The 47,024-nt window shown below is 73.3% G+C and carries 38 protein-coding genes and 1 tRNA gene; 14 read left to right on the top strand and 25 right to left on the bottom strand.

What is annotated here, in order from left to right:
• Positions 1-145 precede the first annotated feature (145 nt).
• Entirely contained in the window at positions 146-598 is a 453-nt protein-coding gene (locus ACFVX9_RS11725) for a GNAT family N-acetyltransferase (RefSeq protein ID WP_063349389.1), read from the bottom strand.
• Positions 599-687: 89 nt separating this feature from the next.
• The gene (locus ACFVX9_RS11720; RefSeq protein WP_387981437.1) at positions 688-1,479 is read right to left on the bottom strand and encodes a VOC family protein; all 792 of its coding nucleotides are present in this window, start codon (positions 1,477-1,479) and stop codon (positions 688-690) included.
• Between the two features lie 221 nt (positions 1,480-1,700).
• Between ACFVX9_RS11720 and ACFVX9_RS11715 the strand changes: the two genes are divergently transcribed.
• The 3 genes from ACFVX9_RS11715 (at position 1,701) to ACFVX9_RS11705 (ending at position 6,706) form a co-directional block, all read left to right on the top strand.
• Complete coding sequence (locus ACFVX9_RS11715; protein WP_380377808.1) at positions 1,701-3,935, top strand: ATP-dependent RecD-like DNA helicase; 2,235 nt, start codon at positions 1,701-1,703, stop codon at positions 3,933-3,935.
• Between the two features lie 225 nt (positions 3,936-4,160).
• Complete coding sequence (locus ACFVX9_RS11710) at positions 4,161-5,450, top strand: citrate synthase (RefSeq protein WP_063349392.1); 1,290 nt, start codon at positions 4,161-4,163, stop codon at positions 5,448-5,450.
• A gap of 536 nt (positions 5,451-5,986) precedes the next feature.
• The gene (locus ACFVX9_RS11705) at positions 5,987-6,706 is read left to right on the top strand and encodes an SDR family NAD(P)-dependent oxidoreductase (RefSeq protein WP_063349393.1); all 720 of its coding nucleotides are present in this window, start codon (positions 5,987-5,989) and stop codon (positions 6,704-6,706) included.
• A gap of 111 nt (positions 6,707-6,817) precedes the next feature.
• On the opposite strand, the gene ACFVX9_RS11700 is transcribed toward ACFVX9_RS11705, so the two are convergent.
• From ACFVX9_RS11700 to ACFVX9_RS11690, 3 genes are all read right to left on the bottom strand, one after another.
• On the bottom strand, positions 6,818-9,034 hold the full coding sequence (locus ACFVX9_RS11700; RefSeq protein ID WP_387981440.1) for a heavy metal translocating P-type ATPase: 2,217 nt from the start codon (positions 9,032-9,034) through the stop codon (positions 6,818-6,820).
• A 176-nt stretch (positions 9,035-9,210) separates the two neighbouring features.
• Positions 9,211-9,540, bottom strand: a complete 330-nt coding sequence (locus ACFVX9_RS11695; protein ID WP_380338027.1) for a heavy-metal-associated domain-containing protein — start codon at positions 9,538-9,540, stop codon at positions 9,211-9,213.
• 38 nt (positions 9,541-9,578) lie between these two features.
• A complete protein-coding gene (locus ACFVX9_RS11690; RefSeq protein ID WP_380377810.1) occupies positions 9,579-10,517 on the bottom strand; it encodes a PrsW family intramembrane metalloprotease in 939 nt (312 codons plus the stop codon).
• Between the two features lie 160 nt (positions 10,518-10,677).
• On the opposite strand from ACFVX9_RS11690, the gene ACFVX9_RS11685 reads away from it, so the two are divergent.
• Entirely contained in the window at positions 10,678-11,850 is a 1,173-nt protein-coding gene (locus tag ACFVX9_RS11685) for a PP2C family protein-serine/threonine phosphatase (RefSeq protein ID WP_380377812.1), read from the top strand.
• Positions 11,851-11,901: 51 nt separating this feature from the next.
• Here ACFVX9_RS11685 and dhaL read toward each other — a convergent pair whose 3' ends face one another.
• Positions 11,902-12,561 (bottom strand): dihydroxyacetone kinase subunit DhaL, encoded by a 660-nt coding sequence (gene dhaL, locus ACFVX9_RS11680; RefSeq protein WP_380377813.1) that lies wholly within the window; start codon positions 12,559-12,561, stop codon positions 11,902-11,904.
• A gap of 13 nt (positions 12,562-12,574) precedes the next feature.
• A complete protein-coding gene (dhaK, locus tag ACFVX9_RS11675; protein ID WP_380377814.1) occupies positions 12,575-13,570 on the bottom strand; it encodes a dihydroxyacetone kinase subunit DhaK in 996 nt (331 codons plus the stop codon).
• 157 nt (positions 13,571-13,727) lie between these two features.
• Here dhaK and dhaM point away from each other — a divergent pair, with 157 nt between their 5' ends.
• Positions 13,728-14,120: a dihydroxyacetone kinase phosphoryl donor subunit DhaM gene (gene dhaM, locus ACFVX9_RS11670; RefSeq protein ID WP_380377816.1), complete on the top strand. Its 393-nt coding sequence runs from the start codon at positions 13,728-13,730 to the stop codon at positions 14,118-14,120.
• Positions 14,121-14,154: 34 nt separating this feature from the next.
• On the opposite strand, the gene ACFVX9_RS11665 is transcribed toward dhaM, so the two are convergent.
• The gene (locus ACFVX9_RS11665) at positions 14,155-15,870 is read right to left on the bottom strand and encodes a bifunctional 3'-5' exonuclease/DNA polymerase (RefSeq protein ID WP_380377818.1); all 1,716 of its coding nucleotides are present in this window, start codon (positions 15,868-15,870) and stop codon (positions 14,155-14,157) included.
• 155 nt (positions 15,871-16,025) lie between these two features.
• On the opposite strand from ACFVX9_RS11665, the gene ACFVX9_RS11660 reads away from it, so the two are divergent.
• Entirely contained in the window at positions 16,026-18,050 is a 2,025-nt protein-coding gene (locus ACFVX9_RS11660; RefSeq protein ID WP_380377820.1) for a M3 family metallopeptidase, read from the top strand.
• Positions 18,051-18,071: 21 nt separating this feature from the next.
• Here the strand turns inward: ACFVX9_RS11660 and ACFVX9_RS11655 are convergent, their stop codons facing one another.
• Both ACFVX9_RS11655 and ACFVX9_RS11650 read right to left on the bottom strand, forming a co-directional pair.
• Positions 18,072-19,532: a cellulase family glycosylhydrolase gene (locus ACFVX9_RS11655; protein ID WP_380377821.1), complete on the bottom strand. Its 1,461-nt coding sequence runs from the start codon at positions 19,530-19,532 to the stop codon at positions 18,072-18,074.
• Between the two features lie 85 nt (positions 19,533-19,617).
• On the bottom strand, positions 19,618-20,256 hold the full coding sequence (locus ACFVX9_RS11650; protein ID WP_380377822.1) for a TetR family transcriptional regulator: 639 nt from the start codon (positions 20,254-20,256) through the stop codon (positions 19,618-19,620).
• Between the two features lie 127 nt (positions 20,257-20,383).
• On the opposite strand from ACFVX9_RS11650, the gene ACFVX9_RS11645 reads away from it, so the two are divergent.
• Positions 20,384-21,610: an acyl-CoA dehydrogenase family protein gene (locus ACFVX9_RS11645; RefSeq protein WP_063349402.1), complete on the top strand. Its 1,227-nt coding sequence runs from the start codon at positions 20,384-20,386 to the stop codon at positions 21,608-21,610.
• Positions 21,611-21,648: 38 nt separating this feature from the next.
• Here the strand turns inward: ACFVX9_RS11645 and ACFVX9_RS11640 are convergent, their stop codons facing one another.
• The 3 genes from ACFVX9_RS11640 to ACFVX9_RS11630 all read right to left on the bottom strand — a co-directional run bounded on the left by ACFVX9_RS11640 (position 21,649) and on the right by ACFVX9_RS11630 (position 23,954).
• Positions 21,649-22,251: a hypothetical protein gene (locus tag ACFVX9_RS11640; RefSeq protein ID WP_363376314.1), complete on the bottom strand. Its 603-nt coding sequence runs from the start codon at positions 22,249-22,251 to the stop codon at positions 21,649-21,651.
• Between the two features lie 168 nt (positions 22,252-22,419).
• On the bottom strand, positions 22,420-23,229 hold the full coding sequence (locus tag ACFVX9_RS11635; RefSeq protein WP_079135891.1) for an enoyl-CoA hydratase/isomerase family protein: 810 nt from the start codon (positions 23,227-23,229) through the stop codon (positions 22,420-22,422).
• 35 nt (positions 23,230-23,264) lie between these two features.
• On the bottom strand, positions 23,265-23,954 hold the full coding sequence (locus ACFVX9_RS11630) for a TetR/AcrR family transcriptional regulator (protein WP_380377825.1): 690 nt from the start codon (positions 23,952-23,954) through the stop codon (positions 23,265-23,267).
• 175 nt (positions 23,955-24,129) lie between these two features.
• On the opposite strand from ACFVX9_RS11630, the gene ACFVX9_RS11625 reads away from it, so the two are divergent.
• The gene (locus ACFVX9_RS11625) at positions 24,130-25,596 is read left to right on the top strand and encodes an MFS transporter (protein WP_380377827.1); all 1,467 of its coding nucleotides are present in this window, start codon (positions 24,130-24,132) and stop codon (positions 25,594-25,596) included.
• An 84-nt stretch (positions 25,597-25,680) separates the two neighbouring features.
• Here ACFVX9_RS11625 and ACFVX9_RS11620 read toward each other — a convergent pair whose 3' ends face one another.
• Complete coding sequence (locus tag ACFVX9_RS11620; protein WP_380377829.1) at positions 25,681-26,229, bottom strand: GNAT family N-acetyltransferase; 549 nt, start codon at positions 26,227-26,229, stop codon at positions 25,681-25,683.
• Positions 26,230-26,320: 91 nt separating this feature from the next.
• Between ACFVX9_RS11620 and ACFVX9_RS11615 the strand changes: the two genes are divergently transcribed.
• Complete coding sequence (locus ACFVX9_RS11615) at positions 26,321-26,938, top strand: TetR/AcrR family transcriptional regulator (protein ID WP_380377831.1); 618 nt, start codon at positions 26,321-26,323, stop codon at positions 26,936-26,938.
• 354 nt (positions 26,939-27,292) lie between these two features.
• Here ACFVX9_RS11615 and ACFVX9_RS11610 read toward each other — a convergent pair.
• Positions 27,293-27,368, bottom strand: a tRNA-Arg gene (locus ACFVX9_RS11610).
• A gap of 643 nt (positions 27,369-28,011) precedes the next feature.
• Between ACFVX9_RS11610 and ACFVX9_RS11605 the strand changes: the two genes are divergently transcribed.
• From ACFVX9_RS11605 to ACFVX9_RS11585, 5 genes are all read left to right on the top strand, one after another.
• On the top strand, positions 28,012-28,611 hold the full coding sequence (locus ACFVX9_RS11605) for a single-stranded DNA-binding protein (RefSeq protein ID WP_380377841.1): 600 nt from the start codon (positions 28,012-28,014) through the stop codon (positions 28,609-28,611).
• Between the two features lie 354 nt (positions 28,612-28,965).
• Positions 28,966-30,471: a Cys-Gln thioester bond-forming surface protein gene (locus ACFVX9_RS11600; protein ID WP_380377832.1), complete on the top strand. Its 1,506-nt coding sequence runs from the start codon at positions 28,966-28,968 to the stop codon at positions 30,469-30,471.
• A gap of 213 nt (positions 30,472-30,684) precedes the next feature.
• Positions 30,685-32,349 (top strand): energy-dependent translational throttle protein EttA, encoded by a 1,665-nt coding sequence (gene ettA / locus ACFVX9_RS11595; RefSeq protein WP_079135893.1) that lies wholly within the window; start codon positions 30,685-30,687, stop codon positions 32,347-32,349.
• Positions 32,350-32,458: 109 nt separating this feature from the next.
• Positions 32,459-32,902 carry a thioesterase family protein gene (locus ACFVX9_RS11590; RefSeq protein ID WP_063349408.1) on the top strand — a complete coding sequence of 148 codons (444 nt, stop codon included), beginning with the start codon at positions 32,459-32,461 and terminating at the stop codon, positions 32,900-32,902.
• A gap of 33 nt (positions 32,903-32,935) precedes the next feature.
• Positions 32,936-33,628, top strand: a complete 693-nt coding sequence (locus tag ACFVX9_RS11585; protein ID WP_380337993.1) for a hypothetical protein — start codon at positions 32,936-32,938, stop codon at positions 33,626-33,628.
• 28 nt (positions 33,629-33,656) lie between these two features.
• On the opposite strand, the gene ACFVX9_RS11580 is transcribed toward ACFVX9_RS11585, so the two are convergent.
• The 10 genes from ACFVX9_RS11580 to ACFVX9_RS11535 all read right to left on the bottom strand — a co-directional run bounded on the left by ACFVX9_RS11580 (position 33,657) and on the right by ACFVX9_RS11535 (position 47,008).
• On the bottom strand, positions 33,657-34,061 hold the full coding sequence (locus ACFVX9_RS11580) for a globin (RefSeq protein ID WP_063351424.1): 405 nt from the start codon (positions 34,059-34,061) through the stop codon (positions 33,657-33,659).
• Positions 34,062-34,159: 98 nt separating this feature from the next.
• Positions 34,160-35,308: an ABC transporter permease gene (locus ACFVX9_RS11575; RefSeq protein ID WP_380377834.1), complete on the bottom strand. Its 1,149-nt coding sequence runs from the start codon at positions 35,306-35,308 to the stop codon at positions 34,160-34,162.
• Complete coding sequence (locus ACFVX9_RS11570; RefSeq protein WP_363376284.1) at positions 35,305-36,222, bottom strand: ABC transporter ATP-binding protein; 918 nt, start codon at positions 36,220-36,222, stop codon at positions 35,305-35,307. Before ACFVX9_RS11570 ends, ACFVX9_RS11575 begins: the two co-directional genes overlap by 4 nt.
• A 144-nt stretch (positions 36,223-36,366) precedes the next feature.
• Positions 36,367-37,578: an FHA domain-containing protein gene (locus ACFVX9_RS11565; protein ID WP_380377836.1), complete on the bottom strand. Its 1,212-nt coding sequence runs from the start codon at positions 37,576-37,578 to the stop codon at positions 36,367-36,369.
• 73 nt (positions 37,579-37,651) lie between these two features.
• Positions 37,652-39,010: a VWA domain-containing protein gene (locus ACFVX9_RS11560; protein ID WP_380377838.1), complete on the bottom strand. Its 1,359-nt coding sequence runs from the start codon at positions 39,008-39,010 to the stop codon at positions 37,652-37,654.
• A 142-nt stretch (positions 39,011-39,152) separates the two neighbouring features.
• Positions 39,153-40,478, bottom strand: coding sequence for a protein phosphatase 2C domain-containing protein (locus ACFVX9_RS11555; protein WP_380424966.1), 1,326 nt, complete (start codon positions 40,476-40,478; stop codon positions 39,153-39,155).
• A gap of 3 nt (positions 40,479-40,481) precedes the next feature.
• Entirely contained in the window at positions 40,482-43,073 is a 2,592-nt protein-coding gene (locus tag ACFVX9_RS11550) for a tetratricopeptide repeat protein (protein WP_380493713.1), read from the bottom strand.
• Between the two features lie 5 nt (positions 43,074-43,078).
• Positions 43,079-44,434, bottom strand: coding sequence for a hypothetical protein (locus ACFVX9_RS11545; RefSeq protein WP_380379998.1), 1,356 nt, complete (start codon positions 44,432-44,434; stop codon positions 43,079-43,081).
• 192 nt (positions 44,435-44,626) lie between these two features.
• A complete protein-coding gene (locus ACFVX9_RS11540; protein ID WP_380379995.1) occupies positions 44,627-45,601 on the bottom strand; it encodes a transporter substrate-binding domain-containing protein in 975 nt (324 codons plus the stop codon).
• Positions 45,602-45,616: 15 nt separating this feature from the next.
• On the bottom strand, positions 45,617-47,008 hold the full coding sequence (locus ACFVX9_RS11535) for a hypothetical protein (RefSeq protein ID WP_387981428.1): 1,392 nt from the start codon (positions 47,006-47,008) through the stop codon (positions 45,617-45,619).
• Between the last annotated feature and the right edge of the window lie 16 nt (positions 47,009-47,024).

The following is a 47,024-nucleotide window of genomic DNA, read 5'->3' as shown; positions in this document are numbered from 1 at the left end:
CGATGGTACTGCAGGGGGGACCCTGTGGGAGAGTAGGACGCCGCCGAACAATCATTCACAGAGAACCCCCATCCGGGAAACCGGATGGGGGTTCTCTGCATTTCCGGGGCTTTGGGACTTCAAGGTCTCAGAGCTGGGGAAGGCCTCAGAGCTGGAGTTTGAATCCGACGTGCGACGGGACGAAGCCGAGCTTCTCGTAGAAGCGGTGGGCGTCGGTGCGGGTCGCGTCGGAGGTGAGCTGGACGAGGTCGGCACCGAGCTCGCGGGAACGCTCGATCGCCCACTGGATCAGTTCGGTGCCGAGGCCGCTGCCCCGCTCGTCGGCGTGGATGCGGACGGCCTCGATGACGGTCCGGGTGGAGCCCTTCCGGGAGAGGCCGGGGATCACGGTCAGCTGCAGGGTGCCGACGGTCCGGCCGGCGCGCTCGGCGGCGACCAGGTGCTGGTGCGGGTCGCCGTCGACGCGGGCGAAGGCGGCACGGTACGGCGTGAGGTCGTCGGGGCTCTCGCGGGTGGCACCCAGGGCGTCGTCGGCGAGCAGGGCCACTATCGCCGGCAGGTCCTCCGCGGTGGCCCTGCGGATTGTCAGGTCAGTCATGATCAGAGGATAGGCGCGCCCTGTTTCCCGCACCCCGCCGCCGCTGCCCGTAGCGCCCCCTCAGGCCCCTTCTCGGGGGTGATCTGCCGTCACCCTCCGGGCTTGGCACTGGTGATGACGGCGAAGACGGCGCCGTGCGGGTCGTGGAACTGGGCGAGGCGGCCCACGCCGTGGACGTCCATGGCGGGGATCCGCACGGTGGCCCCGAGCTTGTCGGCGATGGCGAGGCTGGCGTCCACGTTGGGGACCTCGAAGTAGGGGAGCCAGTGCGAGGTGGTGCCGCGGGCGGTCTGTTCGGGGCCGAGCTGCATGATGCCGCCGTGGGCGTCGTCGCTGCCGGCGCCGGCGGGGGTGAGGACGGTGTAGGAGGTGCCTTCGAGCGGCACGTCCTGCTCCTGCCAGCTGAAGACGGTCCGGTAGAAGGTCTTGGCGCGTTCGGCGTCGATGCTGTAGCACTCGGCCCAGCAGAGGCTGCCCTCCTCGTTGACGACCTCCAGGCCGCGGGTGTCGTGCGGCTGCCAGACGGCGAACTCGGCGCCGGTCGGGTCGGTGTAGCCGGCCATCCGGCCCGCGGTGAAGACGTCGAAGGGGGTGAACCGGACGTGCCCGCCGGCCTGTTCGACGAGTTCGGTGGTGCGGTCGGCGTCGAGGGTGGCGAAGTACAGCGTCCAGGCGGGCAGGGAGCCCTCCTCGGCGAGCGGGCCGAGGGCGGCGACCGTCCGGCCGTCGAGCTGGAAGAAGCCGTACCCGCCGGCTTCGGGGCCGGCCGGGTCGAAGGTCCAGCCGAACAGGGCGGTGTAGAAGTCGACGGAGGCCCGGGTGTCGGGACTGCCCAGGTCGAGCCAGTCGGGGGAGCCGGGGCGGAAGGCGGTGTTGAGCATGGGCACTGCTCCTCGGACGGGGCCCGGACGGGCGCGATCGTCCCCCCCTGCCCGTCCCAGCCTGGCACCTCGGCGGGGGCGCTGCACGGCGGGGCGCTGCACGGCAGGGGCCCGCAGGCGCTCCTGCCGCAGGGGCGGTCGGGCGCGGGTGCGGGCTTGTCGTGGCCGGGCGGTACGGTGCGTAACGAAAGGTCCACCCGTACTGGTCGAAGGGGGTCCCGGTGGCCAGGCAGGCGCAGTCGGGGCAGGAGGCGCCGCGCCAGCTCGCGCAGGTCGAGGGCGTGCTGGAGCGGATCACGTACGCCAACGAGGACACCGGTTACACGGTGGCCCGGGTGGACACCGGCCGGGGCGGGAACGACCTGCTGACGGTGGTGGGCGCGCTGCTGGGAGCCCAGGTGGGGGAGTCGCTGCGGCTGCACGGGCGGTGGGGCTCGCATCCGCAGTACGGGCGGCAGTTCACGGTGGAGAACTACACGACGGTGCTGCCGGCGACGGTGCAGGGCATCCAGCGGTACCTGGGTTCGGGGCTGATCAAGGGGATCGGGCCGCGGTTCGCCGAGCGGATCGTGGAGCGCTTCGGGGTGGACACCCTGGAGGTGATCGAGAACGAGCCGGGCCGGCTGATCGAGGTGCCGGGGCTGGGGCCGAAGCGGACGAAGAAGATCGCGGCGGCCTGGGAGGAGCAGAAGGCCATCAAGGAGGTGATGGTCTTCCTCCAGGGGGTCGGGGTGTCGACCTCGCTCGCGGTGCGGATCTACAAGCAGTACGGGGACGCCTCGATCGGGGTGGTGAGGAACGAGCCGTACCGGCTGGCGTCGGACGTGTGGGGGATCGGCTTCCTGACGGCGGACCGGATCGCCCAGGCGGTGGGGATCCCGCACGACAGCCCGGAGCGGGTGAAGGCGGGGCTGCAGTACGCGCTGTCGCAGAGCAGCGACCAGGGGCACTGCTACCTGCCGGAGGAGCGGCTGATCGCGGACGGCGTGAAGCTGCTGCAGGTGGACGTGGGCTTGGTGATCGACTGCCTGGCGGAGCTGGTCGCGGCGGAGGGGGTGGTGCGGGAGTCGGTGCCGGGGGAGGCGGGCGAGGCGATCACCGCGGTGTACCTGGTGCCGTTCCACCGGGCGGAGATCTCGCTGGCCAACCAGCTGCTGCGGTTGCTGCGTTCGGATTCCGACCGGATGCCGTGGTTCGGCGGGGTGGACTGGCCGGTGGCGTTGGAGTGGCTGGCCAAGCGTACCGGGGCCGATCTCGCGCCGGAGCAGGAGCAGGCGGTGCGGCTGGCGCTGACCGAGCGGGTCGCGGTGCTGACGGGTGGTCCGGGCTGCGGCAAGTCGTTCACGGTGAAGTCGATCGTGACGCTGGCGCTGGCCAAGCGGGCGAAGGTGGTGCTGGCGGCGCCGACCGGGCGGGCGGCGAAGCGGCTGGCGGAGCTGACCGGGGCGGAGGCCTCGACGGTGCACCGGCTGCTGGAGCTGAAACCGGGTGGGGACGCCGCGTACGACCGGGACCGGCCGCTGGACGCCGATCTGGTGGTGGTGGACGAGGCCTCGATGCTGGATCTGATCCTGGCGAACAAGCTGGTCAAGGCGGTGCCGCCGGGGGCGCACCTGCTGTTCGTGGGGGACGTGGACCAGCTGCCGTCGGTGGGCGCCGGCGAGGTGCTGCGGGATCTGCTGGCGGAGGGCGGCCCGATCCCGTCGGTGCGGCTGACCAGGATCTTCCGGCAGGCCCAGCAGTCGGGGGTGGTGACGAACGCGCACCGGATCAACGAGGGGCGGCCGCCGCTGACGGACGGTCTGCCGGACTTCTTCCTGTTCGCGGAGGACGACGCGGAGTTGGCGGCTGGTCTGACGGTGGACGTGGTGGCGCGGCGGATCCCGCAGCGGTTCGGCTTCGACCCGCGGCGGGACGTCCAGGTGCTGGCGCCGATGCACCGGGGTCCGGCCGGGGCGGGGAACCTGAACACGCTGCTCCAGGGGGCGGTGACGCCGGCCCGGGAGGGGCTGGCGGAGCGGCGGTTCGGCGGGCGTACGTTCCGGGTGGGGGACAAGGTCACGCAGGTGCGCAACAACTACGACAAGGGGCGCAACGGGGTCTTCAACGGCACAGTGGGAGTGGTGACCGCCCTCAGCGTGGACGACCAGCGGTTGACGGTGCTCACCGACGAGGACGAGGAGGTGCCGTACGACTTCGACGAACTGGACGAGCTGGCCCACGCGTACGCGGTCACGATCCACCGCTCACAGGGGAGCGAGTACCCAGTGGTGGTGATTCCGGTCACCATGTCCGCTTGGACGATGCTCCAGCGAAACCTGCTCTACACCGCTGTGACCAGGGCAAGGAAACTGGTGGTACTGGTGGGGTCACGGAAGGCGATCGCCCAGGCCGTGCGGACCGTCAGTGCAGGTCGACGGCATGCGGCGCTCGATCATCGACTGGCAACTGGATGATTATCCAACAGGATGGTTGCCTCTAATGTTCTCTTGACGTGAAGAGATTTACGGCAGAGCCTAGGGTGGTGCCGATCTTGTCCGGTTCGTACCGGCTGCGGCAGCAGGTTTTGTAGGGGCGGGCCCTTTCGGGCCACCCCGGGTGCGCGGCTGTCCTCCAGATGGGGGATGGTAGAGACAGTCAGGGCACCTTGGAAGAGGATTCATTTCGTCGGTGAGGAAGACGTGAGCGACAACTCGGTAGTACTGCGGTACCAGGACGGCGAGTACGAGTACCCCGTCGTCGAGAGCACTGCGGGCAACGCCGGCTTCGACATCTCGAAGCTGCTCCCGCAGACCGGCCTGGTCACCCTGGACAACGGCTTCGGTAACACCGCCGCGTACAAGTCCGCGATCACCTTCGTGGACGGTGACAACGGCATCCTGCGGTACCGCGGCTACCCGATCGAGCAGCTCGCAGGGCAGGGCGGCTTCATCGAGACCGCGTACCTCCTGATCAACGGTGAGCTGCCCAACGCGGACCAGCTGGCCGAGTTCAACCGCGAGATCACCCAGCACACCCTGCTGCACGAGGACGTCAAGCGCTTCTTCCAGGGCTTCCCGCGGGACGCCCACCCGATGGCCATGCTGTCCTCGGTGGTCGGCGCGCTCTCCACGTTCTACCCGGAGAGCCACAACCCGTTCGACGCCGGCCAGCGTCACCTGTCGACCGTCCGCCTGCTCGCCAAGCTGCCGACGATCGCCGCCTACGCGTACAAGAAGGCGATGGGCCAGCCCTTCGTCTACCCGCGCAACGACCTGAGCTACGTCGAGAACCTCCTGCGGATGACCTTCGCCGTCCCCGCCGAGGACTACGAGCTCAACCCGGTGATCGTCAACGCCCTGGACAAGCTGCTCATCCTGCACGCGGACCACGAGCAGAACTGCTCGACCTCCACCGTGCGCCTGGTCGGCTCCAGCCACGCCAACCTGTTCGCCTCGATCTCGGCGGGCATCTCGGCGCTCTGGGGCCCGCTGCACGGCGGCGCCAACCAGGCCGTGCTGGAGATGCTGGAGAGCATCCAGAAGGACGGCGGCGACGTCGACGCGTTCATCACGAAGGTGAAGAACAAGGAAGCCGGCGTCAAGCTGATGGGCTTCGGCCACCGCGTCTACAAGGCCTTCGACCCGCGCGCCGCGCAGGTCAAGCTGCTCGCGCACGAGGTCCTCGGCCAGCTCGGCAAGAACGACGAGCTGCTGAACATCGCGCTCAAGCTGGAGGAGCACGCCCTCAAGGACGACTTCTTCATCTCGCGCAAGCTCTACCCGAACGTGGACTTCTACACCGGCCTGATCTACCGCGCCATGGGCTTCCCGACCAGCATGTTCACCGTGCTGTTCGCCCTCGGCCGGCTGCCGGGCTGGATCGCCCACTGGCACGAGATGATCAACGACCCGACCAGCCGGATCGGCCGTCCGCGCCAGATCTACACCGGCGTCGAGATCCGCGACTACGTCGCCCTCGGCGACCGCTGACGCTGCACCCGGAAGGGCCCGGTCGCCACTTGGCGGCCGGGCCCTTCCGCGTCCCCGTGCGGTGGGCCCGGGTGGGCGCCCGCGCTGGGGCGGAACCGTACGGCGCACGACTCCGGGGCCGGGCCGAAGCCGGGGACGGCCGCTCAAAGCGTCCCTGACCCGCCGCAACCCCGGCGTCGTGCGCGAAGGCCGTCAAGGTCGACGACCGTCCCGGGGCCCGCCGGAGCCCCGTCGGCGGCAGTCGGTGGAAGCGCGGGGACGCATTGCCGTTCGTCGCGTCCCCGCTCATCGGAAAACTGCCGCACTACCAACCTAAGACGTATCAGGGTGCGAGAAGTTACGCCCGGGGGGTGTGAGCTGCCTCTCGCCACGCTCCGTGTGCACCTCGTGCCGAGCCCATATCACACGTTCCCGCGCGCGCGACGTCACCCTCCCCGCAGTCACGGCAACCGAGCGTGATAGGAATCGTGGCATTCCGGTACGGACCGTCCCGCACCCTCGCAGCGTGGCGGCGGAGCTGGGGAGGGAGTGCGCAGATGGCCAGGAACGTCGTTGTCACCGGCGGTGGCACGGGAATCGGGTACGAAGTCGCGCGGCGGTTCGCCGAGGCGGGCGAACGGGTCGTGATCGTGGGCCGCCGCCGCGCGGTCCTGGAGAAGGCCGCGGCGGACCTCGGGCCGAACGTCACCCCGCTGGTGTGCGATCTCGCCGACCCCGATGCCGTCGAGGCCGCGCTCGCCGAACTGCCCGAGCGGATCGACGTCCTGGTCAACAACGCCGGCAGCCGGGAGACCGTGATCGGCGCCGGGCCGCACGCCCTGCTGGCCCGCTGGCGCGGCGACTTCGAGCGCAACGTGCTGACCGTGGTGCTGCTCACCGAGTCGATCCGGGACCGGCTCACCCCCGGCGCCGGCCGGGTGGTCACCATCAGCTCGATCGCCGCCCTGCGCGGGGCCGGCTCGTTCGGCGCGGCAAAGGCCTCGCTGCACGCCTGGAACCACTTCCTGGCCGCCCAGTTGGGCACCTCCGGGATCACCGCCAACATCGTCGCGCCCGGGACGGTGGCCGGCACCGAGTTCTTCGGCCCCCGGCTGGACGAGGCCGAGGTCTCCCGCCGGGCGGCCCGCACCCTGCTGGGCCGGATCGGGGAGACCGGTGAGGTCGCGGCTGCGGTCTACTTCCTGGCCTCGCCCGAGGCCGGGTTCATCACCGGCGAGATCCTGCACTGCAACGGCGGCGAGCTGCTCGGGCGGTGACGCGGTGACGCGGTGACGCGGTGACGCGTTGACGCGGTGGTGCTTTGGCGCGTTGACGCAGGGAAGGGCCCGGACCTGGCGGTCCGGGCCCTTCCGCGTCGCGCGGGCGGGTCAGGCGGGCTGGAAGCGGCGCAGCCGCAGGCTGTTGGTGACCACGAAGACCGAGGAGAAGGCCATCGCGGCGCCGGCGACCATCGGGTTGAGCAGCCCGGCGGCGGCCAGCGGGATCGCTGCCACGTTGTAGCCGAAGGCCCAGCACAGGTTGCCCTTGATGGTGCCGAGCGTGCGGCGGGAGAGCCGGATGGCGTCGGCCGCCGAGCGCAGGTCGCCGCGGACCAGGGTGAGGTCGCCGGCCTCGATCGCGGCGTCGGTGCCGGTGCCCATGGCCAGGCCCAGGTCGGCCTGGGCGAGGGCGGCCGCGTCGTTGACGCCGTCGCCGACCATCGCCACGACCTTGCCCTCGGCCTGGAGCCGCTTGACGGTGGCGACCTTGTCCTCGGGCAGCACCTCGGCGACCACGTCCGCCGGGGCGATGCCGACCTCGGCCGCGACGGCCTCGGCGACCGCCCGGTTGTCGCCGGTCAGCAGCACCGGACGCAGGCCCAGCGCGCGCAGCCGGGCGATCGCCTCGGCGCTGGTCGGCCTGACCGCGTCCGCGACCTCCAGGACGGCCCGGGCCTCGCCGTCCCAGCCCACCGCGATCGCGGTCCGCCCGGCCGCCTCGGCCGCGGCCTTGGCGCGGGCCAGGACGGGCGGCAGGTGCTGGGCCCGGTCGGCGAGCAGGGCCTCGCGCCCGGCGACCACCGTCCGGCCCTCGACGACGCCCTGCACGCCCCGCCCGGGGAGGTTGCGGAAGTCCTCGACCGGCGGCAGCGCGCCGGCCCGCTCCGCGGCGGCGGTGGCGATGGCGGCGGCGATCGGGTGCTCGGAGGCGTGCTCCAGGGCGCCGGCCAGGCGCAGCGCCTCGGTCTCGTCGACGCCCTCGGCGGTGTGCACGGCGAGCAGGGTCATCCGGCCGGTGGTGACGGTGCCGGTCTTGTCCAGGACGACGGTGTCCACCCGGCGGGTGGTCTCCAGTACTTCGGGGCCCTTGATCAGGATGCCCAGTTGGGCGCCGCGGCCGGTGCCGACCATGAGCGCGGTCGGGGTGGCCAGGCCCAGGGCGCACGGGCAGGCGATGATCAGCACGGCCACGGCGGCGGTGAACGCCTCGGTGGGGCTGTCCGAGACCAGGAGCCAGCCGACCAGGGTGGCGAGCGCGAGCAGGATGACGATCGGGACGAAGACGGCGGAGATCCGGTCGGCGAGGCGCTGGGCGGCGGCCTTGCCGTTCTGCGCGTCCTCGACCAGCCGGGCCATCCGGGACAGCTGGGTGTCCGCGCCGATCCGGGTGGCCTCGACCACCAGCCGGCCGCCGGCGTTGACGGTGGCGCCGGTGACCTGGTCGCCGACGCCGACCTCGACCGGTACGGACTCGCCGGTGAGCATCGAGGCGTCCACCGCCGATCCGCCCTCGACCACCACGCCGTCGGTGGCGATCTTCTCGCCCGGCCGCACCACGAACCGGTCGCCCACGGCCAGGCCGCCGACCGGGATCCGGACCTCGGCCCCGCCGCGCAGCACGGTGACGTCCTTGGCGCCGAGGTCGAGCAGGGCGTGCAGGGCGGCCCCGGCCCGGCGCTTGGAGCGGGCCTCCAGGTGGCGGCCGAGCAGGATCAGCACGGTGACGGCGGCGGCCGTCTCCAGGTAGAGGGTGGAGGGGGCGTCGGTGTCGCCGATCGCCAGTGAGAAGTCGTGGTGCATCCCGGGCAGGCCCGCGTGGCCCCAGAACAGTGCCCAGAACGACCAGCCGAAGGCGGCCAGGGTGCCGAGCGAGACCAGGGTGTCCATGGTCGCGGCGCCGTGCTTGAGGTTGGTCCAGGCGGCGCGGTGGAACGGCAGGCCGCCGTAGACCACGACCGGGCCGGTGAGTGCGAAGGCGAGCCACTGCCAGTTGGCGAACTGGAGGGCCGGGATCATCGACAGCATGACCACCGGGACGCTGAGGACGGCGCTGATCAGCAGCCGGTCGTACAGCGGGTCGGCGGTGTCGGTACCGGTACTGGCACCGCTACTGGCGTCGGCGCCGGTCGGGAGGGCGGGGGCCGGGGGCGGCGGGAGTTCGGCGGTGTAGCCGGTGCGCTCGACCGTGGCGATCAGGTCCTCGACCGTCACCCCGGGGCCGTAGTCGACCCGGGCCTTCTCGGTGGCGAGGTTGACGGTGGCCTCGACGCCGTCCATCCGGTTGAGCTTCTTCTCGATCCGGGTCGCGCAGGAGGCGCAGGTCATGCCGCCGATCGACAGCTCGACCCGGTCCCGGACCCCGGGGGTGCCCTGGACGCCGGGGGCGGTGGTGACCAGTTCGCTTCGCTCGCTCATGCGGATCGGCTCCTCGGCAGCTCCTCGGTGGGGGTGTACGGCGGGGTCCGCTGCCCGGGCCCCGCCGTACCGGGCGTACAGGGGGCCTAGGCGCTGCGGCCGACCAGTTCGTAGCCGGCCTCGTCGACGGCGCTGCGGACCTGCTCGTCGTCCAGCGGGGCGAGGGAGGAGACCGTCACGGTGCCGGCCTTGGAGTCGGCGGCGACCTCGGTGACGCCGGTGAGGGCGGAGAGCTCCTCGCTGATCGCCTTCTCGCAGTGGCCGCAGCTCATGCCGGTCACGGTGTAGGTGGTGGTGCTGGACATCCGGGCCTCCGGGAGGTGTGGCGCCCCGGGCGTCGGCCCGGGTTCTACTCTGACAACACCATACCCCTCAGGGGTATTTCCGGGAGGGGTGGGTGAAGTGGCGCGCGTCACGGGCGCGCGCGCCGGTCGAGCGTATGCGCCGGACCGCCTCAGGCCGGGGAGGCCGGGAGCTGGGCCGGGATCGGCGCGCGCTCGCGCCGGATCAGCAGCCGCAGCCAGAGCAGCCCGCCCAAGGAGACCACGAGCAGCCCGGCCGTGTCGTAGAGGGTGTACAGGTGCACCTGCTCGCTGGTGGGGTCGGGCATGTGGCCGAGCTCGAACAGGGCGCGCTGCCAGGAGCTCGCGGTGGTCTTGGCGACCAGCCAGACGGCGATGCCGCTCGTGCTGTCCCAGAGCGCGTGCAGCAGCGATACGCCCAGGTAGGTGACGGCGACCGGGGTGGTGAAGCGGAACCGCCCGCCGCGGCGCTCGCTGAACAGCACCCCGCCGACGATCGCCGTCCACAGGATGTGGCCGACCGGCGCGAGCACCCCGCGCAGGATCTCCGTCTCGACCAGGTCCTCGAGCGAAAGCCCCTGGTTGCTCAGCACGGCGTTGAACGCGTATCCGGCACTCTCGAACGCGGCGAACCCCGCGCCGACGGTGGCGCCGAGCACCAGCCCGTGCCGCAGCCCGCTGACCCGCAGTCGGCGGCTCACCATGACCAGGGCGGCCAGCTTGGCCGCCTCCTCGATCAGCCCGACGGCGACGTACATCGAGGCCGAGGGCGAGACCAGGTAGCTCTCCAGCACCGAGGCGCCCAGGACGCCGATGATGCCGCCGACGCCGAAGCAGGCGAAGATCCGGTCCGGGCCGAGGTCGCCGGCGTAGCGCTCGTAGGCCCAGATCACCACGGTGGCCGGGACCAGGAAGCTGCCGAGCAGCACGATCGTCGGGACGAGGTTGCTGTTCCCGGTGAGGAACGTGACGACGACGGTGGCGCCCCAGAGCAGCAGGCCGACGGCGAAGACCCTCAGCCAGTGGTCGGACGTGGCCGTCGTGCGGGCCGGGGCGTCGGAGATGCGGGGGGTGTTGCGGTAGCCGGACACCGGTCAGGGCCTCCTCGGGGTAGCCGCTTTGGTCGAACTGTATGACAAATAGGGCATTTAGGGGCGATCGGGACGCCCGTGCGGCGGGGCGGCGGCCGCGGCGGACGGAAACGCGGTAGGCGGGCGGGTGGGTGCCGCGAACGTCCCTTATGTTCGGTATGTGTTCCCGACCCGCCGTGCCCAGTCCCCCTCGGCCCCCAGCGCCGCCGGGCTGCCGCCGGACCGGCGGCGCGGCGCCCTGCTGGCCGCCGACCTCCAGGACGTGCCGTTCTGGCGGCGGGCCAGCCCGGCGCTGCTCGCCGTGCTCCTGGTCGCACTCGCTGACCTCCTCTCCGGCAAGGACCGCTACCTGGCACCGCTGATGACCGTCGTCCCGGCCGCCGCCGCGCTCACCCTCAGACCGGGCGAACTGCTCGCCGTCTGCGCGCTCGGCCTGCTCGCGGTCTTCGGGCTCAGCCACTACGACGAGGTCGACAACATCAACGACGCGCGCTTCCTCTACGGTGCGATGGTCAGCTATGTCGTGTTGACGCTCTTCTCCGCCTGGGTCGCCAAGATCCGGATGCGGCGCGCGGCGGCCTTCGCGGCCGTCAGCTCCGTCGCCGAGGCCGCCCAGCGGGCCCTGCTGCGGCTGCCCGGGCCGGCCGTCGGGCCGCTGCGGCTGGCCGTCCGGTACGTGTCGGCGGCCGACGCCTCACGGATCGGCGGGGACCTGTACTCGGTGCTGGAGACGCCGCACGGCACCCGGGTCGCGGTCGGGGACGTCCGGGGCAAGGGTCTCTCCGCCGTGCAGACCGCGGCCGTGGTGCTCGGCGCGTTCCGGGAGGCTGCGTACGACGAGGCCGGGCTGCGGGGCGTCGCGGCGCGGATCGAGGCCAGCGTCGAGCGGCACGTCCCGGACGGGGAGTTCACCACCGCGCTGTTCGCGGAGTTCCGCACGCCCGGGGTGATGGAACTGCTGCAGTACGGGCACGTCCCGCCGATCCGGGTCGACGGCGACGGGCGGGCGCACGTGCTGGACGCCCCCGACCCCTGGGTGCCGCTCGGCCTCGGACGGCTGGCGACGGGCGAACCGGCCAGCTGGGACCAGCCGTTCGGGGCGGAGGACGTCCTGGTGCTCTGCACGGACGGGGTGGTCGAGGCGCGGCACCGCAAGAGCGGGGAGTTCTACCCGCTGGCGGAGCGGGTCGGGCCGCTGGTGCGGGGCGCCACGCGGTCGGAGGGGGATCTGGAGGCGGCGGTGGGGCGGGTGTACGCGGACCTGCTCGCGCATACGGGCGGGGAACTGCGGGACGACGCCCTGCTGTTGCTGATCGCCAGGACGGACGGCTGAGGGCCGGCCTCCTCCCCCTCCCCGCGTGGGGAGGGGGAGGAGGAGGGCGCCTCAGGACGCGGTGACGTCGGCGAGGGCGCGGAAGAGGAGGGCGGTGGAGGTGGCGCCAGGGTCCTGGTGGCCGATGCTGCGCTCGCCGAGGTAGGAGGCGCGGCCCTTGCGGGCCTGGAGGGGGACGGTGTCGCGGGCGCCCTGGTCGGCGGCCTCGGCGGCGGCGGCCGCCGCCTCGGGGAGGGTGGCCCCGGCGCCGGCCGCGGCGCGGAAGGCGGCGACGGCCGGGGTGTAGGCGTCGACGATGGTCTTGTCCCCGGGCACGGCCTTGCCGAGGGTGCGGACGGCGTCCAGGCCGGCCGCCAGTGCCTCGGCGACGGCGGCCGGGCCGGCCGGGTCGGCCGGGTCGGTGGGGTCGGCCAGGGCGGGATCGGGCAGGGCGGCGCCGATGGCGCGGAAGGCCTTGCCGTAGAGCGGGCCGGAGGCACCGCCGACCTTGGAGATCAGCGTGCTGCCCACCTTGGTGAGCACCGCGCCCGGGCCGGCCGGCCGGAGGCCGTCGAGGGCGGCCAGGGCGGCGGAGAAGCCGCGCCGGAGGTTGCTGCCGTGGTCGCCGTCGCCGATCGCCGAGTCCAGCTCGGTGAGCCGGCCCTGCTCCTTCTCGACGGCCGCGGCGATCGCGCGGACCCAGGCCTCGGCGAGGGGGGTGTCGAAGTCCATGGCGTCTCCCGGCTCAGGCCCGCTTGAGGGCGGGGGTGTCGACGGGCGCGTCCCACAGCTCCAGCAGCTGCGGGTCGGCCTTGGTGAGGGTGAGCGAGAAGCCCGCCATGTCCAGACTGGTGACGTAGTTGCCGACCAGGCTGCGGGCCACCGTGATGCCGCGCTCGGCGAGCCGGGCGGCGACCTCGCCGTAGGCGATGTACAGCTCCAGCAGGGGGGTCGCGCCGAGGCCGTTGAGCAGGGCGATCACCTCGTCGCCCGGGGCCAGGTGGTGGTCGGCGAGGATGGTGTCGACCACCTCGGCGGCCAGCGCGCGGGCCGGGCGCAGCTTCTCGCGGCGACGGCCGGGCTCGCCGTGGATGCCGACGCCGACCTCGATCTCGTCCTCGGGCAGGTCGAAGCCGGGCTTGCCGGCGGCCGGGGTGGTGGCAGCGGTGAGCGCGATGGCGAAGGAGCGGGAGGCGGCGTTGACCCGCTCGCCCAGGGCGGCCACCTCGTCGAGCGGGGCGCCGCGTTCGGCCAGCGCTCCGGTGGCCTTCTCGACCAGGACGGTCGCCCCGGTGCCGCGGCGGCCGGCCGTCCAGGTGGAGTCCTCGACCGCGACGTCGTCATCGACCAGGACGGTGCGGACCGCCAGGCCCTCCTCGGCGGCGAGTTCGGCGGCGAGCTCGAAGTTCATCACGTCGCCGGTGTAGTTCTTCACGATGAAGACGACGCCGGCGCCGCTCTCCACGGTCTGGGCGGCGGCCAGCATCTGGTCCGGTACCGGGGAGGTGAAGACCTCGCCGGGGCAGGCGGCGTCCAGCATGCCGGGGCCGACGAAGCCGCCGTGCAGCGGCTCGTGGCCGGAGCCGCCGCCGGAGATCACCGCGACCTTGGGCCCGGCCGGGCGGGCGGCCCGGGTGATCACCCGGTTGGGGATGTCCACCGTCAGCTCGGGGTGGGCGGCGGCGACTCCGGCCAACGCGTCCTCCAGGACGCTCTCCGGGGTGTTGATCAGCTTCTTCAACGCTCTTCGCTCCCTTGTGCGGGTCGTCGGCCGTGGACGCTGCTGCCCCGACGCTACGCCAGACGGGGGTGGTGGGCACGGGGTGCGACACGCGGGATTCGCGTCACTCTCCCGGAGTAGCGGCGTCGGCCACGAGGTCGGTCGTAGGGTCGGGCGCATGAGCGAACACGTGGGTATCGTCCTGGTCTCGCACAGCGCCCGACTGGCCGCCGGGCTGCGCGAGCTGCTCGCCGAACTCGCCTCGGGCGGCGTGCGGGTGGTGTGCGCGGGGGGTACGGAGGACGGCGGGCTCGGCACCAGCTACGACCTGATCGCGCGGGCCGTCGCGGAGGCGGACGGCGGGGCGGGCGTGGTCGTGCTGCCGGATCTCGGCAGCTCGGTGCTCACCGCCGTCACGGTGCTGGAGGACGAGCCGCGCCCGGGCGTGCGGCTGGTGGACGCGCCGTTCGTGGAGGGCGCGGTGGCGGCCGCCGTCACCGCCTCGACCGGGGCGGCGCTGGCGGAGGTGGTCGCGGCGGCCGAGGAGGCCCGCTCGTTCCGGAAGCTGTGAAGCCGCGGGGCCGGAGACCGGGAAGAGGGGGCGGCTACTTGGCGTCGGCGTAGCAGTCCACCACCGCCGTGGTGAGCGGGAAGCGGACCGGGGTGTCGCCGAACACCAGGCGGCGGGCCTCGTCGGCCGCCTCGGCGACCGCGGCGGCCACCTCGTCGGCGAGGTTGGCCGGGGTGTGCACGATCACCTCGTCGTGCTGGAAGAACACCAGGTGCGGGCGTTCCGCCGGGCCGGCCGCCGGCAGCTCGCCCAGCCGGCGGCGCAGGGCGGCGAGCAGGGCGAGTGCCCAGTCGGCGGCGCTGGCCTGGATGACGAAGTTGCGGGTGAAGCGGCCGCGGGCGCGGGCCTGCCGGCCGCCGGCCTCGCCGGCCGTGTCGGGGGCCTCGGTGAGGTCGAGGAACTCGGCGGAGGCGGGCGGGCAGACCCGGCCCAGCCGGGAGGCGACCACCCCGCCGTCCTCGCCGGTGCGGGCGGCGGCCTCGACGTAGCCCATCGCGGCGGGGTAGCGGTGGCGCAGGGTGTTCAGCAGCGGGCCGATGTCGCCGCTGGTCTGCCCGTACATGGCGCCGAGCAGGCCGAGCTTGGCCTTGTCGCGGTCGCCCTGGAAGGCGTTGGCGGCCAGCGCCTCGTACAGGTCGCCGCCGGCGGCGGTGCGGGCCAGCCCGGCGTCCTGGGAGAGCGCGGCGAGCACCCGGGGCTCCAGCTGGGCGGCGTCGGCGACGACCAGCAGCCAGCCCGGGTCGGCGACGACGGCGCGGCGCAGGATGCGCGGGATCTGCAGCGCGCCGCCGCCGCGGCTGGCCCAGCGTCCGGAGACCACGCCGCCGACCACGTACTCGGGCCGGAACCGGCCGCCGCGGGCCCAGGCGTCCTGCCAGGCCCAGCCGTGCGCGGCGTGGATCCGGGACAGCTCCTTGTAGCGGATCAGCAGCGCGGCGGCCGGGTGGGCGACGCCCTTGAGCTCCCAGGAGCGGGTGGAGCCGAGCTGGATGCCGTTCTCGGCGAAGGCGCGCAGCACCTGGGTGTGCGAGTCGGGGTTGAACGGGCGCCCGCCGAGGGCCTGTTGGAGTTCGACGGAGAGGTCGGCGAGCAGTCTCGGCTGGGCGCCGGGGACGGTCGGGCGGGGGCCGAGGAGTTCGGTGAGCAGTTGGTCGTGGACGTCGGCGCGCCAGGGCAGCCCGTCGTACGCGATCTCGGCGGCGACGAGTGCGCCGGCGGACTCGGCGGCGACCAGCAGCCGGAACCGGTGCCGGGCGGCCGGGTCGGCGATCGCGGCGATCCGGCGCTGCTGCTCGGCGTGGACGGCGACGACGGCGGTCAGCGGGTCGGCGCCGGGCGGCAGTTGCAGCCGGTCGGGCGCGAACAGGGTGTCCTGCCCGTCGTCGGCCTCGGCGGAGCCGGGCTCGGGCAGGTCGTCCGGGACGGGCAGGCCGCGCAGCCGGGACCAGGCGGCGCCGAGCGAGCGCGGCGCGCCGAACCGGCCCTCGTGCGCCAGCAGCAGGGCCTCGACCAGGCGCAGGTCGTGGCAGCGGGCGAGCCGGTCGGGCAGCCGGGGCAGCAGCGGCGCGTAGGCGCTGTCGGTGGCGGCCCACACCCAACGGGAGTGCTCGGCGGCCTCCCGGGCGGCGACGGCGGCGGCGAGGTCGGGGACCTTCTCGGGCGGGCCGAGCGGGGTGCCGGCGTCGTCGAGCGGCTGGAGCCGGCCGCCGGGGCCGTGCGGGTCGGGGGCGAGGGCCGTCCTGGGTGCCACGGGGGCGTCTCCTCTCCGGCGCGCTGTTCTGGCGTGCGGGTACGGGCACGGGTGTGCGGTCGTTCGGGTGTCCGGGCTCGACGTTAACGGGTGGGTACGACAACGGGGGCGGGGGCGCATAGGCAGGGTGGGTGACACGGCGTAGGGTCGGCGAAATGACCGAGAACCCGTTCTTCAAGCCCAGCCCCCTGGTCTACGAACTGCCGCCCTTCGCCGAGATCCGGCCGGAGCACTTCCTGCCCGCGTACGAGCGCGGGATGGCGGAGCAGCTGGCCGAGATCGCGGCGATCACCGCGGATCCGCGGCCGCCGACGCCGGACAACACCCTGGTCGCCCTGGAGCGTTCCGGGGAGCTGCTGCGCCGGGTGGACGCGGTGTTCCGCAACCAGTCGTCCTCGGACACCAGCGAGCCGGTCGACGAGGTGGAGACCGCGGTGAGCCCGCTGCTGGCCGCGCACCACGACGCGATCCACCTGGACCGCGCCCTGTTCGCCCGGATCGAGGAGCTGTACGGGCGCCGCGCCGAACTGGGCCTGGACCCGGAGTCGCTGCGGCTGCTGGAGACCCGGCACACCCGTTTCGTCCGCTCCGGCGCCCGGCTGGGCGAGGCCGAGCAGGCCCGGCTGCGCGAGCTGAACGCCGAACTCGCCGCGCTCGGCACGACGTTCCAGCAGAACGTGAACGCCGCCAGCAAGGCCGCCGCGCTGGTCGTGGACGCGGCCGAGGAGCTGGACGGGCTGTCCGCGGACGAGGTCGCCGCCGCTGCGGAGAACGCCCGGGTGCTCGGGCAGGAGGGCCGGTTCGTGCTGTCCCTGAAGAGCACCTCCGGCCAGCCCGAACTGGCCCGGCTGACCGACCGGTCGGTGCGCGAGCGGCTGCTGGCGGCCTCGCTCGACCGGGGCCTGGCGGTCAACGGCCCGCTGGCGATCCGGATGGCCGGGCTGCGCGCCGAGCGGGCCGCGCTGCTGGGGCACCCGAGCCACGCCGCGTACGTGGTGGAGGACGAGACCGCGGGCACGGTGGAGGCGGTGTCCGGACTGCTGGCCCGGCTGGTGGGTCCGGCGGTGGCCAACGCCGGCCGGGAGGCCGCCGAGCTGGCCAAGCTGGCGGCGGCGGACGGGATCGAGGAGATCGCCGCGCACGACTGGGCGTACTACTCGGAGAAGGTCCGGCAGAGCTCCTACCAGGTGGACGCGGCGGTGCTGCGCCCGTACTTCGAGCTGGAGCGGGTGCTCCGGGACGGCGTGTTCTTCGCCGCGGGGCTGGCGTACGGGCTGACCTTCACCGAGCGGACGGACCTGACGGCCCACCACCCGGACGCGCGGGTCTTCGAGGTGTTCGAGGAGGACGGCGGTTCGCTGGGCCTGTTCATCGGCGACTTCCACGCCCGGGCGTCCAAGCGCGGCGGTGCCTGGATGGACGAGCTGGTGAGCCAGTCGGGGCTGACCGGCCGCCGGCCGGTGGTGATCAACAACCTGAACATCGCCCGCCCGGCGCCGGGCGAGCCGGTGCTGCTGGCCTGGGACGAGGTGCGCACGCTCTTCCACGAGTTCGGGCACGCGCTGCACGGGCTGTTCTCGGACGTGCGGTACCCGCTGTTCGCGGGCACCTCGGTGCCCCGGGACTTCGTCGAGTTCCCCTCGCAGGTCAACGAGATGTGGATGGTCCGGCCGGAGGTGCTGGCCAACTACGCGCGCCACCACGTGACCGGGGAGCCGCTGCCGGCCGAGCTGGTCGAGCGGATGGTGGCGGCCGAGGGCTTCGGGGAGGGCTTCCGGACGGTGGAGTACCTCGCGGCGACGCTGCTGGACTGGGCCTGGCACACCGTGCCGCAGGGCCGGGAGATCGCGGACGCCGAGGAGTTCGAGGCACGGGCGCTGGCGGAGGCCGGGATCGCGGTGCCGGCGATCCCGCCGCGCTACCGGACGGCGTACTTCCAGCACGTCTTCGCCAGCGGCTACAGCGCCGGGTACTACGCGTACATCTGGTCGGAGGTGCTGGACGCCGACACCGTGCAGTGGTTCGAGGGCAACGGGCGCGCGGTGCGGGAGAGCGGCGAGCTGTTCCGGCGCGAGCTGCTGGCGCGCGGCTACGGCCGGGACCCGCTGGAGTCCTTCCGCGCGGTGGTCGGCCGGGCGCCGGAGACCGGGCCGCTGCTGGCGCGGCGGGGCCTGGTCTAGCCGTTTCGGCCCCGGTGGCGGTCAGCGCGGTGTGACCGTGACCGTCACCGGGGTGCCCGGGCGGGCGTGCGGGAGGCGGATCCGGACGGTTCCGGCCCGCCCGCCGGCTGGCTGTTCGACGTCGACGCGGGCGGCGGCGGGGGTGACGGTGACGTCGGCGCCGTGCGGGAACGCCGCCGGGGGCAGGACGAGTTCGCTGCCGTGCCGGGTGCCGTCGGCGCTCCAGCGGACGGTGGTGGCGCCGGTGCGCACGTCCGTCCCGGCGACGGCCGCCGGGTACGGGCCGAAGGCGGGTTCGTCGCCGGGGGCGGGGCGCCCGGCCGGGTCGAGCGCGCAGTAGCCGCCGGTGCCGCGGCACCAGTACCACATGGTCCAGCCCTCGGCGAAGCCGTCCATCGCGGCGACCTGCCGGCGGACCAGCAGGGTGTTGCCCGGCCTGCGGGAGTCGGGCGGGCCCCATTCGCCGACCAGGACGGGCAGGCGGTGGGCGGCGGGGTAGGCGGTGATCGCGGCGGTGTAGCGCTCGACGAAGCCGTCGGCCGGGTCCCAGTCGGCGCCGTTCTCGACCGCGGTGTCGTAGAAGTGCGGCGCGTAGCCGAGCCGGGGCGGGCCGGGGCGCGGGTCGTCGAAGCCGGGCAGCCGGGTGGGTACGCCCTGGCCGACCAGGACGGTGGGTTCGACGAACAGCCAGGCGCGGGAGTCGACCCGGCGCACGGCGGCGATCAGGCGGCGGTACATGTCGGCGAGCCGGCCCTGTTCGAGGGCGGCGGAGGCGGCGGCGAGGACGGCCGGGTCGGTCGGGTCGCCGTCCACCGGGCCGAACGGCTCGTTGAACAGGTCGTAGCCCAGCAGCGAGCGGTGGCCGCGCAGTTCGAGGGCGAGCCGGGTGTAGAAGTCGGCCTGCCAGGCGCGCAGGTCGGGGTCGTCGTAGAGGTGGCGGAAGGCGGCCTGGACGGCGGGCTGGAAGTAGCCGGCGAACCAGTCGTTCGGGTCGGGGGTGAACGGCAGGCCGTCGTCCCGGGTGGCCCAGGGCGGGATGCCTCGGTCGCCGCCGCCGAACGCCGGCCCGTAGACGTCCTGGTGCAGGTCGATCAGGGCGAGCAGGCCGTACCGGTCGGCCCAGCCGAGGAGTTGGCGCAGCCGGTGCAGTTCGGTCGGGTCGAGGCGGCCGCGGACGGGCTCCAGCCTGTTCCAGGAGACCGCCACCCGGATCAGGGTGAAGCCCTGCGCGGCCAGGGACTTGAGGTCGGCCTCGGTGGTCTCGGCGTACTTGTCGAGGTTGAAGCCGCGCAGGTGGAGGCGGCGGCCCTGGGCGTCGGTGAAGGCGGTGCGGCCGTCGGGGCCGGTGGCCGTCGCGGCGGGGAACCGCGCGGGCGGGCCGCCGTGGGCGCCGTCGTGCGCGGCGGCGGGGGTGGCGGGGGCCGCGGTGAGGGCCGTGGTGGCGGCGAGCAGCAGGGCGGCGGCGGTGCGGCGCAGGCGCATCGGGACCTCGTACGGCGCGGGGGTGGGGGCCCGATGATGCCTGCGGTGCCGGGTGTCGCACAAGGGCCTTGCGCGGAAGGGGAGTTCAGTCGGCGTCCGGGGCCGAGGTCGGGGCCGGGGCCGGGGCCGGGGTGGCGGGGGTGGGCAGGTCCGCGGCGGCGGCCAGGCGGCCCCAGAGCAGGTCGGCGAGCGCCTGCACCATGCGGGTGCGTGAGCAGGGTCTGGTCTCCAGCCACCAGTCGCCGGCCGCCAGCACCATGCCGGTGATGCCCCGGCCCCAGGCCTCGGCGAGCAGCTCGCGGTCGGCGCCGAGGTCGACCTGGCTCTGCACGGCCCGGGTGATCTCCGCGGCGATCTGCCGCAGTGCGGGGGCGAGTGCGGTGCCGGGGCCGCTCGGGTCGCCCGGTTCGGGGTGGGTGAGCAGTCGGTAGACCTGCGGGCGGGCCTCGATCCCGGCCAGGTAGGTGTCCAGGACGTGTTCGACCCGGTCGCGGCGCTCCAGTGGTTCGGCGAGGGCGGCCCGGACGGCGGCCAGCAGGCCGCTGGTGTGGCGCTCGGTGAGGGCTGTGATCAGGCCGTTCCGGTCGCCGAAGTGGCGGTAGAGGATCGGTTTGGTGATGCCGGCCTCGGCGGCGATGGCGTTCATGCTGGCGGTCGGGCCGTTCCGCTGGATGACCCGGTCGGCGGCGTTGAGCAGCTGCTCGCGGCGGGGCTCTCGGGACATGTGCTGCTCCTTGGATTCGGGGTCTGACTGGGCGTTGACACCGGTTACCAATCAGTAGCAGACTCCGACGATGTTACCCGAGGTAACCCCCCTGGTCGGCCGTACCCCTTCTTCGGAGGCAAGCACCATGAGCAGCACGTTCTCGCTGGACCCGGGTGCGGACCAGCTCGCCGTACGCGACTGGCTGCACGGCTTCGCCGCCGACGTCGTCCGCCCCGCCGCGGCCGAGTGGGACGAGCGCGAGGAGACCCCCTGGCCGATCATCCAGGAGGCCGCCAAGCTGGGCATCTACTCGCTGGACTTCTACGCCCAGCAGTACTTCGACCCCTCCGGCGTCGGCATCCCGATCGCCATGGAGGAGCTGTTCTGGGGCGACGCGGGCATCGGGCTGTCCATCGTCGGCACCACGCTGGCCGCCGTCGCGGTGCTCGCCAACGGCACCGACGAGCAGATCGGCACCTGGACCCCGCAGATGTTCGGCACCCCGGACGACCTCAAGGTGGCCGCGTTCTGCTCCTCCGAGCCCGACGCCGGCTCCGACGTCTCCGCGCTGCGCACCCGAGCGGTGTACGACGGGGCCAAGGACGAGTGGGTGCTCAACGGCACCAAGACCTGGGCCACCAACGGCGGGATCGCCGCCGTCCACGTCGTCGTCGCCACCGTCGACCCGGAGCTCGGGGCGAAAGGCCAGGCCTCCTTCGTCGTCCCGCCGGGCACCCCCGGGCTGAGCCAGGGCCAGAAGTTCAAGAAGCACGGCATCCGCGCCTCGCACACCGCCGAGGTGGTGCTGGACGGCGTCCGGGTGCCCGGCAGCTGCCTGCTCGGCGGCAAGGAGAAGCTGGACGAGCGGCTGGCCCGGGCCCGCGAGGGGGTCAAGCGCCCGGGGGGCAGGGGCAACGCGGCGATGGCCACCTTCGAGGCCTCCCGGCCGGCCGTCGGCGCGCAGGCGATCGGCATCGCCCGGGCCGCGTACGAGGTGGCGCTGGACTACGCGAGGACCCGCGAGCAGTTCGGCCGCCCGATCATCGACAACCAGGGCGTGGCCTTCCAGCTCGCCGACATGAAGACCCGGATCGACGCCTCCCGCCTGTTGGTGTGGCGGGCCTCCTGGATGGCGGCCAACAACCAGCCGTTCACCGCGGCCGAGGGCTCGATGTCCAAGCTGTACGCGGGCGAGACGGCCAAGTGGGTCACCGCGCAGGCGATGCAGATCCTCGGCGGCAACGGCTTCACCCGGGAGTACCCGGTGGAGCGGATGCACCGGGACAGCGCGATCTACTCGATCTTCGAGGGGACCAGCGAGATCCAGCGGCTGGTGATCGCGCGGGCGATCTCGGGGATGCCGATCCGCTGAGCCCGGCTACCGGGCTGTTGGGTCGTCGGCCCGCCGGGCTACCGGGCCGCCCAGAAGGCGAGTCCGGCGGTGAGCGCGCCCACCGCCGCGCCGACGACGGTCTGCGCGGTGGTGTGGTCCCGCAGCACCACCCGGGACCAGCCGATCGCCGCGACCAGCGGGGCGAGCAGCAGCCACAGCGGGCCGAGCGCGATCCCGAGGCAGACCACCGCGCCGGCGGCCACGGCGGTGTGCACGGAGACCTTCCACCAGACGGTGATCACCAGGATCGGGACCAGCGAGGCGAACATCGCCAGCACCATCGCGGTCAGGTCGGCCGGGGCGTCGAGCCAGAGCATCACGGCGAAGCTGGTCGCGACCGAGCCCATGATGAACGGGATGACGGTCAGCCGGCGCTGCCGGTGGCCGACGTGGCGGTCCTCCAGGGTGCCCTTGCGGATGCCGCGCTGGATGAACATGGTCGGGATGACGGCCGCGAACAGGGCCGCGAAGGCCGCCCAGCCGAGGCCCGTCCAGCCGTAGCGGATGACGCCCATCAGCGGGAGCATCGCGATGATGACGTTCTTCGGCTCGACGCCGTCGGTGACCCGGCGGGCCCAGATCGTCCGGCTGGTGGGGGCGGTCGTGGCCTCGGTCGTCATCGGGGTGTGTGCTCCGGGTGCGCAAAAGGGGTCGGCGTGAAGGGTCGGCGTGAGGGGTCGGCGTGAAAGGTCGGCAGACGGGGGCGTCGGGACGGCCCGGCGCCGATCGGATGATCGTACGCGAGCCCGTCCGTGCGGCCGGTGCCCGGACCTGAGGCCCGGCCCCGGTCAGAACCGCGCCGGGCGGCCCTCCAGGAACGCGGCCAGCCCCTCGGGCACGTCCGAGGTCTCCCGGGAGCGGCGCTCCCAGGGCGCCAGCGCCTGCGCCGCCCGCTCCGCCGGGACGGCCAGCGCGGCCTTCACCGCACCGATGGTCTGGGCCGAGCGCCGGGTCAGCAGTCGGGCGAACTCCAGCGCGGCGGCGTCCAGTTCGGCGCCCGGCAGGACGCGCTCCGCCAGGCCCAGCGGCAGCGCGTCGCGGCCCGTCACCAACTCGCCGGAGAACAGCAGGTACTTGGCGCGGGCCGGGCCGACCAGCCGGGCCAGTCGTACGGTCGGCACCGCCGGGTAGACCACGCCGAGCTTGGCCGGGGTGATCCCCAGCCGGGCGTCCTCGGCGACGAACCGCAGGTCGCACGCGACGGCCAGCTGGCAGCCGCCGCCCACGCAGGCGCCCTGCACCACGGCGACGGTCGGGTGCGGGAAGGCCGCCAGTGCCTCCTCGGCGGCGACGTTGACCGCGTGGTAGGCGTCCGCGCGCTCCGGATCGCCGTACACCTCGGCGAGTTCGGCGATGTCCGCGCCCGCGCTGAAGGTGCCGCCGGCGCCGGTGACCAGCAGGGCGCGCACCCCCGGCTGCTCGGCGAGGCGCAGCAGCACCTTCGGCAGCGCCTGCCAGATCTCCAGGGTCACCGCGTTGCGCCGGTGCGGTCGGGCGAACTCCAGGACGGCGACGCCGTCCTCGCCGACGTACGCGTGCAGGCCCTCGGCGTGGGCGGGCAGGGCGGAGCGGTCCCGCGTGAGCAGCGGCTGGTCCATGCGCACCTCCGGGCGGTCGTGGTGCGCCCACTCTCTCAGGAGGTGACGGCGCAGTAGTCACCGAGGCCGCCCTCGACCAGGGCGAAGGCGCGCGCGGCCCGGTCGAGGGCGGCGGGCAGGGCGGCCGCGGCGCGTTCGCCGGTCAGTATCCTGCGCTGGTTCTCGGTGGTCAGGGCCAGTCGGGCGGCCAGCAGTTGGGCGGCGGCGATCTGTGCGGTGAGCTCGTCGTGGGCCGGGTCCTGGGCGAGGAGTTCGGTGGTCAGCAGGCCCTGCGCGTGCCGGCCGAAGCCGGCGGTGGCGCGCATCGCCAGGGCCGGGGTGCGGTGGATCAGTCGGACCACGTCGAGCACGAGCGGTTCGTCGCTCAGCCCGGTGGCCGGGTCGTGCTGCTCCAGCGCGGCGAGGTACTGCTCGCGCAGCGCCGCCACCGCCGAGGTGCCGGGGGCGCGTTCGCGGACCACCCGGGCCGGCTCGTCGAGGTGCTGCTCCATGGGGGCCATGACCAGGTCTTCCTTGGTGGGGAAGTAGTTGAAGACGGTCATCTTGGACACCTCGGCGGCGGCCGCGATCTCGGCCACCGAGACCTGGTCGAAGTCCCGCTCGGCGAACAGCCCGATGGCGGTGCGCCAGATCCGGATGCCGGTCTGGATCTTCTTGCGCTCGCGCAGCGGGAGGGCGTCGAGGTCGCGGTCGTCGTCGGGGCTGAAGCCGGTGTGCGTCGCCATGGCTCGACTGTACCAGGATCAAAGATCGACCAGGATGAAGATTGAGCTGAGCTTAAGAATTGACCAGGTATAAAAAAACTGCCATGGTGAGGACGTGCCGCCGGCCGCACCGGCCCGGCCCGAACTCCACCGACCCTGGGGGGACTTACCGATGGCGCCCGCTGCCCCTGCCTTGATGACACCGGCCCAGCGCAACCTGGGCATGCTGCTCTGCCTGGTCACGATCGTGCTGGCCGTGCTCGACATGAACATCGTGTCCGCGGCCACCGTGCCGATCGTCCGGGAGCTCGACCCCGTCCACGGCGTCGACCGGCTGCCCTGGCTGATCAGCTCGTTCGCCCTCGCCGCGACCGCGCTGCTGCCGCTCTACGGCAAGCTCTGCGACCTGTACGGCGCCAAGCGCGTGCTGCTCGGCGCGGTCGGCACCTTCCTGGTCGGCTCGGCGCTCTGCGGGTTCGCGCAGTCGATGGGCCAGCTGATCGCCTTCCGGGCCCTCCAGGGCATCGGCGGCGGCGGGCTGATGAGCGTCACCATGGTGGTCGTCGCCCACCTCAAGGACCCGGCCGAGCGCGGCAGCGGCAAGGGCGGTGCGATGGGCGGGATCGTCGCGGGCATCGGCATGGCGGTCGGCCCGCTGATCGGGGCGCTGTTCACCGACCACCTCGGCTGGCGCTGGATCTTCTACATCAACCTGCCGCTCGGCCTGCTCGTCCTGGTCGGCACCGCCCTGGTGATCAAGCTGCCGCCGGCGGCAGGCCGCCGCAGCCTGGACTTCCTCGGCGCGGCCCTCGCCGCCGCCTTCGCGACCGGGCTGCTGCTGGTCACCGAGTGGGGCGGCAAGGACTACGCCTGGACCTCCCCGGTGATCCTCGGGCTCGTCGCCGCCACCCTGGCCGCGTTCGGCCTCTTCGTGTGGCGCCAGGCCACCGCCGCCGAGCCGGTGCTGCCGCTGTCGCTGTTCCGGATCGGCGTGGTGCGCCTCGGCTTCGCGATCCAGGGCCTGGTCGGGATGGGCATGACCGGCTCGATCGTCTACGTGATGCTCTACCTGCAGATCGCCCGCGGCGTCGACCCCACCTCGGCCAGTCTCTACCTGATCCCGATGGCGGGCGGGATGACGGCGGTCGGCCTGCTGGCCGGCCGGCTCACCGCCCGCGGCCATGCGGAGCGCACCTTCCTGGTGGCCGGCGCGGGCTGCGCGGCGATCGCCCTGCTCCTGCTCGGCCTCAGCGGCCCGACCACCGGGCTGTGGGCGGTCTGCGGCGAACTCGTCCTGCTGGGCGTCGGGATGGGCCAGCTGATCGGCCAGCTGGTCACGGTGGTGCAGGAGTCCGTCCCCCGGCACCAGCTCGGCGTCGCGACCACCGGGATCCGCTTCTTCCAGACCCTCGGCAGCGCGCTCGGCGCGGCGCTCTTCGGCACCGTGCTGGCCCGGGAGTTCGCGGACGGCGCGCCCGGCCTGCCGCTCGGCGCCGTCCGGACGCTCGGCGGCGCGGCCCGCGAGCACGCGCTGCGCAGCTTCACGGACGCCGTCGACGTGGTGTTCCTGTCGGCCGGCGGTCTGCTGGTGCTGGTCCTGCTGCTCGCGCTGCGGGTGCCCAGGGCGGTGGTGGCGGCGGAGCCGCCGGTGCTGGCGGCCTGAGGGGCCTGAGGGGTCTGGGGCGACGGTCCGGGGTGCGGGGTCCGGTGGGACACGGGGGTGTCCACCGGGCCCCGCCGCGTCCGGTCAGGCCCCGGGCGTCCACTCCGGAGCCAGGATCGACCAGATCTGCTTGTCGTGGCGGACCCCGTTGTGCGGGTACCACTCGCGCAGGGTGCCGTCCAGGCTCATGCCGATCCGCTCGGCGACGGCCCGGCTGCGGGCGTTGCCGGCGGAGCACCACCACTCGGCGCGGTGCAGGCCGCGGGTGGTGAAGGCGTAGTCGATCAGCACCCGGACGGCGGCGGTGATCAGCCCGCCGCCCTCGCCGGCCGGCTCGGTCCAGGCGCCGATCTCGCAGACGCCGCTCTGGGCGTTGAAGCTCACGAACATCACGCCGCCGACCAGCGTGCCGTCCCGCCAGATGCCGTAGATCCGGCCGCTGTCGGCGGCCTGCTGGTCGGCGTAGCGCTGGAGGGTGGCGCGGGCGGAGCCGAGGTCGGTGGAGCGGGTGGCCCAGGGGATCCACGGGTCGGTGTGGGCGCGGGCGCGGTCGATGTGGGCCAGGAACTCGGCCGCCTGCCACGGCTCCAGCGGGCGCAGTTCGGCGTTCTCGGCGAGCGGTACGGCAAACATGGGCTGGCCTTTCACGGGATGCACGGTCCACGGGATGCGCGGTGTGCTGGGAACCATACATAACAAACGTTTGGTATGTACGATGACCCCCATGACACCGGCCCGTGGAGACCATGACGCCCGCCGCCTGGAAGTGTCCGAGGGCGTGTGGCGGGTGCTCTCCAGCCGTGGCTTCGAAGGGCTGACCCTGCGTGCCGTGGCCACCGAACTGAGCGCCTCCACCGGCCTGTTGACGCACTACTTCCCCAACAAGCGGGCCCTGCTGAGCCACGCCCTGGACGAACTCGACCGGCGCTCCGGCTCCCGGCCCCGGCGCACCGCCCCCGCCGACGGCACCCCGCCGCCACCCCCCGGGCTGGCCCGGCTGCGGGCCGCGCTGCTCGACGTCCTGCCGCTGGACGGGGCGGCGGTGGCCGGCAACCGGATCTGGGTCGGCTCCTGGGACGTCGCCCTGTCGGACCCCGCGCTCGCGGCCGCGCACGCGGGTCGCTACGCCCGCTCGCGTGAGGCCCTCGCGGTGCACGTCGCGGACGCCCAGCGGCTCGGGGAGCTCCCGGCCGGGGCTGACGCCGCCGCGCTCGCGACCGGCGCGCAGGCCTTCGCGCTCGGCCTGGTGGTGCAGGTGCTGTTCGCCCCGGCGGAGTTCCCGCCCGAGCGGCAGACCGCTCTGCTGGACGCCTACCTGGCCGGGCTCGCCACCGCCGACTGACGCGCCACCGGCGGCAGACTCGCCGCCATCGGCTGAGCGGCCGGCCGGGCTCGCGATCACGGGCCGAGCGGCCGGTCGGGAACCCGACCGAGCGGCTCCCGGCCGGGTCGGTGGGGCGGATTGTCCCCGGAGCGTGATTCGCCCGGGATTTCGGTTGTTCGGGTCTTCTCCCGCATCCGATCCGCAGTGGCGGTCATCCGGAGCAGCCTGTTATCGCGGTGGCCATGACACGCATCGTCACGGGTTAGGTGCGGTGGGTGTACGCAATCAGGCGGTGTGCGGAGGGGATTTCCGGGAGCCCGCGACGGCCGGGCAATGCGGCCGCCGGCCTGGCGGCCTGCGGGAATGCCGAGGTGGTGCCCCCAGCAGGATTCGAACCTGCGACCTACCGCTTAGAAGGCGGGTGCTCTATCCGCTGAGCTATGGGGGCGGGACGGGCTGCGCCCGGGCGGGCGTGACCGTGGCCGGGTCGGGCGACGAGCGCCGGGGGCGCGCGTGTCCGGCCCCGTACCGTGAGGGTGGGGGTGGGGGTCGGTGGGCCCTCGACCTGTCGGGGACAGGATAAGGGTGCCCAGTTCCTCGGCCGAGTGTGACGACACCGCCGTTGGTGTGTCGGTTCGGTGGAGCGGTCCGATAATCGCAGGTGAACGCCGTGAGTGCAGCGGTCTGGGAGTGTTCCGAGCCGGACGTTGTGCAGTCGTTACGGGGCTGCCGCCCCACCCGTTATGGATTCGGCACGGAGAATGTGTCGCCACCGGTGCGGGTGGGGGGCCGTATTCGGCTTCCTCCGGTCGGATGACGTGCGCGGACGGTCGGTCGGCGCTGTTCCGGGGCGTGTCGGTTGGGGGCGGCGAGCAGCCGGTTTGTTGTCATGGCCGCGATGAGATGGGCTCGAAGGGGTGCCGAAAGGCCGAAATTCACCCCTGCGAGTGACGTCGGTTTTCCGAGGCATCGAGTTGTCCACAGGATTTCAGAACTCTCTGGCGGGGATTTCCCGCGAAGCGCACTCTCGACGCGCACCGGTCGATTCCGTACGGTGCATCGGCGAGAACGGAGAGTGCACTGTGAACGAGATGCAGGTGACGATCGTCGGCATTGTCGCGACGGAGGTGAGCTACGGCGAAACGGGCAGCGGGGTGCCGATGGCCAAGTTCCGGCTCGGCTGCACCGAGCGCCGGTACGACCGGCAGCGCGAGTGCTGGGCGGACGGCGAGACGCAGTGGCTGACGGTGACGGCCTGGCGGGGGCTCGCGGTCAATCTGATCGGTTCGCTCGCCAAGGGGGATCCGGTGTTGGTGAGTGGTCGGCTGCGGCTGCGGGAGTGGGCCGACGGCGAGGTGAAGCGCACCGGGGCCGAGATCGACGCCCGATCGGTCGGACACGACCTCACCCGTGGTACCTCGGCGTTCCGTTGGGCGGCGGGGGTGCGCGGGCAGCCGTCGGGCGCCACCGGGCCGAGCGGGGCGCAGGCCGGGGCAGGGGTGGTGCCGGGGTGGATCGCCGACGCGCTGGAGGCGCGGAAGGCCTTGGCGGTGGCCTCGGCGCCGCGCCCGCCGGAGCCCCCGCCGCCGGCGCGGCCGGTGTCGGACGGGGCGTCGGAGGCGGAGGCGGGGGAGCGGGGCAGGGTGGCCGAGGGGGAGCGGGGAGGTGACGAGCAGGCTGCGCTGATCTGACGGGTCGATGACCTTAACTGTCGACAAATATGTTGATCGAGACTGTTGTTGCGCCCGCATGCGCAATCTCGCCCGGATAACGAAAAGTCGCGAGGAGATTCTGGCTGATCGTCAGCTTGTGTCGAAACTGAGGGGGTTGATAACGATCCAGATACGGAATCGTCCTGATTTCGCATGGGGGTTTCGGGGCCTGCGGGGCTCAATAGGATTCGTCTGGTTCATACCCGCAGCAGCGCCACAGGGGGCGCGCGCGGCACGGCAAGTCGGCGGGCTGTCCATCGGTGCGGCCCGGCCCCGGAGGGATCCCAGATGTTCCAGAGGCAGGTGCGGAGTCTCCCCCGCATAACCACTGTCATGCTCACGACCAGCCTGGTGTTGGGCGGGGGCCTGTTCGCGGCCGGTGCGGCGGCCGCGGCGGACACCCCGGGTGCGGGCGTCAAGGCCGTCCTCCAGAACACGATGGTGGGCGAGAAGATCGACGTCGAGGGCAAGGGGACCGTCGACGGCGGTCTGTTCACCCTCAAGACGTCCAACGGCGAGATCCAGACCTACTGCATCGACTTCGACAACCCGGTCTACCTGGACAGCGCCGCGAAGTACCAGGAGTCGGACTGGAAGTCGAGCTCCCTCGGCGGCAAGAACAAGGTCGAGGCGGCCTCCAAGATCCGCTGGATCCTGGAGAACTCCTACCCGCAGGTCAAGGACCTGACGGCGCTCGGCAAGACCGTCGGCGTCGACGGCCTGACCGCCGAGGACGCCGCCGCGGGCACCCAGGCCGCGATCTGGAAGTTCTCGGACAACAAGAACGCCACCCCGCGCAACGCCAAGGCCAAGAAGCTGCGCGACTACCTGCTCGGCGACGCCAACAAGGGCATCGCCGCCGAGCCCAACCCCTCGTTGACGCTCAACCCGGACTCCGTCTCCGGCAAGTCCGGCAACAAGCTCGGCCCCTTCACCCTCAAGTCCAGCGCCGCCGAGGTGAAGCTCACCGTCACCGGTGACGCCGCCGACAAGGTCAAGGTGGTGGACAAGGACGGCAAGCCGGTCGGCGCCACCCTGACCGGTCCGATCAAGGAGACCCAGCTGTTCCTGGACGTGCCGGCCGGCACCCCGGACGGCTCCGTCGCCCTGGCCGCCGCCGCCGACACCGTCGTGCCCAGCGGCCGGGTCTTCCTCAGCGAGGGCTACGACCCGAAGCGGCACAGCCAGAGCATGATCCTGGCCGGCTCCAGCAAGCTCAGCGTCTCCGCCGGCGCCAAGGCCACCTGGAAGCAGGGCCAGGGCGCGCTGGTCGACAGCACCGCCCAGGTCGAGTGCGAGAACAACGGCGTGCGCGTCACCGTCACCAACGGTGGTGACGAGGCCGCCACCGTCACGGTCAAGCCGGGCAAGCAGCTGACCGTCCAGCCGGGCAAGACCGAGAACGTGCTCGTCCCGGTCGCCGAGAAGGCCGCCTACGACATCAACGTCACCGGCCCGAACGGCTTCGCCAAGGAGTTCAAGGGCGTCCTGGACTGCAAGACCGGCGTGACCCCGCCGACCTCCGGCCCGTCGACCCCGGCCGCGAGCGGCACCCCGAGCGGCGCCCCGAGCACCGCCCCGAGCACCGCCCCGACCGGCACCCCGAGTGGCACCCCGAGCCAGGCCGGCACCCCGTCGGCCGGTGCCAGCACCGCCGCCGGCGCGCACCCGAGCCCGGCCGCGACCAACTCCGCCCCGGGCACCGGTGGCCTGGCCCAGACCGGTGCCAGTGACTCGACCCCGATCCTCGCCGCCGTCGCCGGTGGCCTGGTCCTGGCCGGTGGCGCCGCGGTCTTCGTCCTGCGCCGCCGTGGCCGCCACGGTCGCACCGCCGCCTGAACCGCCCCGCAGGCCCGGAGGCGCTGACCTCCTGAGGCCCTGACGGCACCCGGCCCGGCCCCCGCACCCGCTGCGGGGGCCGGGCCTTCGCCGTTCAACGCCGCGCTGCGGATACCCCCGTGGGGCACACCGGGCGTTCGGGGCCCCCGGCCGGGTGCGGCACAATGGAAGGCTGCAAGCCGAATACTCCCGACGACGCCGGAGCGATCTCACGTGGCGGAATACATCTACACGATGCGCAAGGTGCGCAAGGCGCACGGAGACAAGGTCATCCTTGACGACGTGACGCTCAGCTTCCTCCCCGGGGCGAAGATCGGCGTCGTGGGCCCCAACGGCGCGGGCAAGTCCACCGTGCTGAAGATGATGGCCGGCCTGGAGCACCCCTCCAACGGCGACGCCTTCCTCTCGCCCGGTTTCACCGTCGGCATGCTGCTCCAGGAGCCGCCGCTCGACGAGACCAAGACCGTCCTGGAGAACGTCGAGGACGGCGTCAAGGAGATCAAGGGGAAGCTCAACCGCTTCAACGAGATCGCCGAGCTGATGGCGACCGACTACTCGGACGCCCTGCTGGACGAGATGGGCAAGCTCCAGGAGGACCTGGACCACGCCAACGCGTGGGACCTGGAGGCCCAGCTGGAGCAGGCCATGGACGCCCTGGGCTGCCCGCCCGGCGACTGGCCGGTCACCAAGCTCTCCGGTGGCGAGAAGCGCCGCGTGGCGCTCTGCAAGCTGCTGCTGGAGTCCCCCGACCTGCTGCTGCTCGACGAGCCCACCAACCACCTGGACGCCGAGTCGGTGAACTGGCTGGAGCAGCACCTGGCCAAGTACCCCGGCACCGTCGTCGCCGTCACCCACGACCGGTACTTCCTGGACAACGTGGCCGGCTGGATCCTGGAGCTCGACCGCGGCCGCGCCATCGGCTACGAGGGCAACTACTCCACCTACCTGGAGTCCAAGCAGTCCCGCCTCAAGGTCGAGGGCCAGAAGGACGCCAAGCGCGCCAAGCGGCTCCGCGAGGAGCTGGAGTGGGTCCGCTCCAACGCCAAGGGCCGCCAGGCGAAGTCCAAGGCCCGTCTGGCCCGCTACGAGGAGATGGCGGCCGAGGCGGACAAGATGCGGAAGCTGGACTTCGAGGAGATCCAGATCCCGCCGGGCCCGCGTCTGGGCAGCATCGTCATCGAGGTGGAGAACCTCTCCAAGGCCTTCGGCGAGAAGATCCTGATCGACGACCTCAGCTTCACCCTGCCGCGCAACGGCATCGTCGGCATCATCGGCCCCAACGGCGCCGGCAAGACCACGCTGTTCAAGATGCTCCAGGACATGGAGACCCCCGACTCCGGTGTGGTCAAGGTCGGCGAGACCGTCAAGATCAGCTACGTCGACCAGAGCCGCGCCAACATCGACCCGAAGAAGACCCTCTGGGAGGTCGTCTCCGACGGTCTGGACTGGATCAACGTCGGCCAGGTCGAGATGCCGTCCCGCGCCTACGTGTCGGCCTTCGGCTTCAAGGGCCCGGACCAGCAGAAGCCGGCCGGCGTGCTGTCCGGTGGTGAGCGCAACCGCCTGAACCTGGCGCTCACCCTCAAGCAGGGCGGCAACCTGCTGCTCCTCGACGAGCCCACCAACGACCTCGACGTCGAGACGCTCTCCTCGCTGGAGAACGCCCTGCTGGAGTTCCCCGGCTGCGCCGTGGTCATCTCCCACGACCGCTGGTTCCTGGACCGGGTGGCCACCCACATCCTCGCCTACGAGGGTGAGAGCAAGTGGTTCTGGTTCGAGGGCAACTTCGAGTCGTACGAGAAGAACAAGATCGAGCGGCTCGGCGCCGACGCGGCCCGCCCGCACCGGGCCACGTACAAGAAGCTGACCCGCGGCTGACACCCAGCCGTCACGGCGGCCCGGCAGACTGCCCCTCGGGGCGGCCTGCCGGCCGCCGGCCCGCCGCCACCGCACGGCGGCGGGCGACCGGACGTCGAGGAGAACACCTGTGGCCCGCCACATCTACGCCTGCCCGCTGCGCTGGTCCGACATGGACGCGTTCGGCCACGTCAACAACGTGGTCTTCCTGCGCTACCTGGAGGAGGCCCGGATCGACTTCATGTTCACCCAGGCCGCCGAGGCCGGGGCGGGGGAGTTCGCGGGCGGCTCGGTGGTGGCCCGCCACGAGATCGACTACAAGCGCCCGCTGGTGCACCGGCCGGAGCCGGTCACCGTCGAGACCAGGGTGACCCGCATCGGCGGCGCCTCGCTGACCGTGTCCTACGAGATCAAGGACGTCGCCGAGGACGGCACCGAGACGGTGTACGTCCAGGCGTCCACCGTGGTCGTGCCCTACGACCTGGCGGAGGGCCGGCCGCGCCGGATCTCGCCCGTGGAGCGGGAGTTCCTGTCCCGTTTCATGGACGAGGAGCCCGCCGTAGTCGCCGCCTGAGCACCCACCTCCGACGATTCGAGCTGACCCGCGTTGACCATCACCGCCCGCCTCGCCCTCACCGACGCCGGGGAGGCCGCCGACCTCTCCGCGTTCCTGCTGCGCCTGCTGCGCTTCGACAAGGCGGCGGCCGTCCGGTTGCAGGCGGTGGCCCCGGCCGGGGAGGACGGCGTGCTGGCGGTCTTCGGTCGGCTGCCGCTGGGCGGTTCGGGCGCGCTGGCGATCCGCACCGCCCGGCTGACCGGGCCGGCCGAGCCGACCGATCTGACGGTCTCGGCGGGCCAGTTGCTGGACGGCGTGGACGCCGGGACGGGTGCCGTCGCGCTGCCCGCCCCGGTGACCGGGCCGGCCTGGGCCGGGCTGCTGCCGCCGCGCACCGGCTGGCGGCCGGTCGGGGCGCCGCCGGCGGCCGAGGTTTACCCCGAACTGATGGCCGGGGTGCGGGAGTTCCGTGAGCGCAGCGAGGCCGTCCCGGCGCACCACCGCGGCCGTGCGGTGCTGGACGCGCTGGCCGACGAGATCTGGTCCCGCCCGGTGTCCGTGCTGCCGGAGCTGCCGCTGCGGGCGGTGCACGCGGCGTACGTGATCGGCTTCCTGAAGCCCGGGGCGCCGCTCACCGTGCACCGGGCGGGCGGCTGGCTGCGGCTGAGCGCCCCGGCCGGCTCGGTGGCGGTCCGGACGGTGGCCGCACCCGGCGCGGGGCTGGGGCTCAGCCCGCTCCGCTGACCGGAGCCAGCCCGGCCCGGCCCGGGGATCAGCCCGGAGTGTTGATCATCGAGGCGGCGGCGTAGGTGAGGTAGTCCCAGAGCTGCCGCTCGGCCTCGGCGGGCAGGGCCAGGTCGTCCACGGCCGCCCGCATGTTCCTGAGCCAGGCGTCGTGCGCGGCGCGGTCGACCTTGAACGGCACGTGCCGCATCCGCAGCCGGGGGTGGCCGCGTTGCTCGCTGTAGGTGCGCGGGCCGCCCCAGTACTGCATCAGGAACAGGGTCATCCGCTCCTCGGCCGGGCCGAGGTCCTCCTCGGGGTACATCGGCCGGAGCAACTCGTCCTCGGCGATGCCCTGGTAGAACCGGTGGACCAGTCGCCGGAAGGTCGGTTCGCCGCCGACCTGGTCGAAGAAGGTCTCCTCGCTGAACGTTCCTCGCCGGATCTCTTTCACCCGACCATGGTCGCAGACGCCGACGGGGTCGTACACCGGGACCAAAGGCGTACGACCCCGCAGGGCGTGTGTCGGGGCTCAGGCGACCGGGGCGGCGGTCACACGTCCTCCCACTTGAACAGCTTCCAGGAGATGCCGGTCAGCACGGCCGCGAAGAGCAGCAGTCCGCCCATGGTGGGCAGGGCGTCCATGACGCCGCCGCCGCGGGTCAGTACCGACTGGGCGGCCGTCACCAGGTAGCGCAGCGGCATGACCTTGGAGATGGTCTCCAGCCAGCCGGGCGCGCTGTCCAGCGGGATGAACGCGCCGGACAGGAAGGACATCGGCAGCACGATGATCTGCGAGATGCCGTTGGCCGCCTCCTCGGTCTTGGCGACCGATCCGGCCAGCAGGCCGATCGACATGAAGGCGAGCGTCGCGCAGGCCACCAGCGGGATGACCAGCCACCAGTTGCCGGTGAGCTTGAGCCCGAAGAAGTTGGTGGCGACCGCCAGGAAGACGGTGGTCTGGAGAAGCGAGGTCAGCAGCGAGACCAGGATCCTGGAGCTGATGACCGTGCCCGCACTCACCGGGGCCAGCCGCAGCCGGCGCAGCACCTTGCTCTTGCGCCACCCGACCAGGGTCAGTGCGGCACCGAACACCGCGCCGGTGGCGACGGCCCAGCCGAGCAGGCCGGGGGTGAGGAACTGGATCGGCTTGAGCGACTGGTCCTCGACCTGCTGGGCGTCCAGCACGTAGGCCGGCTTCTGGCCGGTGGCGGCCTGGTTGGCGCTCTGGACCACCGAGTTGACGATGCCCCGGAGCGCGCCGGCGCGGACGGTGTCGGCGGCGCTGAAGCGCAGCTCGACCTTGCCGTCCGGACCCTGCTCGATCATCGCGTCGAAGTCGCCCTTGCGGACCTTCTCCAGCGTGGCGGCCGCGTCGTCGGTCCTGGTGATGGTGAGGACCTTGTCCAGGTCGACCCGGCCCTCGCCCTGGATCGAGTCGAACAGCTTCACCGCGCCGACCTGCGCCACCTTGGCGTGCGGGCTGCTGGAGCCCTTGCCCACGGTGCCGAAGAACACCAGGAACACCAGCGGGAAGAGCAGGATGAAGAAGGTCGCGGTGCGGTCGCGCTTCATGCCGAGCAGCATCGCGCGGGACAGGCTCCAGAACGCGCTGACCCGCTCCCGCTCGGCGCTCGCGCCGCCGCTCGGACCGTCGCTCCGGGCGGGGGTCTTCGGCTCGGTGGACGTGCTGGCGGTCATGCGCGGTACTCCCGTCCGGTCAGCTGGAGGAAGACGTCCTCCAGGGTGGCGCCGCGCACTTCGAGGCCGCGCAGCGCGTTCTGCTCGGCCAGGACGCTCAGGACCGGGGCCGGGAGGCGGGTGGAGACGGAGAGCGAGACGCTGTCGTCCTCCAGGGCGGCGATGTCGGCGCCGGCCGCGGTGAGCAGGTCCCGGGCGCGCTCGACGGACAGCTGGCCGGACGCGACGCTGATCCGGACGGTGTCGTCGATCTCGCGGATCAGCGTCGCCGGGGCGCCGGTGTGCAGGATCTTCCCGTGGTCCATGATCGAGACCCGGTCGCAGAGCACCTCGGCCTCGTCCAGGTAGTGGGTGGTGAGGACGACCGTGCGGCCCTCGCCGTTGATGTCCCGCAGGAGGTCCCAGAGGTTGCGCCGGGCCTGCGGGTCGAGGCCGGTGGTGGGCTCGTCCAGGAAGACGATCTCCGGGTCGTGGGCCAGCGCGCAGGCGATCGACAGGCGCTGCGCCTGACCGCCCGACATCTGGTCGGTCATGACGTCGGCCTTGTCGGTCAGGCCGACCCGCTCCAGCATCGCGTCGGCCCGCTTGGGGCCGACCCCGTAGAACGACGCGAAGGTGCGGATGGTCTCCCGGGCCGTCAGTTTCCGGAAGAAGGCGGAGGCCTGGAACTGCACGCCGATGCGCGGCAGCAGTTTCGGATTGCGCGGCCAGGGAGCCATCCCCAGCAGCTCGACCCGGCCCTCGTCCGGCTTGCGGACGCCTTCCAGGATCTCCATCGTGGTGGTCTTCCCGGCGCCGTTGGGGCCCAGGATTCCATAGAATTCGCCGGCCTCGACGGTGAGGGACACCCCGTCGACGGCCTGCACGTCCCCGTACCGCTGACGGATGCCGTCGGCGGATATAGCTGCAGTCATGTGGCCTGAGCCTAGGGCTTGCGGAGGGCCCTGTGCACGTCGGTGACGACGAAATTTGTGGATTGTCCGAGGGATCGGGAACAAGCCGGGCCGGGCGGAAGTTGAATTCCACCCGGCCCGGCCGGAGTTGTTGCCGACGGTCTTTCAGGCGCGGTGCACCGTGATCGTCGTCCAGGCTCCGATGTGGATCCGGTCACCGTCGTTCAGCGGCACGGCGGTGTGCGGGGCGATCGGCTCCGAGCCGCCGTTCACGGTGGTGCCGTTGGTCGAGTCCTGGTCCACCAGGACCCAGCTGCCGTCCGCCTGTTCGGCGAGCAGCGCGTGCTGGTGCGAGGCGCCCGGGTCCTCCGGCGGCACCGACAGGTCGATCTCCGGCACGGTGCCGCGGTGCTGGCTGCGCCGCCCGATCCGCAGCTGGCCGCGGCCGGTCAGCGGGATGCGACGCTCGGGGCAGTACGGCGGGAAGAACAGCCCGGCCGCCTCGGGGCCGCTGCGGGCCATCATCTCGGTGAAGTACTCGCGGTCGGCGGAGACCACCGCGATCCAGTTGGCCCGGAGCGGCTCCGCGGGGGCCGCCGCCGGCTGTGGCTGCTGAGGCTGGGGCTGCTGCTGATGCGGCGGGGCGAGGTGGAACGAGGTGCCGAAGTCGCCGCCGCGGTTGTTGGGGCCGGGGGGCTCGGCGTACACCGGGCCGGAGTCCTCGCGGACGGGGGCCTCGGGGAACGCCCCCTCCGGCGCGGGCCCCTCCGGCCCGTTGGCGGGCAAGGAGGGAGGGTAGCCGTAGGTGTGCGCGGGCGCGGCGGCCTGCTGCGGGTGCTGGGTGTGCTGCGGCTGTGGCTGCTGCGGGACGGGCGGGCCGTACGGCGGTTGGCCGTACGGCGGCTGGGCGGCGGGCGCGCCGCCGTACGCCGCCGGGATGTTCAGCGGCTGCTGCGCCTGGCGGCGCGAGGGGGTGGAGAGCTCGTAGTCGTACCCGCACTCCTCGCAGAACCGTCCGGTCTGCGGGCTGCGGCAGATCGGGCAGACCGTCAGGCCCTCGGTCAGGTTGGGGTAGCCCTGGGCCGGTGGCGGCGGCATCGCGCCGGGCTGTGGCGGGACGTTCCCCGGCGGCACCGGCGGCGGCGACAGCGGCGCGCCGTAGGGCGTACCGCGGTGGTCCGGGTGCTGGGACTGCTCGAACGAGCCGGGCGCCTCGGGCGCCGGGTGGGAGCCGTACGCCCCCGGGTGGGTCCCGTGGGCCCCGTGGGCTCCCGGGTGGGCTCCGGGCGGCGGCGGGGCCGGCGGAGTCATCGGGAAGCCGCAGAAGTCGCACCAGTCCTCGGCCTGCGACTCGTGGCCCCTCGGGCAGATCGGCATCAGTTCCCCCTCACATCGAGCCGGCTTGGGGCGGCGTCGCACCGGGTCGTCGGCCCGGTCACGTCTTCAGCGGTCACTTCTTCACACGCACCGTCTTGGTCGACCGGGTCTCAAGGGTCATCGAGTCGGCCTCGCTCACGTTCTTACGGAACCGAACCGTACCCTCCTTCGGGTCCACCACGTCCACCACCTTCTGCAGCAGTTTGTAGGTGCCCTCGTTGCCGGTCGCGTGCGCGATCCGGACGGCGGCGCCCAGCTTGGAGGTGGCGGTGTCGACGTCCCCGGCCCGGTGGGCCTCCAGGCCCTCCTGGATGGAGGAGGCCAGCTCGGCCTGCCCGGTGTAGTGGGCGACCTGCGGGCTGATCCGGGTGGAGGAGGCCAGGTCGTCGGTCCACACCGCCTTGACCAGGCCCTGGGAGAGCACCTCGGGGGTGCCGCTGCCGACCTGCGGGGGCAGCACCAGGCTGATCCGGGCGGCGAGCATCTCGTTGCCGATGGAGGCGGCCGGGACCTCGACGCAGACGTGGTAGTCGCGGCTCTCGTCGCCCCAGGAGCCGGTGGGGTAGTCGCCGGCCCGGGGGCCGGCCTCGGCGCGCCGGGCGGTGAGGTCCTCGACCGCGGGGGCGACCTGCTTGACGAACTTGACCGAGGCGTTGGCCGGGGTCCAGATCCGCAGCGCGACGTCGGCGACCTGCTTGCCCATGGCGCCGGCCATCATCGAGCGGAAGTCCTCGGCCAGGCCGGAGGGTTCGGCGACGATGTCGACGGTGCCGAGCAGCGCCGAGGAGATCTTGCGCAGCTCGTCGATCCGCCAGTCGGTGCCGACGCCGCGGCAGTCGGCGGTGAAGTGGCCGGTGACCCGCTCGATGGCGCGTTCCAGGTCGACCGCCGACTCGTGCTCGTTGTTGCCGTCGGTGAGCAGGACGGCGTGCCGGATGGCGATGTCGCGGCGGGTCAGGAAGAGCTTGTCGGCCTTGGCCAGCCAGGTGCCCATCGCGGTGCCGCCGGCGGCGGTGAGGCGGCGCAGGGACTCCTTGGCGTGGCCGCGGGTGGTGGCGGAGGCGGTGGCGAGGGTGCCGTCGCCGGGGTAGATGTCGCGGGCCTCGTGGGTGCCGGCGACCACGGCGAAGGCGGTGCCGTCGCGCAGCGCGTCGATGGCGGCGGCGGTGGCCTCACGGGCGCCGTTGATCTTGGTCTTGGGGTAGTCCATCGAGCCCGAGCAGTCCACCAGGATCACCACGGCCGCAGCGGTGTCGGCGCTCTGCGGGCCGCCCGCGTCGGCGATGCCGAGCGGGCGGCCGCCGGAGGTGCCGCCGCCGGTCGCGGTGACCGTGACGATGGCGTTGACCTCGCGGGCGCCGTCGGCAAGGTACTCGTTCTGGAAGATCTCCACGTCGAACCTGGGCAGGTTCGGCTTCGCCAGTGTTGCCATGGGCCGGTGGCTCCCGTCGGAAGGGTCGTCGGTACGGATCGGTCGGTGGGGGCCGGCCGCGTCGGGGGCGGGCCGGCCGCGTCGGGGGCGGGCCGGCGGACCGGGTGGCCGCCGGGGTCGGCCCCGGGCGGGCGGCGTCCGGTCAGGCCGTCGGCGGGTGCGGCGGCTGCGGGGGGACGGCGGGTGCGGTCGGCGGTGCGGCGGGGGGTGCGGTCGGTGCCGGCGGGGCGGTGGGGGGCAGCGGGGCGGCGGGGGAGCCGATCACCGGGAGGTCCGGCAGGGTCGGCTCGTAGTCCTCGTCCTCCTCGGCGGCCCTCCTGGCACCCGCCGCGGTGATCAGCGGCAGGTCGAGCGCGGTGGCGGTCCGGGGGTCGTCCTCGTCCTCGCCCTGGTCCTCGGCTCCGGCACCGGCGCCCGCGGCCGGCGGGTCGATCGGCAGGACGGCGACGGTGATGTTGTCGTGGCCGCCGGCGGCGACCGCGAACTTCACCAGGGTCTGCGCCGCCGCGAGCGGTTCGGTGCGGGCGTCCGGCCGGACGAAGTACGCCAGGTCGGTGGCGGCCTCGGCGTAGTTCCACAGTCCGTCGGTGCAGATCAGCAGCACCCCGGGGACGTGCGGCGTGAAGTCGAGGGTGTGCGGGACGACCTCCTCGGCGTCGGCGCCGAGCCACCCGGTGATCGCGTGGGCGCGCGGGTCGGCGTACGCCTCGGCCTCGCTCATCAGCCCGGCCTCGACCATCCGGGCCGCCCAGGAGTCGTCCTGGGTGAGCCGGAAGGGCTCGGCGCCGGCGCGGTCGTCCGGGATCCAGTAGGCGCGGGTGTCGCCGACCCAGCCGATGGTGATCCGGCCGCCGGAGGCTATGGCGCTGACGTAGGTGCAGGCGGGCGCGTTGAGGTCGGGCCGGGCGGGCCCGGGGCCGGCCTGGGCGAGGTCGGCGACGGCCCCGGCGGCGTCGGCGATGGCCTGGCGCATGGCGGCGGTGGGTTCGCGGCCCGCCTCCAGGGCGCTCAGCAGCGACTCGGAGGCGGCGTCGACGGCGGTCTCGGAGGCCTCGTCCGGCCGGTCGGAGGAGGAGACGCCGTCGCAGACCACGGCGACCACGACGGGCTCGCCGCCGGGCAGCGAGGTGGCGGCGATGGTGAAGGAGTCCTCGTTGCGGTGGTGGCGCAGGCCGCGGTCGCTGACCCCGGCGACGCCCGCGAGGGACTTCTCCATGTGGTCGCGCGGGCGCGGCTGGGCGCCGCCGCAGGCCTCGCAGTAGCCGTCCGCGGTGACCTGCGGCAGCCCGCAGTGCGCGCAGACCGGCCCGTGCTGGGGCGGGGCGCCCTCGGCCCGGGCGGCGGCCCAGTTCGCGGGCATCGCGCCCGGGGCGGCCCGGCCGTCCCGGCTGGCGCCGCAGGCGCCGCAGTAGGCGTCCTCCGGCTCCAGCGGTTCGGAACAGCTCGGGCACACGGTCTGCTGCGGCATCGGCTACACCCACGTCCTGGGGCGGGCGCGGTTGGCCCGCTCCACCATTTCGATCCTGGTCTCGGCCCGGTCGGCCAACCGGGCGAGTACCCGGTAGGACTGTTCCAGGGCGAAGCGCAGTTCCCGCTCCACCGCAGGTCGTCCCAGGACCGTGGTGCCGCCGCCCTGCTGGGCGCCGGTCGAGCCCGCGGTGACCCAGCCGAGGGCGGCGCCGAGCAGTTCGACGGCCAGTTCCTCGCGGCGGCGGTCGTCCAGGCGCAGCGCGGTCAGCTGGTCGGAGCTGGCGCCGAGGTCGGCGGCGAGCGGGTCGGTGGCGGGCCGTTCGCGCAGCCGGGCGCGGACGGCCGCGATCCGGGCGGCGGTGTACTGGTTGGAGGTGGCCGGGACGGACTCCAGGACGCGGACGGCGCCGGGCCGGTCGTCCTCGGCGAGCCGGACCCGGGCGAGCCCGAAGGCGGCGCTGAGGTAGGCCGGGTCGGTGGTCCAGACGAGTCGGTAGAACTCGGCGGCGTCGCCGCCGTCGCCGAGGAGTTCGGCGCAGATGGCGAGGGCCAGCTTGGGGGCGGCCTCGCCGGGGAAGGCGTCGTAGACCGCGTCGAAGGCCTCGGCGGCGGCGCGCAGCCCGGCCTCGTCGGGCGAAGCCGGGCCGTCCGGGCCGCCTGCGGCGCCGACCAGGGCGACCGAGCTGCCAGGGCTGTCCGGGCCGTCCGGGCCGTCCGGGCCGTGCACGGCGCCGACCAGGGCGACCAGGCCGCGGTACCAGACGACCCGCCAGTCGTCCGGGTACTCCCGCTCCAGGGCGTCGAGGGCTTCCTCGGCGGCGGCGCGGTGGCCGAGTTCGAGGTGGGCGCGCAGTTCGCGCAGCCGCCGTTCGATGGAGAGGGCGGGCGCGCCGGCCAGAGCGGCGAGCGCCTCCTCGGGGTCGGTGGCGAGCAGGGTGGCGAGGAAGCCGGCGTTGGGGTCGCCGGGGTCGACGCGCGGGACGGGCAGTGCGAGGGCGGCGGCGGCCGGGTCGAGGGCGGTCACCAGGAGCTGTCCGGGCTGCTCGGTGGGCATGACCAACTCGGTGTCCACGACGCGTAGTTCGGGCCCGAAGAGGGTGGACAGGGCGGGCCGGGCCCGGCCGTCCTGGAGGGCGAGTATCTCGCGCAGCACGCCGGTGAGCTGGTCGGCCATCTCGTCGGCGGAGGAGAACCGGCGGGCCGGGTCCGGGTCGGTGGCGCGGACCAGGAAGCGGTAGTACGACTCGTAGCGGGCGAAGACCTCGACGTCCTCGGGGCCGGGCAGGGTGTCCCGGTAGGTGGTGCTGTAGCCCTGGAAGTCGAAGGTGAGCACCGCGAGGGTGCGGGCCACGGTGTAGAGGTCGGAGGCGGGGGAGGGGCCGTGGGTGGCGATCTCGGGGGCCTGGTAGCCGACGGTGCCGTAGATCGGGCCGTCGTGGTCGAGGCGGCAGACGGCGCCCATGTCGATGATCTTGAGCGCGTCGCCGCTCTGGATCACGTTGTCGATCTTGAAGTCGCAGTAGATCAGGCCCCGGCTGTGCAGGTACCCGAGTGCGGGCAGTGCCTCCAGCGCGTACGCGATCGCCTGCTCGACGGGCAGCGGCTCGCGCCGGCCGTCCGGGGTGCGGCGGTCGTTGGCGATGTCCTTGAGCGACTTGCCGCCGACGTACTCCATCACGATGTAGCCGTCGGTGGAGCCGGAGCCCAGGTCCAGGTGCTCGGCGAAGTTGATGATCCGGACGATGTTCGGGTGGTCCACCTCGGCCAGGAAGCGGCGCTCGGCGACGGCCACGGCGAGCGCGTCCTCGTCCCCGGTGTCCAGCAGGCCCTTCAGGACCACCCACTTGTCGTTGACCCGCCGGTCGATCGCCAGGTAGATCCAGCCGAGGCCGCCGTGCGCCAGGCAGCCCACCACCTCGTACTGCCCGCCGACCAGGTCGCCGCGGCGCAGCTTGGGCGTGAACGAGTACGGCGTGCCGCACTTGGTGCAGAAGCCGTCCGGGCGGCCCGGCCGGCCGTTCTTCTCCCGGCCCACCGGGGTCTCGCACTTGGAGCAGAACCGCTTGCGCTCCGGGACCTCCGGGTTCTCCAGCACCGCCAGCGACGGGTCGGCCGTCTCGACGGTCGGCACCGTCACCAGGCCGGCGCCCAGCCGGTTGCGGGTGCCCGCGCTGACGCTGCCGCGGGTGCTGCGCACCGAGACCGAGCGGCTGCTGCCGGTGCGGGTCGAGCGGTGCGAGCGGGAGCGGCCGGACATCGAGCGGGCCGAGCCGGTGCGGGTCGAGCGGATCGAGCCGCTGCGTGCCGAGTCGGTGGAGACCCGGGAGGAGGGGACGTAGGGCTGGGTGACGCCGGTGTCGCCGCCGGGCGGGGTGAGGCCGCACTCGTCGCAGTAGCCGTCGGTGTCGATGGCGCCCGAACAGTCCCGGGGGCAGGGCGCGCCGGGGCCGGCGGCCGGCGGGGCGCCGGTGGCCGCCGTCGAAGCTGCCACGGTGCCGCCGCCCGCCGGGGCGAGCCCGCACTCGTCGCAGTAGCCGTCCGCGTCGATCCTGCCGTTGCCGGAGCACTCCGGCCGTACGCACGTCCCGCCCATCAACCTCAGCCCCCCTGGACCTGTCCGTCGACCGGCGTCTGGCCGGTCGTCTCCTGTGCGGCCTCGGCCTGCGCCGGCCGCAGCGACTGCTGGAAGCGGGCCACCGCGGCGGCCGCCGCCCGCAGGTCGCAGGGCGCGCTCCACAGCAGCCAGCGCGCCTTCTCGTACCGCTCGATCACTTCCGGGTCCTCGGAGACCCGCAGCCGGGCGGCCATCGCCTTGTAGGCGTCCAGCCGGCCGCGCAGTTCGGCGCGGACGGCCAGCGGCTGGGTCACCTCGGTGAGCGACTGCCGGGCCCGGGCCAGCTCCTTGGCGGCGGCGTCCTCCAGCGTGTCCAGCAGCGGCGCCAGCCGGCCCCACTGCCCGCCCTGGCGCAACTCCAGTGCCGTCACGATCCGTTCGCGCAGCGCCGAGGCCGGCCCGGGCACCGCCGGGACGTCGCTGGAGGCTATCTTCGCCAGCACCTCGCCGCGCGCCCGGCGGGCCTCGGCCAGGGTGGCGTCGGCCCGCTGGAGCAGGTCGCCGACGCCCTGGAGGCGCTCCTCGGCGTCGTCGCGCAGCCGCAGCAGGTTCTCCAGTTCCACCCGGACGCCGTCCAGCGCCCGCCCGGCCCGGTCGAACCGCTCGGTGTCCACCACCCCGGCGGGGGTGGCGAAGGCGCCGCCCTCCGGCACGGTGCCGCGCTGGGCGGGCACCCGGGCCGGGCGCCACAGCGCCAGCGGGTCCTCGCGTACCTCGGCGCGCAGCCCGGTGAGGTCGGCGTCCAGCCCGGCCAGGTCGTCGGCGAGCGGGTGGTTGCCGGCCCGCACGCCGAGCGAGGCGGCGAGGTTGCCCACCCGGTGGAGTTCGGCCAGCAGCAGGTCGATCCGGGCCGGCAGCGCCGACCAGACCGCGTCGGCGGCGCTGACCACCTCCAGCACGGTGGCGTACCAGGAGTTCATCCGGGTCATCAGCGCGTCCAGGCTGATCCGCTCGACCAGCCGGGCGGGCGCGCCGAGCAGTTGCGGGCCGTCCGGCAGCGCGCCGCCGGGGACGGTCACCGCGTCGCCGGTGAGCAGTTCGCTCAGCTCGGCGAGTTCGGGCGCGCCGGGCTTGGCCTTGCGGGCCCGTACCGCGCGCGCCGAGGCCAGTGCCTCCGCGTAGCGGTCGAACAGGGCCCAGAGCAGTGGCAGGCCCTTCCCGGCGACGGACCAGCGCTCCAGCGTGCGTCCGGTCAGTTCGGCGCCGTCGAGCAGCCGCAGGCCCGGATGGTCCTGGAGGGCGAGCAGCGCCGACTCGACCGCGTCCCGCTCCGCGCCGAGGCGCGCCAGCGCGCGGTCCACCTCCTCCCGGTTCAGTACCGGGCCAGCCGAAGCCGCCAACGCCGTGTCCTTCCTTCCTCGCGTGCGATCCCGACGTACCTGACGTGCGATCCCACGACAACCCCCGTGCCCACCACCGGTCTCCCCGTGGTGATCGTCCCGAACCCTAGCCGGTGGCCGTTCGGGCGGAGCGGGCGGTGGGCGTCAAGACCGCGTCAACGGCCTGCTGACGCCCGTGCGCCGCCCGGTGCGTCAGCGGGCCGGCCAGTACAGGCCGGGGTCCTTGGAGTTCTCGGGCAGGTAGGGCTGGACCCACCGCTCGAACGACTTCTGCCAGCCCTTGTCCTTGTCCGCGTAGTAGTCGGAGATCACCTGGTTGACCCGGGCGGTGAGGTCGGTGCTGTTCTGGCGCATCGCGACACCGATCGTCTCCGGCTGTTCGAAGCCGTCCACCACCTTCACCGTCTGGTCCTGCGCGGCCTGGCCGACCGCCAGTTCGTCGTCGGTCATGGTGGCGTCGACCTTGCCGAGCTGCATGCGGACCAGGCAGTCGAGCTGGTTGGTCACCAGGACGAGCTGCTTGGCGCTCTTCTTCGCGTTCAGCACGTCCTTGGCGACCGAGCCGTCCGCGGCGCAGACCGTCTTGCCGCCGATCGCCTCGTCGAGGTTCTTGGCCGTGGACGACCGGGGCACCAGGACCCGCTGCTTGATATTGAAGTACGACCGGGAGAAGGCGACCTTCTTCAGGTTGGCGCAGCTGATCGTCATGGTGCGGACGATCAGGTCGACCTGGTTGCCCGTGAGGGCGTCGGCCCGGCCGGCGGTCGACACCGGTTTGAGCACCACCTTGGCCGGGTCGCCCATGACGGCCGCGCCGATCGCCCTCGCGAGGTCGATGTCGAAGCCTTCGAGCTCACCGGTGTTCGGGTTGCGGGCGCCCCAGCGGTAGCTGTTCTGGTCCACGCCGATGATCAGGGTGCCCTTGGCCTTGATGGCCTTCACCGCCGTGCCGTCCACGGTGCTCGGCGGCACGGTGCTGGTCAGGTCGCAGGACTCGGCCTCTTCCTGCCCGGCCTCTTCCTGCCCGGTCGACCGGACGGCCTGCGGTGCGCCCGTGGCGGCCGCGGGTACGGCGCCGGACGGCCCGCCCCCGCCGAGCACGGCCGCACCGGCGGCCAGCAGCGCCAGCGCGGCGGCCGCCCTGGTGCCTGCGGTTCTCCTGCGCATGTGTCCGTTCCCCCTCTACCGGTACTCGGCCAGGCGGCGGCCCAGGCCGCGCAGCGCGGCGGCCGCGGCCGCCACGCCGAGCAGCGCGGCCGCGAGGGCGGCGAGCCGGAGGTCGCCCTCGGTGCCCTTGGCGGAGCGCTCGAAGTGGTCCTGCTCGGTGGTGGCGGCCTGGTCGAGCGCCCGGTCGGTGGCCTTGAAGGCGCCGTCCGCGGTGTTCGCCTCGGCGGCCGGGTCCGCCGTCACGGTCGCCTGCAGCGCGCCCTGGTAGTCGGCCTGCTGGGTCTCCAGGGTGTGCGCCGCGTCGTGCCGGGTGCGCCACGTCTCGTACTGCCGGTCGGCCTCGCCGATCTGCTGCCGGGCGTCCGCGGGGGCCAGGTCGAGGGCCTGGCGCAGCGAGCCGGAGTGCTGCTCCATCGGGACGTTCGCCGGCTCGCCCCCGGCGAGCTGCTGGGTGATCGTCGTCCACTGGTCCGCGTACGCGGTGGTGGAGCCGCGGGCGACGAGGTTCAGGTTCTCCGCCAGCCGGGCGGAAAGCACCTGCACCCGGGCGGTGTTGAGCGCCCGCAGCGGCTGCGCGCCCTGCTTCCAGCTCTGCTGGAGCGCGGCGTTGGTGGTCAGGCCGGTGACGGCCAGCCAGAGCGCCCCGGCCAGGACGGCGGCGGTGGCCCCGAGCAGGCCGGGGTTGAACACCCGGTTGGTGCGGCGGAACAGCGTCAGCTGCACCCAGACCAGCGCGCCGAGGGTGAGCACCCCCAGGCCGTACGCGGCCCACGGGCTGGACTTCGCCTCGGCGTAGTCCTTGTCCAGCTCGTCGTTCTCGATGGCGGTCAGCTCGGCGGCGCGCGGCAGCAGGGTGCCCTGCATCTGCTCGGAGGCGTACCGCAGGTAGGCGCCGCCGAGCGGCAGGCCCAGCCGGTTGTTCGCCCGCGCGGTCTCCACCAGGCCGGCGTAGACGGGGAGTTGCTTGTTCAGCTCGGTGAGCTTCTGGTAGGCGGGGGAGCCGACGGTGGTCTGCGCGGCGGCCTTGGTGATCAGGTCGGTGGCCGCGGCCAGATCGCCCTCGTAGTCGCCGCGGACGGCCTTCGTCTCCGCCCCGGCGAGCAGGAAACCGGTGGCCGCGGTGGTGTCGGCGCGGGCCAGCAGGCGGTGGATGTCGGCCGCGTCCTTGCTCAGCGGCTGGCTGTGCTGGACCACCCGGTTGGCGGCCTCCGCCTTGGTCTCCAACTGCCAGGCGGTCAGCGCGCCGAAGGCCACCGTCAGCACCGCGAGCACAGCCCCGGCCAGCCGCAGCCGGCCCGGCGCCGTCCGGGTGGCGTTCGCCAGCCGGGCCCCCCAACCGGAACGGCCCCGCGGTGCCGGCCCGGGGGGAAGAACACCGGGGGCGGACGAAGACAGGTTTGTCGACATAAGCGCCCCCACCACC

The sequence above is a fragment of the Kitasatospora sp. NPDC058243 genome, assembly GCF_042882025.1.
GTDB lineage: Bacteria > Actinomycetota > Actinomycetes > Streptomycetales > Streptomycetaceae > Kitasatospora.
Note: the sequence above shows the minus strand (reverse complement) of the source record. Positions and strands in the feature narration are given on the sequence as shown.

Bases quoted from the DNA above. Each gene is read 5' to 3' on its own strand.
- ACFVX9_RS11650 (WP_380377822.1), bottom strand. From the start codon at position 20,256: ATGTCCCGAGAGCCCCGCCGCGAGCAGCTGCTCAACGCCGCCGACCGG.
- ACFVX9_RS11625 (WP_380377827.1), top strand. From the start codon at position 24,130: ATGACACCGGCCCAGCGCAACCTGGGCATGCTGCTCTGCCTGGTCACG.
- ACFVX9_RS11540 (WP_380379995.1), bottom strand. From the start codon at position 45,601: ATGCGCAGGAGAACCGCAGGCACCAGGGCGGCCGCCGCGCTGGCGCTG.
- ACFVX9_RS11605 (WP_380377841.1), top strand. From the start codon at position 28,012: ATGCAGGTGACGATCGTCGGCATTGTCGCGACGGAGGTGAGCTACGGC.
- ACFVX9_RS11575 (WP_380377834.1), bottom strand. From the start codon at position 35,308: ATGACCGCCAGCACGTCCACCGAGCCGAAGACCCCCGCCCGGAGCGAC.
- ACFVX9_RS11565 (WP_380377836.1), bottom strand. From the start codon at position 37,578: ATGCCGATCTGCCCGAGGGGCCACGAGTCGCAGGCCGAGGACTGGTGC.
- ACFVX9_RS11660 (WP_380377820.1), top strand. From the start codon at position 16,026: ATGACCGAGAACCCGTTCTTCAAGCCCAGCCCCCTGGTCTACGAACTG.
- dhaM (WP_380377816.1), top strand. From the start codon at position 13,728: ATGAGCGAACACGTGGGTATCGTCCTGGTCTCGCACAGCGCCCGACTG.
- ACFVX9_RS11705 (WP_063349393.1), top strand. From the start codon at position 5,987: ATGGCCAGGAACGTCGTTGTCACCGGCGGTGGCACGGGAATCGGGTAC.
- ACFVX9_RS11630 (WP_380377825.1), bottom strand. From the start codon at position 23,954: ATGGCGACGCACACCGGCTTCAGCCCCGACGACGACCGCGACCTCGAC.
- ACFVX9_RS11535 (WP_387981428.1), bottom strand. From the start codon at position 47,008: ATGTCGACAAACCTGTCTTCGTCCGCCCCCGGTGTTCTTCCCCCCGGG.
- ACFVX9_RS11555 (WP_380424966.1), bottom strand. From the start codon at position 40,478: ATGCCGCAGCAGACCGTGTGCCCGAGCTGTTCCGAACCGCTGGAGCCG.
- ACFVX9_RS11700 (WP_387981440.1), bottom strand. From the start codon at position 9,034: ATGACCTGCGCCTCCTGCGCGACCCGGATCGAGAAGAAGCTCAACCGG.
- ACFVX9_RS11720 (WP_387981437.1), bottom strand. From the start codon at position 1,479: ATGCTCAACACCGCCTTCCGCCCCGGCTCCCCCGACTGGCTCGACCTG.
- ACFVX9_RS11615 (WP_380377831.1), top strand. From the start codon at position 26,321: ATGACACCGGCCCGTGGAGACCATGACGCCCGCCGCCTGGAAGTGTCC.
- dhaL (WP_380377813.1), bottom strand. From the start codon at position 12,561: ATGGACTTCGACACCCCCCTCGCCGAGGCCTGGGTCCGCGCGATCGCC.
- ACFVX9_RS11550 (WP_380493713.1), bottom strand. From the start codon at position 43,073: ATGGGCGGGACGTGCGTACGGCCGGAGTGCTCCGGCAACGGCAGGATC.
- ACFVX9_RS11620 (WP_380377829.1), bottom strand. From the start codon at position 26,229: ATGTTTGCCGTACCGCTCGCCGAGAACGCCGAACTGCGCCCGCTGGAG.
- ACFVX9_RS11640 (WP_363376314.1), bottom strand. From the start codon at position 22,251: ATGACGACCGAGGCCACGACCGCCCCCACCAGCCGGACGATCTGGGCC.
- ACFVX9_RS11725 (WP_063349389.1), bottom strand. From the start codon at position 598: ATGACTGACCTGACAATCCGCAGGGCCACCGCGGAGGACCTGCCGGCG.
- ACFVX9_RS11635 (WP_079135891.1), bottom strand. From the start codon at position 23,229: ATGGACCAGCCGCTGCTCACGCGGGACCGCTCCGCCCTGCCCGCCCAC.
- ACFVX9_RS11600 (WP_380377832.1), top strand. From the start codon at position 28,966: ATGCTCACGACCAGCCTGGTGTTGGGCGGGGGCCTGTTCGCGGCCGGT.
- ACFVX9_RS11570 (WP_363376284.1), bottom strand. From the start codon at position 36,222: ATGACTGCAGCTATATCCGCCGACGGCATCCGTCAGCGGTACGGGGAC.
- ACFVX9_RS11560 (WP_380377838.1), bottom strand. From the start codon at position 39,010: ATGGCAACACTGGCGAAGCCGAACCTGCCCAGGTTCGACGTGGAGATC.
- ACFVX9_RS11655 (WP_380377821.1), bottom strand. From the start codon at position 19,532: ATGCGCCTGCGCCGCACCGCCGCCGCCCTGCTGCTCGCCGCCACCACG.
- ACFVX9_RS11645 (WP_063349402.1), top strand. From the start codon at position 20,384: ATGAGCAGCACGTTCTCGCTGGACCCGGGTGCGGACCAGCTCGCCGTA.